The organism is Stenotrophomonas africana (assembly GCF_013004645.1).
Lineage (GTDB): Bacteria > Pseudomonadota > Gammaproteobacteria > Xanthomonadales > Xanthomonadaceae > Stenotrophomonas > Stenotrophomonas africana.
Map to the genome: position 1 here is coordinate 1 of NZ_JABEME010000018.1, position 45,997 is coordinate 45,997.

Genomic DNA, 45,997 nt, shown 5'->3' on the forward strand with positions numbered 1-45,997 from the left:
GATGCGGCGACCGAGCTTACATGGACGTACTTGCAGCGTCCCCCGCAACCGGACCCACCCCGCCAAACCACGGAATGCACGCTGTTGCCGTTGCTGTTGCTCCGGCTTGTAGCGGGTGCTGGGCGCAGCCCTGCAAAGAACCCTACCCCCGTGGTCGACTGCGCGAGGGCACCAGTGCGAACGTATCCACCGCCAGCTTCTCGGCATGGTTCAACCACGCGCGGATCTCCAGATCATCCACTTCGTGATCCAGCCCGAACGACACGTTGATCTTGCCGTTGGCATCGGGCTGCACCCACTGCTGGGCCAGCACCACCTTGCGCTGCGAGGACACTGCCTCGATCCAGAAACCACGATCCGGGCGCGTACTCGCCACCAGCTGCAGCATGTACTGGCCAGCGCGGGTACGGCGACCCTTCTGGGTGATCATGTGTGCCTGGCGCACGCTCGGGCGCGGGCCCTGGAATGCGTCCAGCGGTGCATCCACGGCAATGCCGCCACGCAGGTCGTTATCGCGGTACAGCTTGATGCCGTTGTCGCGGTTGACCAGCAGGGCGCACCAGTCACCGTCGGCCGAGCCATCCTCGAACGCGGTGCAACGGTCGACGTAGGCCAGGGTGTTGTCCGGGTTGGCATCATCGAACTGGCGCGAGGTGTTTTCCAGATACACGGACTTCAAGCCCCAATCCTTGTCGTACTCCAGCAGCACCGGTGGCTGCACGTGCTGCAGGCCGACCACCACCTGGTCATCGCCATCGATCTTCAGCTCGCGGGTCGGTTCACCCAGCCACAGCGAACGCGCGAAGGCCAGGTACTGCGGGTAATCGCGGCCGCCATCGCGCTGGGTGGCCACGCTGGCGCTGGGCGCGCGCTGGCTATCGATCAGCGAACGGCCAAAGCCCATCGTCTTCAGGTTCGGGTCCAGCAGGCTGAGCAGGGTCGCACCCGAATCCAGGGTGGTGCCGGCGTCGGCGTTGAGCTGCTGCGGGGCGATGCCGTCGCCCAGGAACAGCAGCAGGTTCTCGCGCTTCTGCCGGGTCAGGATGTGGGTCAGATCGTTGGGCATTGCCAGGTGATCGGAGGCGATCACGATCAGCGTGTCCTTGCCGTACGGGCTGGCCTGGATGCGTTCGACCAGCTGCGAGATCAGCCGGTCGCTGCACTTGAGCGCGTTGAGCATGTTGATGTTGCCGTACTGGCTCTGGTAGCGCTCGCCCTTGCACGACACGGGCAGGTGGCCCGCTGGGTGGTGGGTGTCCATGGTGAGCGTGGTGAGCATGAACGGCGAGCCGGCGCGCGAAAGCTGCTCGAAGCGCTGGTAGGCGGTATCCAGCAGCACATCGTCGTGCACGCCCCAGGCCGAGTAGTGGATGCGGCCGATCTTCTTCTGCTGCTTGAACCAGGCGAGGTCATGCACTTCATCGAAGCCGTGGCTGGCCAGGAACTGGCCCTTGCCGGCGAACTGGCCGTTGGCACCACCCAGATAGTGGTTGGTGTAGCCCTGCTGCTTCAGGTAGTCGCCCAGGCATACCGCCTTGGGCAGGAAGCTGCCCATGCGGTCCATGCTGTTCTCATCGCCCTGCGAAGTGGTCAGCGGTACACCGCACATCGACGACACCAGGCCGGCGATGGTCCAGCCGCTGCCTTCGGCCGAGGCCAGCCCGCGCACGTCCAGCGACTTCGTGGCCAGGCGGTTGAGGTTGGGCATCAGGCCCGGGAAAACGTTCTCGTCCAGGTAGGTGCGCTCCAGGCTTTCGCCATAGATCCAGACGATGTTGCGCGGGCGCTGCAGCGGCTGCGTCGGCACCTGGTATTCGGGGGCGATGCGAGCGAAGTCGACCGGGCGCAGCTGCTGGTAGAGGCGTTGGCCGTCGCGGGCCAGCGGGCTGATCAAGATCGTGGCCACCCACACGGCCGCGAAACCAGCAAACAATGGGCCACCGTGGCCGGGTCGCCGCCAGCGCTTCACCCGCGTGGCGAACAGTGGCAGCAGCGAGACCAGCGCCAGCACGATGAAGCCGGCGATATAGCCCTTGAAGTCGGAGATACCGGCGCCTTCCATGTCGGCGCCGAGGTGGTACAGGGTGGCAGCGTTGAGCCCATCACCGGACAGCTTGTCGATCAGCCACCACGCGCTGAGCATGAGCAGCAGCAGCGAGAACGCACCGGCCTTCCACCACACCCATTTGTCGGACGCGAGGAACAACCAGCACAGCAGCAACAACGACAGCAGCAGTATCCAGAGCATAGGCAGCTTCGGCAGTGACGGGGTGGTGGTGATGGACGTCGTACCGACGCGTGTCCATCCGACCGGCGCTGCCACAAGCACATGCACATGACAGGCCGATGACCCGATAGTGCATGCACGAACCTGACTGAAATGTTTGTTGAAATAACGCGCGCGAAATCGCGCTCAGAAGGTAAAACGAGCGTGAAAGGCGCCGTTGGATTGCATTAAAAACCGCATGAATACGAGTGTTTTCGTAGATTCGCTAGCGATGCCCACGCTCTTCGCGTGCCCGCGCACGACGGTCGAACAGCAATGCACTGGTCACGATGCCAAGGCCGAGCACCACGCCGATGAACAACAGGATCAGGGCGATGAGCGGGTAACCGAACAGGTGCCAGCCGGTGTCGATCTTCATCATCATTGCCGCGGCCATGATCAATGCCGCGCTGATGATGCCGGCTGCCACGCGGTTGGCGATCTTCTGCAGGTTTTCCATCAACCGTGATTCTTCCAGGCCGGTCACCTTCATCTGCAGGCGGTTCTCGGCCAGCAGCGCCATGATGTCCGACAGCTTGCGCGGCCCATCGCGCAGCAGCTGCTGCAGCTCCATCGCCTCGCTGGCGAGGTTGGCGGCAGACAGCGATTTCTTCAGGCGTGCGCGCATCACGTGCTGCAGCTGGCGCTCGACGATGCGGCGGGTATCCAGGTCCGGTGCCAGCAAGCGGCATACGGTTTCCAGGTTGAGCAGCGCCTTGCCGAGCAGGCTCAGCTCCGGCGGGGTGCGCAGCCCACAGGCGGTGGCGATGCGCACCATGTCCAGTACCACGCGGCCTTCGGAGAAACTGCCACTGGCCGCATAGCGTGCGATCAGCTGGCCGGTCTCGCGCAGGTAGCGCTCTTCGTCGAACGCCTCCAGCCGCGTGCTGATGCTGATCAGGTCATCGGCTACTTCCTCGCCACGGCCATCGACCGCGGCGAACAGGATCTTCAGCAGGCGCTCGCGCAGGCGCGGCGGCATGTGCGCGACCATGCCCAGATCGAAGATCGCCAGCCGTCCGTCGGGCATCACCCGCAGGTTGCCCGGATGCGGGTCGGCGTGGATCTCGCCATGCACGAAGATCTGGTCCAGGTAGCCGCGGATCAATGCCGCTGCCAATGGGTCCATCGATTGTTCGGTGCGGCGCACATCGGGAATCGCATCCACGCGCACGCCGGTGGCCAGTTCCATGGTCAATACGCGTTGGCTGCTGTAATCCCACAGCGGCTGCGGAATCCACAGGCGGCGGAAGGGCTTCAGGTGCCGACCGAAACGCGCCAGATTCTCCGCCTCGGCGTGGTAGTCCAGCTCCTGCATCAGGGTCTTGGCGAACTCGTTGAGCCAGTCGCGCAGGCGCACGCGGCGACCGACCTGGGTCAGGTGATCGGCCGCCAGCGCGAAGCTGCGCAGTGCCTCCAGGTCCGAGCGCAGTTGTGCAGCCACTTCGGGCTTCTGCACCTTCACCGCTACCTGGCGGCCATCGTGCAGCACCGCCCGATGCACCTGCGCGATCGAGGCACAGCCCAGCGGCTCGGGATCAAATGTGGCGAACAGTTTGTTCACCGGCGCACCCAGCTCCTGTTCGACGATGGCATGGATGCGCTCGACCGGGATCGGCGCCACCTTTTCCTGCATGCGCTCCAGCGCGGTGGCGAACTCCACTGGCACCATGTCCGGGCGGGTGGACAGCATCTGGCCCAGTTTGACGAAGGTCGGCCCCAGGGCCTCCAGGTCGCTGACGAACTGCTCCGGATTGCCGTCGGCGGGCACGTCGGCCTGGTTGCTGGCGGCGTCCAGGTTCATGCCCGAGAACACGCCCGAATGGCGGTAGCGCATCAGCAGGCGCAGGATCTGGCTGCGCCGGTTCATGCCTTTGACCAGCGGGGGATTGCCATTGGCGGTGGGCGGATTGCTCAAGCGGAACTCCATGCGGCGAAGACAGGTAGCGCCGGCCGCTGGCCGGCAATGCCCGGATTCCGCAGTGTCGCCGGGGGGCGGTGGGCACGCGGTGAATCCGACGTCTTCCGCAGTCCACACCGGATCGGTCAGAATCCGCTCATTCCCTCTCTGGACTTCCCATGGCCGGTGCCAGCCTGTTCGCCCTGCTCGACGATATCGCCACCCTCCTCGACGATGTCTCGGTCCTGACCAAGGTCGCGGCGAAGAAAACCGCCGGCGTGCTGGGCGACGACCTGGCGCTGAACGCGCAGCAGGTCACCGGGGTCAACGCCAACCGTGAACTGCCGGTGGTGTGGGCGGTGGCCAAGGGCTCGCTGGTGAACAAGGTGATCCTGGTACCGGCGGCCTTGGCGATCAGCGCGCTGGAAGCGTGGCTGCACAGCCGCGGCTGGAACGTGCCGCTGATCGTGCCGTTGATGATGATCGGCGGCGCGTTCCTGTGCTTTGAGGGCGTTGAGAAACTGGCACATCGCTTCCTGCATTCGTCCGACGACGATGCCGAGCGCCAGGCCGAGCGGCGCAAGGCGCTGGCCGACGCGCAGGTGGACATGGTCGCGTGGGAGAAGGACAAGGTGAAGGGCGCGATCCGCACCGACTTCATCCTCTCGGCCGAGATCATCGTGCTGACCCTTGGCGTGGTCGCCACCGCATCGTTCACCAACCAGCTGGTCACGCTGGCCGTGGTTGCACTGGCGATGACGGTCTTCGTCTATGGGCTGGTGGCGGGCATCGTGAAGCTTGATGACGTCGGCCTGTACCTGTCGCGCAAGGGCGGTGCCATCGCTGCCTTCGGTCGTGGCCTGGTCGCCTCGGCGCCGTGGCTGATGAAGTTCCTGTCGGTGGCCGGCACCATCGCCATGTTCCTGGTCGGCGGCGGCATCCTGGTGCACAACGTGCCGGCGCTGCACCACCCGGTGCAGGCGCTGGGCGGCGAAGGGCAGTGGGGCTGGTTGATCAGTGCTGCGGCCAACATGGTGGTCGGCATCATTGCCGGCGCCATCGTGCTGGCGGCGGTGACCGGGTTCCAGAAGCTGCGCGGGAAGTAGTCACCGGCGGGTTCCCCGGTAGAGGCCGATCTTGGTCGGCGCTTTGTTTCCCACGCGTGCCAACCAAGGTTGGCACCTACCAAAGCGGTTTCCGGTGTACCGAAGAACTACCCCGCCTGCACCCGGTTCTTGCCCTGCCGCTTGGCTGCATACAGCGCGTCATCGGCGCGGCGCAGCAGGGTCTCGGTATCGTCGCCGGGCTGCCATTGGGCCAGCCCGGCGCTGAAGTGCACCGGCACGCGCTGGTCCTGCACGGTCAGCACGCGGTGCGCCAGCGAGCGCTGCAGGCGCTGTACGGTGGCCATGCTGTCGGCGCCCTGGGTTTCCGGCAGCACCAGCACGAACTCGTCGCCACCCAGCCGTGCGATGCCGTCGGTGGCGCGCAGCAGCAGCTTGCACACGGCCACCAGATGTTGCAGCAGCGCATCACCGCCAGCGTGGCCATACGTATTGTTGGTCTGGTGGAAATCATCCAGGTCGATCACCGCCACGCCCAGCGGTGAGTTGTTGCGTGCGGCACGCGCCAGTTCACGCTGCAGCAGTTCGTCCAGGCCGCGACGGTTCAGTGCCTGGGTCAGCGGATCGACGCGCGCCAGGTCACCGGCGGCACGCAGCTCCTGTTCCAGCTCGGCGATGCGCTGTTCAGCGCGCTCCACTTCCTGCCGCGCGCTGGCCAGATGATCGCGTGCCTGCGCGGCCTGCTGCTGTACCTTGCCGGTGTCGCGCATCACGTCCTGCAGCAGCTGGTTGAGATCGGCGATGCTGCGCGCTTCGCGCAGCTGCAGTGCGTAGCTGCCGATGCGGTCGTGGTACTCACCGGTGCTGGTGGCCATGCCATCCATGCGCTCGATGAACTCGCCCATCAACCCGCGCATCGCCGCCTTCGAATCGTCGATGCCCTGGCGCAGCAGGCCCTGCTTGTAGATCACTTCGCGCAGTTCAGCGCGGGTACGCTCGACCGCTTCAGCTTCCAGCGGCCCGTCCAGCAGCTGGCGAACTGCGGCGATCTGGCCCTGCAGCCAGCTGCGGTCGTCCAGCAACTCACTCACGTTTTCCAACAGCAGCGCGAACAGCTCCAGCAGCAGTGCCTGCTGCTCCTGCCAGCTCTCGGCGCGCACGCCGACCTGGTGGCCGAGTTCGCGCACGCCCTGTTCGATCGGTTCCAGTGCGGTACCCGGCTGCCACTGGCGCAGGCGCGTGGCCAGGGCCTGCGCCTGTTCGCGTAGATCCGGGTCGTGCTGCAGCAGGGCCACCACGGCGCCACCCAGCAGCAGCCGCAGCTGCTCGGACAGGCGCAGGCTTTCCGGCTGCCCATCTGGCGAATGCTGTTCGATGGTGCGGATGTACTTGTCGATCAACTGCCGCATGGCGCGCCCGTAGCGCGGCCAATCGGCGCTGGCCTGCGCCGACTGCAGGCGGTCGCCCATGTCGCCCAGTTCGCCGGGCAGGGTGGCCATGCCGTTGGCGAACGCCGCCAGCAGCGGCTCGGGCGCGTCGGCGCCGGCGAACAGCTGCTGCAGGGCTACGCCACCGCCGCCCTGCAATACCACGCGGTCGCCCAGCCCATCGTCCACCACCGCGCGCACGCGTGCCGGCGGCCCAAGGGCGGTACCGGGGGCAGGGCGGTGGTCGGGCTGGTCCGTCATGGAGCGAATCCTGGGGGCTGGCAGGGGCTGGTTCCAGCATATCGGCGCGGCCGCCGACGGCTTGAACGGCTAGGATGGGCGACAGAATGCCGCAGTGGAGGTGGTGATGCGCGTGATGTTGCTGGGGGCGACCGGCCTGGTCGGCGGGCTGACCCTGCCCAGGCTGTTGGATGACCCGCGCTGCAGCGCCGTGGTGGCGCCCACGCGCCGCCCGTTGGGCGTGACCGACGGGAAGCTGGAGAACCCGGTGCTGGCCTTCGATACGCTGCCCGCCGTAGCTGGGTGGGCGCGCGTGGACGCGGTCATCTGTGCGCTCGGCAGCACCATTGCCCAGGCTGGCAGCCGCGAGGCTTTCCATCGCATCGACCATGATTACCCGCTGGCGTTCGCCCGGCTGGCGCAGGCACAGGGTGCACAGACTTATGTGCTGAATTCCGCGGCCGGCGCCAATCCACAGTCGTCGATCTTCTACAGCCGGGTGAAGGGCGAGCTGGAGCGTGACCTGCGCGCGCTGGGCTTCAACGCGTTGACCCTGGTCCGCCCAGGGCTGATCGGGGGCGAGCGCAACGAGGTGCGTCGTGGCGAGCACCTGGCCCTGACGGTGTTGGGTGCATTGGGGCCGGTGTTGCCACGGGCGTGGCGGATCAACCCGGCCAGCGAGATCGCCAAGGCACTGGTCGAGGCCGCGCTGGCCCCGCAACCGGGTGAGCACGTGGTGGCATCGGGCGCACTGGTCGGCTGATGTCGCGTGCGCTGCGCCTGACACAGCTTCAACAGCTGCTGCGCCGCCATCGGAGGCCGGTGGCCGGGCAGGTGTTGGCCGACGCGCTGGGCATCAGTCTGCGCACGCTGTACCGCGATATCGAGACGCTGCGCGAGCAGGGCGCTGACCTGCGCGGCGAGGCCGGCGTCGGCTACCAGCTGGCGCCGAGCGATACCCTGCCACCGATGACGCTGCCCCCGGCCGAGATTGACGCGTTGGTGCTGGGCCTGCGCTGGGTTGCCGCGCGCACCGAGCCGGCGCTGGCCGAGGCCGCGCGTGATGCCCTGGCGCGTATCGCGCATGTGCTGCCAGCCGCGCGCCGGGAAGCCTTACGTGACAGTGGCCTGCGGGTGGGCCCTTCGCGTGCGGCGGCCAAGGTTCCCCCAGCTCGTCTGCAGGCAGTGCGAGAGGCTGTCGGTTCACAGCAGCGCCTGAAGTTCGGCTACGAGGACGCGCACGGCCAGCGCAGCGAGCGCATCGTCTGGCCGTTCGCGCTGGGCTACTTCGATGAGGTGCCGATGCTGGCGGCGTGGTGCGAGCGCCGCGAGGATTTCCGCCATTTCCGTCTGGACCGCATCCGCCAGGCGCGTGTGCTGGAGGATCACTACCTCGTGCCACGCGCCACCCTGCTGCGACGCTGGCAGAAGGCGCAGGGCATCGCGCCGGACTGGCTGGATCGCTCATGACCACAGCAACAGCCGGGATCCGGGGCGTGTAGAGTCGACTGTTAGTCGATTATCGCGCGCAGCGCGGAGTTTTAGGCAGGTTGAGGGAAGAGCAGTCGACTAACAGTCGACTCTACCGACAGTCGACTCTACTGACAGAATCTGTCAGCAGGGCCGTACCACCATAAGCGCTCCCAACAACGGAGCTTCCCCATGTTCACGCCCAGCACCCTGCTGCAGTACGTGCGCGACGTCGCCGCCAGCGCCACCTTCTACAGCGGCATTCTCGGTAGACCGCCGGTCGAGCAGTCGCCCGGATTTGCCCTGTTCCTGCTCGGCGATGGCGCCGCACTGGGCTTGTGGCAGCGCGATGACGTGCAACCGCGGGTGTCTGCGCAGGCCGGCGCCGCCGAACTGGCGATGGTGGTCGCAAACCCCGAGGCCGTGCAGAAGATGCACGATGCGTGGCGTGGGCTCGGCGTGCAGATCCTGCAGGCGCCGGTGACGCTGGAGTTCGGTCACACCTTCGTCGGGGCAGATCCTGATGGCCACCGCCTACGTGTGTACAGCCGCGCCGAGGGCTTGGTCGCGCGCGATTGATCGCATGCGTTCTGTAGAGCCGAGCCGATGCTCGGCTGCTTCATGCCCTCATCCACGCGTGGCGTGGATCTACTGAAAAGCAGCCGGGCATGGCTCGGCTCTACAGTAGAGCAGGCACAAAAAAACGCCGGGCAATGCCCGGCGTTCTTTCCACGTCATGTGCCAACCAACGGTTGGCACCCACCGATCAGGTGGCCGATCAGCTGGCCAGCGCCAGGTCGTCCATCATTGCGCGCAGGAAGCGCGCCGCTTCGCCGCCGGTGGCCGCGCGGTGGTCGAAGGTGACCGACAGCGGGATCACCTTGTGCGCTTCCACGCCGCCCATCACCGGGGTCATCTGGTGGCGGGCACGGCCGGCACCAACGATGGCCACGCACGGCGGCACCACGACCGGGGTCGCGTAGCGGCCGGCGAACATGCCGAAGTTGGACAGCGAGATGGTGTAGCCACTCAGTTCCGAAGCGGCGATCGAACGCGATTCCACCTGCTCGCGCAGACGGTTGACGCCTTCGCGGATGCCGCGTGCATCCAGCATGTCGGCATTGCGCAGGGCCGGCACGAACAGGCCGTCGTCGGTGTCCACGGCGATGCCGATGTCGACTTGGGCATGCAGGGTGCGGGTCAACGCTTCACCGTCGAACCAGGCGTTCATCGCCGGCACCTTCTGAGCGGCGACCACGATCGAACGCACCAGGCGCGCGGTGACGTCGTTGCCCGGTAGCCAGGCGTGGATGTCGGCGTCGTCGTTCAGCGTGGTCGGCACCACCTTGCTGTGCGCATCGGCCATCACGCGGGCCATGTTGCGGCGCACACCCTTCAGCGGTTCCGGCTGGCCCTTGGCGACTACGCCCGGCGGCTGGGTGCGCATCGGCTTGCCGGTGGCGGACAGCGGGGTGCGGGCTTCGCTCTGCACCGGGGCGGACACCTGCGCCGGGGCCGGCGCGGCATACGCGGCGGCAGCGACCGGCGCCGGAGCAGCGCCGAGCTTGGCGCTGCCGTTGGCGGCGGCCTGCTTGACGTCGGCCATGGTGACCGCGCCATCGGTGCCGGTAGCGGCTACGCGGCTCAGGTCCACGCCCAGCTTGCGCGCCATCGCACGCACGGCCGGGACGGCCTTGACGCCACCGACGGCCAGCGCCTGTTCGGCATGCACGGCATTGGAGCTCTGCATGGCGCCGACCACGGTACCGGCGTCGTCACGCTCGGCGGCGGCCGGCTTGGCTTCCTCCGCAGCGACCGGCGCAGCCGGCAGCGGCGGCGGGGTCGGTGCGGCAGCCGGCGCCGCCGGTGCGGCGTGACCGTGGCTGTGGCCGGTGTCCTGGCCATCGGCGCGCTGCGGCAGGTTCGGGTCCAGTTCGAAGCTGGCCAGCACCGAGCCGGTCGGGATGATGTCGCCGGCGGCGCCGGACAGCTTCAGCACCTTCCCGGAGAACGGCGAGGGCACTTCCACCACAGCCTTGGCGGTCTCCATCGACACCAGCGGCTCGTCCAGCTTGATCACATCGCCTTCCTTGACGAACCACTCGACGATGGTCGCGTCCGGCAGGCCTTCGCCCAGGTCGGGCAGGTTGAAGTTCTTGGTCTGGCTCATTTGCAGTTCTCTTCCAGCAGTTCCAGTTCGCGGGCCGGCAGCCAACCCGTCGCGCCATTGGCGCGCTCGGACCACCACCACCCGCCGTGTTCGTGATGAAGCTTCACCATCTCGCCGCTTTCCACATCCAGCTCGCGGGCGTCGTAGTCGCACAGGGCTTCGGCGCGACCCTCGTCCAGCAGCTGCAACCAGGCGATGGGCGCCCATCCAGCGCGCCCATCGTTGGTGCGTACCCAGGCAAACGCCGGCCATTCCTCGTCACGGACACCTACTTCGACGATCTGGCCGGTGTGGAACCGGAGCGGGTTGGGATACTGGCTGCGGTAAGCCCCCAGAAGGCGGGCCCGCATGTCAGCCGGCCGCCACCGCGCGCTTGGCCGCAGCCACGATCCGCTCAACGCTCGGCAGGTACTTCATTTCCAGGCGGAACAGCGGAATGTGGGTGTCATAGCCAGTGACGCGCTCGACCGGGGCCAGCAGGTCGTAGATCGATTCCTCGGCCAGGCGCGCGGCGATCTCGGCGCCGAAGCCCGCGGTCTTCGGGGCCTCCTGCACGATCACGCAGCGGCCGGTCTTGGCCACCGATTCGGCGATGGTGGCGAAGTCCAGCGGGCGCAGCGTGGCCACGTCGATGACTTCGGCACTGATGCCTTCACCGGCCAGCTTGTCGGCCGCTTCCAGCGCTTCCTTCACCTGCGCGCCCCAGGTCACCAGGGTCACGTCGGTGCCGTCGCGCAGCACGAAGCAGACGTCCAGCGGCAAGGCTTCGCCGTCGTTGACGACCACTTCCTTGTACTGGCGGTAGATGCGCTTGGGCTCCATGTAGATCACCGGATCCGGCTCGCGGATCGCGGCCAGCAGCAGGCCGTAGGCACGCTGCGGCGACGACGGCAGCACCACGCGCAGGCCCGGCACGTTGGTGAAGATCGCCTCGTTGGCTTCGCTGTGGTGTTCCGGCGCGCGGATGCCGCCGCCCCACGGCACGCGCAGCACCATCGGGCAGTGCAGACGGCCACGGGTGCGGTAACGCAGCCGGGCGGCGTGGCAGACGATATGGTCGACCATCGGGTACATGAAGCCATCGAACTGGGCTTCGGCCACCGGCTTCATGCCCTGCGCGGCAAGACCAATCGTCAGGCCGGCGATGGTGGTTTCGTCCAGCGGGGTGTCGAGGATGCGCTCGGAGCCGAAGCGCTGCTGCAGGCCGGCGGTGGCGCGGAACACGCCGCCGTTGACGCCCACGTCTTCGCCCAGCACCAGCACCGACGGGTCGTGTTCCAGCTCCCAGGCCAACGCCTGGGTGATGGCTTCGATGAGGGTGATCGGGGTGGTGGTCATGCTCTCTTCTCCGCGCGCGACCGCAGCGCTGTCGGCGGCGTTGGTGTGCGCGCCGGGCGCGCCGTTCTTGATCTCATCCATGGCGCTTCTCCAGGGCGATCGCCTGGGCACGCTGGGCCAGCAGGTCCGGCGGCGGATCGGCATACAGGAAGTCGAACATCGCCTCGACCGGCTGCACCGGCGTGTTGAGGTACAGGTTCACTTCCTCGTCCACGCGCGTGCCGCACTCGGCGACCCAGGCGGCTTCCTCGTCTTCGCTCCACACACCGGCGTTGATCAGGTACTTGCGCAGGCGCAGCATCGGCTCGCGCTGCCACGCATCCTTCACTTCAGCGTCGTCGCGGTAGCGGCGCGCGTCATCGGCGGTGGTGTGGTCGGACAGGCGGTAGGTCATCAGTTCCAGCACGGTGCCACCGTCGCCGGCCAGCGCACGCTCGCGCGCCTGCTCCATTGCCGCCAGCACGGCGATCAGGTCGTTGCCGTCCACCTGCAGGCAGTGCAGGCCGCCGGCCAGGCCCTTCTGCGCCAGCGTTTCGGCACCGGTCTGGGCCGAACGCGGGACCGAGATGGCCCAACCGTTGTTAACGATGCACAGGATCAGCGGGAGCTTGTAGGCGCCGGCCGAATTCAGTGCCGCGTAGAAGTCGGTCTTGGAGCTGCCGCCGTCGCCGCACACGGCCACCGCGATCTGCGCTTCCTTGTTGAGCTTGAACTTCAGCGCCGCGCCCGCGGCATGCAGGCACTGGGTGGAGATCGGCACGCAGAACGGGAAATCCTTGGCCGCGTTGCCGCCGTAATCATTGCCGCGTTCGTCGCCGCCCCAGTACATCAGCACGTCGTGCGGGCGCACGCCACGCATGAACATCGCGCCATACTCGCGGTACGAAGGCGCGAACACGTCGTCCTTCTGCATCGCAGCGCCGATACCCACGTGCGAGGCTTCGTGGCCCAGGCAGGCGGCGTAGGTGCCGAGCTTGCCGGTGCGCTGCAGCGCGATGGATTTGCTGTCGAACGTACGTACGAACAGCATCTGCTTGAACAGCGGTACCAGGACCTTGGGGTCGCGCAGCGACGCGGGCAGGTCATCGCGGACGAGCGTGCCGTCCGTATCCAGGTACTGCAGGTATTCGATCTTGAATTCAGCGGCAACCGTCATTGCGTACTGCACCTTCGACAGAGAAGTTACAAATGATATGAATCGCCATGTTAAGGAACGCGTACGGAATAGCCTTCCTGCGCCGCAACACGGCGATTCCCCGTTTTACCCCTGCCGGCGGGTGGGGGGCCAATAACAACAACGTATTCAGTCGTTGCTGCAAAGCATCAGAATACGCCTCTGGCTGACCGCCAGTACAACGGCCTGGACGGTTCCACGCGCAGGCCCGGGATCGGCCGATGCTCCACGGCCAACCGCACGCCCGGGTATGGACCCGGCGGCTGCCAGCGCGGCGGCAACGCGCTACCCTTGCCGCCCCCGATCTGGTCCCGCCCATGTCCGTCGACAACAACCAACGCGATCTCGAAGCCGGCATCCACACCGACCTGCAGGGACGCCTGACCTACGGCGGCTACCTGCGGCTGGACCAGCTGCTCAGCGCGCAGCAGCCGCTGTCCAACCCGCCGCACCATGACGAGATGCTCTTCATCATCCAGCACCAGACCTCGGAGCTGTGGCTGAAGCTGCTGGGCCATGAGCTGCGTGCCGCAATCGGCTTCCTGCAGCGCGATGAAGTCTGGCAGTGCCGCAAGGTGCTGGCGCGCAGCAAGCAGGTGCTGCGCCAGCTGACCGAGCAGTGGTCGGTGCTGGAAACGCTGACGCCGTCCGAGTACATGGGCTTCCGCGACGTGCTGGGCCCGTCGTCGGGCTTCCAGTCGCTGCAGTACCGCTACATCGAGTTCCTGCTGGGCAACAAGAACGCGCAGATGCTGCAGGTGTTCGAGCACGATGCGGCCGGGCAGGCGCAGCTGCGCACCGTGCTGGAGGCGCCCAGCCTGTACGAGGAATTCCTGAAGTACCTGGCCCGCTTCGGCCATGCCGTGCCGGCGGTCTACGAGGCCCATGACTGGACCCAGCCGCACGTGGCCGACGACGCACTGCAGCCGGTCTTCGAGCGCATCTACCAGGACACCGACCGCTACTGGCGCGAATACGCGCTGTGCGAGGACCTGGTGGACCTGGAGACCGCCTTCCAGCTGTGGCGATTCCGACACATGCGCACGGTGATGCGGGTGATCGGCTTCAAGCGCGGCACCGGTGGCTCGTCCGGCGTGGGCTTCCTGGCCAAGGCATTGGAGCTGACTTTCTTCCCCGAACTGTTCCAGGTGCGCACCAGCCTGCAGGCCGCGCCCCCGGCAGAGCTGGGCTGACCCCCATTCAGCTTGGATCCCGGCCGGCGGCTGGATCGTTTCAGATGCAAGTTCAGGGAGCAGGCTGCCACCTGCCTCAAACGGCGTGTATTTGACGTGAACGCCAGAAGTCGGTGATCCTCGCGCGTTGCTCCAACTGCACACCGGACGTGCTCGTCATCCACCGAACCAGGAAATCCGCATGAGCCTAAACGCCACTGCGAACACCCCAGAGCCGGCGCTGCCGGACTTCAAGACCACGATGGGCCATCCGCGTCCGTTGTGGATGCTGTTCATGACCGAGTTCTGGGAGCGCTTTGCGTTCTATGGCATCCGCTGGGCCTTGGTGCTGTACATCGTTGCCCAGTTCTACAACGGCAGCGCTGCCGGTGAAGGCGACGCCAGCCGCATCTACGGCGCCTACCTGGCCCTGGTGTATGCCGCAGCGATCTTCGGCGGCTACGTGGCCGACCGGGTACTGGGCTACCAGCGCTCGATCCTGACCGGCGCGATCATCATGGCCGCTGGCCTGTTCATGATCTCGCTGCCGCAGGAGCACATCTTCAAGCTCGGCCTGGCCACGATCATCGTCGGCAACGGCCTGTTCAAGCCGAACATCTCGACCATGGTCGGCAAGCTGTACGGCCTGAAGGACGAGCGCCGCGACTCGGGCTTCACCATCTTCTACATGGGCATCAACATCGGCGCGATGATCGCCCCGGTGCTGACCGAGTACCTGGCCCGCAAGGTCTTCGGTACCGATGCAATGCCGTCCTACAAGGTCGTGTTCATCGCCTCCGGCGTGGGCATGCTGATCTCGCTGGTGTGGTTCTACATCGGTCGCGCCGGCCTGAAGGGCATCGGTGCACCGCCGGCCGGTGCTGAAGGTTTCGGCCGCATCATCATGGTGCTGGTCGGTGCCGTGGTCGCCATCCCGGTTGCGTACTTCCTGCTGGCCACCGGCGCCACCGCGCTGGCCTGGATCCTGGGCGCGATGTTCACCGCGCTGGCCATCCTGCTGCTGGTCGAGGGCATCCGCGAGGGCAAGGTGCAGCGCGATCGCGTGATCGCCATGCTGATCATCTTCGCCTTCAACGTGATGTTCTGGATGTTCTTCGAGCAGGCCGGCAGCTCGTTCACCTTCCTCGCCGAGAACATCGTCAACCGCCAGTTCGGTGACTGGACCTTCCCGACCGCGTGGTTCCAGTCGGTCAACTCGGTGGCCATCATCACCCTGGCACCGATCATCGCCTGGATCTGGGTGGCCATGGGCCGTGCCAATCCGTCCATCCCGCGCAAGTTCGGCCTGGGCCTGCTGTTCAACGGCGCCGCGTTCGCGCTGTTGATGTTCGCCCTGTCGCAGATGGTCGTGGACGGCAAGATCCCGTTCTGGACCCTGTTCATGGTCTACGTCATCCAGTCCGTGGGTGAGCTGTGCCTGTCGCCGATCGGCCTGTCGATGGTCACCAAGCTGGCCCCGGTGCGTCTGGTCGGCTTCGGCATGGGTGGCTGGTTCCTGTCCACCGGCATCGGCAACAACCTGTCGGGCATCTTCGCTGGCGTGGTCAGTGGTGAAGGTGGCATGACGGTCGAGTCGGCCCTGAAGGGGTATACCTTCGGGTTCTGGGCCCTGATCGGCTCCGGCGTGGTGCTGTTCCTGGTTGCCCCGCTGATCAACAAGCTGATGCACGGCGTCAAGTAATGATGAGAGGGTAGAAGGCATGCGTAGCAAGCTCGGTACTGCGGTAGTGGTGGTCTGTGCGGCGCTGATCGGCGCCTGTTCCCAACCGCAACCGCCTGCCGCCGCCGAGCCTACGCAGCCCCTGGATACCCGACCCACCGAGCCACCGGTCGCTGACCCCAGCGAACCGGTGGCCTCGGGCAACACCCCGGTGGCGGCGGATATCGCCGCCATCGCCGGGCTCGGCGCGCAGTTCGACCCGGCCCGCGACCCCGCCGACGATCTGGCCACCGCCAAGGTGGAAGCCCAGCGCGGCAAGAAGCGCATCCTGCTCGAGGTCGGCAACGCCGCCTGCGATCGCTGCCGGGCGCTGGACGAGGTGGTGGAAGGCAACGGCGACCTGCGCCGCTTCCGCGACGCCCACTACGTGTGGGTGAAGGTCAACGCCAGCGACGAACAACCCAACACCGCCTTCTTCGCCCAGTTCCCGATGATGGAGCGCGACTACCCGTACCTGCTGGTGCTCGATGCCGACGGCGGACTGCTGGTATCGCAGGCCACCGGAGAGCTGCGCAAGGGCGAAGCCTTCCAGCCCGCGCGCGTGACCGCATTCCTGAAGCAGTGGGCGCCTGACAAACCGGAATAGGGGTAGCGCCGGCCGCTGGCCGGCAAGCTCTGGTGGGTGCCGACCGTTGGTCGGCACTGATGTCGGGTCGCATCCACGCATGGCGTGGATCTAGTGTGGTTGCGGTCACATTCCCGGAATCGGCATCTCAATATCGCAACGTGCTCGCCGTTACCGGCAAGGACCTCAGTCGACATCCCGTCGATGCAACCTTCCGGAACGCCCATGCACAGCGACCACGCCGAACGACTGCCCGAACCCGCCCGTGAGTTGGCCGAGGGTGGAGCAGGCGAGGGCGTAACCTTGCCGCCGCAGGAGGTGCTGCTGGATGACGCCGGTACCGGCGAGGACAGCGTTGAACTGGCCCCGCCGCGCCATCGCCTGCCGCAGATCGCGCTGCCCGACAACGTGGTGCTGAAGGGGGCGGTGCAGAAGCTGGTCGAGCAGAAGTCCCGGCTTGATGCGCTGGCCGCCGACGGTCAGCTGGCCGGGCTGCTGCCGCCCGAATGGCAGGGGCACGGCGTGCGTGCGATCGAGCTGTCCACCTTCATCCAGGGCGTGCTGCCGTTCCTGCAACCCGGCGAACGTGGCGAAACCGCGCCCGCGCGCCTGCCGGTGCGCCACGTTCTGGGAGACGACAGCCGCTGGGGCCTGGACGATGTCGCCGAACCGAAATCGCTGGCCTGGTACCTGGCCAGCGACGAACGCGCCACCGCTGGCAGCAAGGACGTGGCCGAGGCCTGTCTGGTGGGTGCGCTGGGACTGGCGTGGATGCAGGAAGGGCGCAGCCGCCCCGGCTTCCTGCGCGCGATGGGCCAGGACAGCCTGGCCGCGCGGGTGACCATGCTCGGCTACCCGCCGGCCAACGAACTGGCGCTGTACAGCGTCACCGCACATGGGCAGCAACAGATCTGGTGCGTGCATGGCCGCCGTCGCATGCGCCCGCTGGTGGCGCCGTGGCTGAGCGTGCCGGTGCTGACCGCGTATGGCGTGCCGGCGCCGGTCGCGTGGCCGTCCAGTTTCCCGCCGGTGGAGGCCGTGGCCGAGCTGCTGGCGACCGCACGGCAGGGGCGCGCACTGCCGGAAGTGGACCTGGCCAAGGCGGTGGCGAAGATCGCCGAAGATGCCGCATCCAACGCCTGGCAACCGGTCAGCCTGCTGCAGCTCAATACCTGGTCACCGCGTTGGCATTTCTTCCTGGGCACCTTCGTCGGCCTGCCGTCGCTGCTCCTGGTGGCGGCGGCGCTGGCGCTGCCGGGGGCGGTCGAAGCAGCCACGGTTGCGGCCTCGCTCGGCTTCGCCGGCGGTGCCATTGCAGCACTGGCCGTGCCGTGGATCCATGCACGGCGCAAGCATCTGAGTTGAAAAAAGGGACGGAGGGGATTAAGTCGTTTCAGGCACATGTGTGCTGATTACGGCTTAATCCCCTCCGTCCCCTTTTTCTTTCAGACCCCTTCGCCCATCCGCTCCAGGCCTTCGCCGGCCAGGCGCAGGATCAGCTTCTCAAGCACCTGCTCTTCCTCGTCGCTCAGCACCGACATCAGCTTGCGGGTGATCTCGATCACCATCGGCGCGATGGTCTCGTACACCTCGAAACCGGCTGCCGACAGGGCAAGCACCGAGCGGCGGCGGTCGTCGCCGTGGGTCTCGCGCTTGATGAAGCCGCGCTCCAGCAGGCGGGCCACGGCACGGCTGACCGCCACCTTGTCCATCGCCGTGCGGTCGGAGACCTCGCTGGCCGAGGAGCCCGGGTACAGCGCCAGGATGGTGATCACCCGCCACTCGGGAATCGCCAGACCGTAACGATCGCCGTATAGCTTGGCGATGTTGCCGCTGACCCGGTTGGACAGCACGCTCAGCCGGTACGGCAGGAACTGTTCCAGGTCGAGCAGGACGTGCGAGGCACGCAGGCGGGTCGAGGCGGGATCGGGGCTCATGTTGCGGTGCACCTTGCTGGTGGTTTCAAGTGTAACTATAAGGGGTGGGTCCAGACCCTGCATTCTCGCCGGGTCCCTACCTGCCCGCACCTGGTTTGTACCGATGCGGTACCGATTCGGAGCCACGCCATGAATACCGCAGTCCCGACCGCCTCGCATCCCAACCCCGGCATGCAGGTCACCACCTTCGAGAACCCGATGGGCATCGACGGCTTCGAGTTCGTCGAATTCGCCGCCCCGGCCGGCCGTGGCCAGGAGCTGCACGAGTACTTCCGGAAGATGGGCTTCAGCGCGGTGCTCAAGCACAAGCAGCGTCCGATTACCGTCTATCGCCAGGGCGACGTCAACTTCCTGGTCAATGAAGACCCCGATTCGTTCGCCTCGGACTTCGCCGAAAAGCACGGCCCGTGCGCCTGCGGCTTCGCCATCCGCTTCAAGAAGCCGGGCCAGGAGGTCTACCAGACCGCGCTGGGCAACGGCGCCGAAGCCATCGCCTTCAAGCCGGACAGCAAGGCGGTCAGCGCGCCGGTCATCAAGGGCATCGGCGACTGCATGCTGTACCTGGTCGACCGCTACGGCAGCGCCGGCAGCATCTTCGATGGCGACTACGAGCCGATCGCCGGCGCCGACCTGCACCCGGTGGGCTTCGGCCTGACCTTCATCGACCACCTGACCCATAACCTGTACTTCGGCAACATGCAGCAGTGGTCGGACTACTACGAGCGCCTGTTCAACTTCCGCGAGATCCGCTACTTCGACATCAAGGGCCTGAAGACCGGCCTGGTGTCCAAGGCGATGACCGCACCGGACGGCATCGTGCGCATTCCGCTGAACGAATCGTCCGACCCGAAGAGCCAGATCAACGAGTACCTGGACGCGTACAAGGGCGAGGGCATCCAGCACATCGCCTGCTTCACCGAGAACATCTACGAGACCGTCGAAGCGATGCGCGCGCAGGGCGTGGATTTCCTCGATACGCCGGAGACCTATTTCGACGTGATCGACCAGCGCGTGCCGAACCACGGTGAAGACGTGCCGCGCCTGGCCAGGAACAAGATCCTGATCGACGCCGATCCGGAAACCCACCAGCGCAAGCTGCTGCAGATCTTCACCCAGAACTGCATCGGCCCGATCTTCTTCGAGATCATCCAGCGCAAGGGCAACGAAGGCTTCGGCGAAGGTAACTTCACCGCGCTGTTCGAGAGCATCGAACGCGACCAGATCCGCCGCGGCGTGCTGTAAGGTCATCGGTAGCGCCGGGCCAGTCCCGGCGCCTGCCCATCTGTAGAGCCGGGCCATGCTCGGCTGCTTTCCGTTCCGGTCTCGCCGTACCCAGGAGCCCCCATGTCCCCCGCCATCACCGCCCGCGGCTACCAGTCCGGCTTCGGCAACGAATTCGCCACCGAGGCCGTCGCCGGCGCGCTGCCGGTCGGGCAGAACTCGCCGCAGAAGGTGGCCCACGGCCTGTACGCCGAACAACTGACCGGCACCGCCTTCACCGCGCCGCGCGGCAGCAATCGCCGCAGCTGGCTGTACCGGATCCGCCCGGCGGTGACCCATGGCGAGTTCACCCCGTTCGCGCAGTCGCAGCTGCAGTGTGATTTCGGCGCTCAGCCGGCCTCGCCAAACCAGCTGCGCTGGAGCCCGCTGCCTCTGCCGGAACTGCCGACCGACTTCGTCGAGGGCCTGTACACGATGGGCGGCAACGGCTCGCCCGATGCGCATGCCGGCGTTGGCATCCACCTCTACGCTGCCAACCGCGACATGGTCGGCCGCTACTTCTATGACGCCGACGGCGAGCTGCTGATCGTGCCGCAGCTGGGCGCGCTGCGCCTGCTGACCGAACTGGGCGTGATCGAGATCGAGCCGCAGCAGATCGCGGTGATTCCGCGTGGCGTGCGCTTCCGCGTCGAGCTGCCCGATGGCCCGAGTCGCGGCTACATCTGCGAAAACTACGGTGCGCTGCTGAAACTACCGGACCTCGGTCCGATCGGTTCCAACGGCCTGGCCAACCCGCGCGACTTCGAGACCCCGCACGCGGCGTTCGAGGATGTCGATGGTGATTTCGAGCTGATCGCCAAGTTCGAGGGCCGCCTGTGGCGTGCGCCGATCGACCATTCGCCGCTGGACGTGGTGGCCTGGCATGGCAATTACGCGCCGTACCGCTACGACCTGCGCCGCTTCAACACCATCGGTTCGATCAGCTACGACCACCCGGACCCGTCGATCTTCCTGGTGCTGCATTCGCCCAGCGACACGCCGGGGACCAGCAACATGGACTTCGCGATCTTTCCGCCGCGCTGGCTGGTGGCGCAGAACACGTTCCGCCCGCCGTGGTTCCACCGCAACATCGCCAGCGAGTTCATGGGCCTCGTGCATGGCGCCTACGACGCCAAGGCCGAAGGCTTCGTGCCGGGCGGCGCGTCGCTGCACAACTGCATGAGCGGCCACGGTCCGGATGCGCCGACCTTCGACAAGGCCTCCAATGCCGATCTGTCCAAGGCGGACGTGATCAAGGACACGATGGCCTTCATGTTCGAGACACGCGCGGTGATCCGCCCGACCGCGCAGGCCTTGGCGGCCGGCCATCGCCAGGGGGATTACCAGCAGTGCTGGAACGGGCTGCGCAACAACTTCCGCTGACCCGGAAAAGGGGACGGAGGGGATTAAGTCGCAAACAGCGCACGTGTGCTTGAAACGACTTAATCCCCTCCGTCCCCTTTTTCTTCAAGCGGCCTCGGCGAACGCGTCGCAATGCTCCAGCGGCAACGCCTCCAGCAGGCGCTGCCGCACGCGCTGGCAATAGCCATCCGAAGTGAGCGTGGGCAGCAGCTGCATTGCCGACTGCAGTCGCTGCAGCACCTCGTCCTCCGCACGCGCCTGCTGCAGGTCGCGGAACAGCGCCGCCGCCTGCGGGTGGCGCTGCATTTCCAGGATGCCCAGCACGTAGATGCGCGCGGCCACCAGCGAGCGGCGGCGTTCGACCGGTGTGGCAGGCGCTGCAGCCGGAGCCGGTGCTGCGGCAACCGGTTCGGGTGCGATGACAGCGCTGGGGGAGGGCGTGGCCGTGGCCTGCCCTGTGCTCAGGTAGCCCGCCTGCACCAGCTGGATGACCATCGCCGGCGCCTCCGCGCCGAGCAGGCCGGTCAGTTCGGCGATGCTGCGCTGGCCGTCGCACAGGATCAGCAGCCGGCGCTGGCGCATGTCCAGCGGCGCGCGGTGGGCCTGCAGCGCGGTTCGGGCGAGGTCGGTCTTGCGCGGTTGCATGGAAGGGACAGCCAAGTCGGTGCACGCCGAGCCTGAACGAAGGCGATGAAACCGCGATGACAATGCAGCATCTGCACGTGCGCTGCGCTAGCGTGCAGCCATCTTCGCGCCAGGGAACCGCACCGATGAAGCACCTCCCGATTGCTGGTCTGTTGCTCCTTTCGCTCACCGCCTGCAGTGCCGGCCCCGACAAGCAGGGGGCGGCCGGCAGCGGTAGCGATACCCCGGCAGCAACCGCCTCGGCGACCGGGCCAGCCCAGTCGACGGATCCTGATCTGGCAGCCCGCCCAGCGAACGACCTCCGCAAGGACAGCCCTGCGCGGCTGGACGGCTTCGCCGGCGCGAAGCTGGGCGCTGGCATCGCCGAGATCCGCAGCGGTTTCGAAACGCCACTGCAGGGGCTGGGCACGGACGCGGCCGGCAAACCGCTGCCGGCCGACGACAGCAACGACGGCTGCTACTTCCTGCGCCCGCAGGATGCCGAGGATCCACGCCTGATGATCGAAGGCCGCAAGCTGGTGCGCTACGACGTGCACAGCGCAGCCATCACGGCACCAGGTGGCGGCAAGGTCGGCATGACTCTGGGTGAGCTGCAGGTGCTGTACCCCGAGCGCGCTGATGTCGGCCCCGACAAGTACGATGAGAAGGCCCAGCACCTGCGCGTGCGGCCGGCGCAGGAAGGCGATGCGGTGATCGACTTCGCGCTCGGTGCGGACGGCAGAGTCGGCGCATGGCGGGTCGGGAAGACCCCGCAGGTCGACTATGCCGAAGGCTGTGGCTGATCCTTGATCCACGGCCCAGCCACGCGCGCGGGCCAAGCGTAGAATCGCGGCACCACTGCTGGGGAGTGCTCGATGATCGCCATTGCCATTGCCTGGTTCCTGCTCGGCCTGCTGCTGCTGGCGCTGGGCGGGGACTCCATCGTCAAGGCCGTGTCCGGTCTGGCCCAGCGCTTTGGGGCCAGCGCGTTCACTGCGGGGCTGCTGCTGCTCGGGATAACCACCTCGTTGCCGGAACTGGCGGTCAACGCACGCGCGCTGGCGGTGGGTCAACCGGAGCTGGCACTGGGCAACGCGGTGGGCAGCAGCATCGTCAACCTGGGCCTGACCCTGGCGGTGGCGGCAATGGCTGCACCCCTGCTGCTGCGCGCGCGCCTGCAGACGGTACTGTGGTGGTCGCTGCTGGCGGCCGGCGTGCTGCTGATCCTGTTCGGGCTTGATGGCGGCCTTGCACGCTGGGAAGGCGGCGTACTGCTGGCCGGCTTCATCGTGGTGCAGGTGCTGCTGCTGCGCGGTGGTCGCAGCGAGAGTGAGGAGGTGCAGGTGGCCATTGCCGAATCCGCAGTGAGCCGCACCAGCCTGCCGTTGAACGTGCTGCGGGTGCTGATCGCGGCGCTGGCCCTGTACTGGGGTGCACGCCTGGTAGTGGGGGCCGCAGCGGATTTCGGTGCAGCCCTGGGTTGGACGCCGCTGCTGGTGGGCCTGCTGCCGGTAGCAGTCGGCACCGCATTGCCTGAGGTGGCCACCGCCATCGCTGCCGCACGCCGTGGTCATGGCGACATGGTGCTGGGCCACGTGCTGGGCTCCAGCGTGGTCAACCTGCTGCTGGTGATCGGGGCGATGGCGGTGCTGCAGCCGTTGGCCTTGCCGGCCTCGTTCGTGCGCCTGGAACTGCCGGCGCTGCTGGCGTTCGCGCTGGTGCTGTACCCGATGCTGCGCGGCGACCTGAAGATCAGCCGTGGCGAAGGCGCGATCCTGCTGGTCGCGTTCGTCGGCTGGTTCGTGCTGGAACTGCTGCTGGTGGGCGCACCGGTGTTGTAGATCCACGCCATGCGTGGATGCGGTTGATTTCGTGCCGACCAACGTTCGGCACCCACCACCGGTCACCCGGTGGGCCAACCTTGGTTGGCACTCGGGGAAAAAGCGCCGACCAAGGTCGGCCTCTACCGGAATTATCGGTTCTGCGTGGTTTCTTCTTCCCGCACCGGCTCCGGCGGCGGCAGCTGCTCCTCGGCGGCACGTTCGTTACCCGGCAGGGTGGGGCGGGTCTCCATCAGCAGCGACAGCGCGGCCTTGGCCATCATGTGTGCGCTGATCGGCGCGGTGATGAACAGGAACACGGTGATCAGCAGCTCGCGTGGCTGCGGGTCCTGGCCGAGGAAGATGTGGTAGCAGACCGAGCACACCAGCACGCAGCCCACGCCCAGCGTGCTGGCCTTGGTCGGTGCGTGCAGGCGCTTGAAGAACGTGGACAGCTTCACCAGGCCCAGTGCGCCGACCAGGATGAAGAAGCAGCCGAACAGCAGCAGGATCGACAGGCCGATCTGGATCGCGGTAATCATTCGACGATGTCCCGGCGCAGCACGAACTTGCTCAGCACCACAGTGCTGCCGAAGCCGAGCATGGCGATGATCAGCGCCGCCTCGAAGTAGATCGGCGAGTTGAGGTACATGCCAAACAGCATGAGCTCGGCGATTGCGGTCACCGACAGCGTGTCCAGCGCGAGAATGCGGTCGGGCACGGTCGGCCCGCGCAGCAGGCGCCAGGTGGCCAGCAGCATCGCCAGGCCGACCACGTGCATGCACACCACCAGGGTGGTCTGGATGACTTCAAAACCGGTCATGGGAAGATCTCCATCAACGGCGCCTCGTAACGGCGCTTGATCGTATCGATCAGGTCCTGTGGGTCCTCCAGGTGCAGCACGTGCACCAGCAGGAACTTGCGGTCGTCGCTGAGCGCGGCCGAGACCGTGCCCGGGGTCAGGGTGATCATGCTGGTCAGCGCGGCGATGCCGTGGATGTTGGCGATGTCCAGCGGCAGCCAGATGAAACCCGGGTGGATGTTCTTCTCCGGGCCCAGTACCTGCAGGGCAACGCGGATGTTGGACATCAGGATGTCCCACAGGGTCACGCACAGCAGTTTCGGCAATGGGCGCAGGGTGCCGATGCGGGCGAATTCGCGGTCCAGGCGTGCGGCGAACAGCGGCACCACTAGGCCCAGCAGCAGCCCCAGCACGATCTGGCCGAGGGTGAAGCTGTCGGACATCAGCAGCCAGAACGCCACCACCATGATGCTGAGCATCGGCGAGGGAATCAGGCGACGGAACAGGGAGCGCTGGGCAGTCATGGCTGGCGGATCTCCGGCGTGGTCGCACGCAGCTGCTGCACGTATTCGCTGGGTTGCAGCAGCTGTGCGGCGGTGGCGTCGGTGTAGCGCATCAGCGGTGCTGCGGCCAGGGTCATGCCGATGCCGTAGGCCAGCAGAAGGCAGGCCGCGTAAAGCTCGACCCGGCGCAGGCGGGCCTTGCGCGGCTTCGGTGCTTCCGGATCGACCGGCGGCACGCGCCAGAACAGGCGGATGCCGCCGCGGGTCAGGCCCATGATCACCAGCAGGCTGCTGACCAGCACGGCGGTCCAGACCGGGGCGGTGTACTGCGCCGGCATGCCGGCCAGCAGCGCGGCCTTGGCCAGGAAGCCCGACAGCGGCGGCAGGCCGGCCACCGACACCGCGCCGATCAGGAACAGCACCGCCGGCGTTTCCTTGCCCGGCATCGGCGCGACCACTTCCTTGCGGTCGCTGGCGCCGCCGCGACGGCGGCGGATCAGGTCGGCGATCAGGAACAGCGCGGCAGCGACGAAGCTGCTGTGCGGCAGGTAGTACAGGCCGGCGGAGAGCAGCCGCGGCGTGCCCACCGAGAACGCGATGAACAGCGTGGCTGCCGACACGATCACCAGGTACGAGATCAACACGCGCAGGCGGGTCGCGGCCAATGCGCCAAGGCCACCCAGCACCAGCGTTGCCACGCCGGCCCACAGCAGCCAGTCGCGGCCATAGCCGGCCATCGCGCCGGCGTCGTCGCCGAACCACAGCATCTGGATGCGCAGCACCGAGTACAGGCCGACCTTGGTCATGATCGCGAACAGCGCGGCCACGGCGGCCGGTGCGCGCGAATACGCTTCCGGCAGCCACAGGTACAGCGGCATCAGCGCGGCCTTGGCGCAGAACACCAGCAGCAACAGGCCCATCGTCGCCTTCACCAGGGTCAGCTGCGCCGGCGGCACCTCGGCGATGCGCTGCGACAACTCGGCCATGTTCAGCGAACCCAGCGTGGCGTACAGCAGGCCCAGCGCGATCAGGAACAGGGTCGAGGCGGTGACGTTGAACACCACGTAGTGCAGGCCGATGCGCATGCGCAGGCCGCGGCCACCGCTGAGCAGCAGGCCGTAGGAGGCGATCAGCATCACCTCGAAGAACACGAACAGGTTGAAGATGTCGCCGGTCAGGAACGCGCCGTTGAGGCCGACCAGCTGGAACTGGAACAGTGCATGGAAGTGCGGAGCGCGGCGGTCCCAGCCCGAGCAGGCGTGCAGCAGGCAGGGAATGGCCAGCAGCAGGGTGGTCAGCAGCATCCACGCCGACAGCCGGTCGGCCACCAGCGCGATGCCCAGCCGCGACGGCCAGTCTCCGAGCAGGTAGACGTTGATCTCACCACTGGCGGTGGTGGCAAACAGCAGGCCCACCGCCAGCGCCAGCGCCGACAGCGCAGTCCAGGCCACCGCGCGCTGCACCTTGGGGCCATAGCGGCGGTGTTCGACGAACAGCGACAGTGCAGCACCCAGCAGCGGAATCAGGATCGGCAGGATCACCAGGTGGTTCATGCGCGGTCCTCGCCCTGGCGTGGCGGCACGCGCTCATCCTGCAGGTCGTCATCCGGCTCGTGGGCGTCCACATGGTCGCTGTGGTTGTCGCTGCGGCTGCGCATGGCCAGCACGATGCTCACCGCGGTCATCGCGAAGGCGATCACGATCGCGGTCAACACCAGCGCCTGCGGCAGCGGGTCGGTGTAGTTGCCCAGGTGGCTGTCCACACCTTCCTGCAGCACCGGCGCTTTGCCCAGCACCACGCGGCCACCGGCGAAGATCAGCAGGTTGGTGGCGTAGGACAGGAAGGTCATGCCGAGGATCACATCGAAGCTGCGCGCACGCAGCAGCAGGTAGATGCCGATGGCGGTCAGCACGCCGATCGCGGTCGCCAGGGCCAGTTCCATCAGTGCATCTCCCCGGTGCGGGCCGAACGGCGTTGCAGGTCGATCTCACCCTTGCGGGCAGTGCGGGTACGCGACGGCTTGATCGTGCCCATCATCGACAGCATCAGCATGGCGCCGCCGAACACCACCAGATACACGCCGATGTCAAAACCAATCGCGCTGGCCAACGGCACGTCGCCGATCAGCGGCAGGTGCAGGTCGAGGTGGCCGCTGGTGAGGAACGGCACGCCGAACAGCATCGAGGCACTGCCGCTGAGCAGGGCGATCAGCAGGCCCATGCCGATGCAGCGGATGTAGTCGAAGCCGAAGCGCGATTCCACCGACGCGGTGCCCTGGATCACATACTGGATCAGCAGCGGCACCGCAAGCACCAGGCCGGCGATGAAGCCACCGCCCGGCGCGTTGTGGCCGCGCAGGAACAGGAAGATCGACACGGTCAGCGTCAGCGGGAACATGATCTGCGCCAGGTCGGCCGGCACCGGCAGCTTGATCGGCGGGCCGGGCATGATCTGCTCCGGCGCCATCCGCGTGCGCCGCAGCAGGGCATGCACCACCAGCGCGGCGATACCGAACACGGTGATCTCGCCGAAAGTATCGAAGCCGCGGAAGTCGACCAGGATCACGTTGACCACGTTCTGCCCATACGCTTCGGGCAGGGCACGGGCGAGCATCTCGCCGGCCATGGTGTTGGGCGGCAGCGTCATCGCGGAATAGGCCAGCGCACCCATGCCGGCGCCGGCGATGATCGCGATCACTGCATCGCGGCGCTTGCGCCAGCGCGGCCGCTCGGGCCCGGATTGCGCGGGCAGGTAGTTCATGCCCAGCAGCATCAGCACCAGGGTCACCATTTCCACCAGCAGCTGGGTCAGGGCCAGGTCGGGTGCGGACAGGAACACGAAGGTCAGCGCCACCATCAGGCCGACGCCGCCCACCAGCAGTACCGCCAGCAGGCGCTGCTTGTAGATGCGCAGGGTGGCAACGGCGCAGGCCATCATCACCAGCCACAGCACCCAGCCCAGCAGCGGGATCGGCTGTGGCGCGGTCCAGTTCGGCGAGGCCGGATTGGCCACGAAAGGCGCGGCCGCGACCACGATAGCCACCAGCACCAGACCCAGCAGCATGCGCTGCAGGCTGCCGTTGGCGATGCCGTTGGTCAGGCGCATGGCCAGCGCGGAGATCGCGTCCAGCTGCGCGTGGAACACGTTGCGGCCAGTGCTGACGTTGGTCACCGCGTGCAGGTTGATCAGTTTGCGCAGGCCGAAGTACAGCGCCACGCCGCCGACCACGCCGATGGCGCTCATCGCCAGCGGCAGGTTGAAGCCGTGCCATACCGCCAGGCTGTACTCGGGCATGGCGCTGCCGAGGATCGACGCCGCAGCGGCATGCAGCACCGGCGCCACGGTCAGTGCGGGTGCCACGCCCACCGCCACGCAGATCACCACCAGCAGTTCCACCGGCACCTTCATCCAGCGCGGTGGTTCGTGGGGCACGCGGTCCAGGTCGTGCGGGCCGGGGCCAAAGAAGGTGTCGTGCACGAAGCGCAGGCTGTAGGCCACCCCGAATACGCCAGCCAGCAACGCGGCGATCGACACCGCCGTGCGCATGATCCCCGGGCCCCCGGCCGTGATCGCCTCGGCAAACAGCATTTCCTTGGACAGGAAGCCGTTGAGCAGAGGGATGCCGGCCATCGCCAGCGAAGCGATGATCGCCAGTGCGCTGGTGAACGGCATCAGCCTGCGCAGGCCGCCCAGCTTGCGCATGTCACGGGTGCCGGTCTCGTGGTCGATGATGCCGGCGGCCATGAACAGCGAAGCCTTGAAGGTGGCGTGGTTGAGGATGTGGAACACACCAGCCACCACCGCCATCGGCGTGGACAGGCCGAACAGCAGGGTGATCAGGCCCAGATGGGAAATGGTCGAGTAGGCCAGCAGGCCTTTCAGGTCGTGCTGGAAGATTGCGTTCCAGGCGCCGATCAGCAGGGTCAGCGCGCCGATGCCGCTGACCGTGTAGAAGAACAGGTCGCTGCCGGCCAGCGCCGGATGCAGGCGCGCCAGCAGGAACACGCCGGCCTTCACCATGGTGGCCGAGTGCAGGTAGGCCGAGACCGGGGTCGGCGCGGCCATCGCGTGCGGCAGCCAGAAGTGGAACGGGAACTGCGCGCTTTTGGTGAAGATGCCGGCCAACACCAGAAACAGTGCGTACGGGTACAGCGCGCTGGCGCGGATCTGCTCGCCGGCGGCCAGCACCACGTCCAGGTCGAAGCTGCCGACGATGCGGCCGATCAGCAGCACGCCACCGAGCAGTGCCAGGCCGCCGCCGCCGGTGATCACCAGCGCCATGCGCGCGCCTTCACGGGCGTCCTGGCGGTGCGACCAGAAACCGATCAGCAGGAACGAGCTGATGCTGGTCATTTCCCAGAAGATCATCAGCAACAGCAGGTTGCCCGACAGCACCATGCCCAGCATGGCGCCCATGAACAGCAGCAGGTAGCAGTAGAAGCGGTGCGCGTTGTCCTGCTGGCTCAGGTAGTAGCGCGCGTACAGCACCACCAGCGCGCCGATGCCCAGCACCAGCCCGGCGAACATCCACGCCAGCCCGTCCAGGCGCAGGGTGAAGTCCAGCCCGATCTGCGGCAGCCAAGGGACCATCGTCCGCACCACCTGACCGTCGAGTACGGACGGGGTCAGCCAGCCGAGGATGGCCAGCCCACCCAACGGCGCCAGCGCCGCCAGCCAGGCAGCAGCCGAGCGCGAACTACGGGGGAAGGCCGCAACAGCCGCTGCCATCAGGAACGGCAGGGCCAGCAGCAGGGGCAGGCTGGGGAGCATGCAGGGAATCCATGATTCACGAGCAGGTCAGGGAGGATAACAGGCCGCGAAATGTCGCCGAAACCCATCGAACAGCGATCAATTGCATGTAACGTTCGCTGATTCATTTTTTCTGCGGTGCAGCATCGCGTTCCTGCAGTCCCTCCCGGTTGCCCTCGGGGGACACCCCTACGCCCACGCAGGCGGACCGCAGGCCCTGTCCCACAGGGGCTGCCGTCGGCGGGCGGGACGTGGGGAGCGAGTCACCGGCGCAGGCTGGCAGGGCCGCCGTGGAGTGTGGGTGACGGAATCCGCCCGTTCAGGAAACGATGGGCGTCGTCGACCCTGGGCAGGTCAGTAGCGCCAGTCGAGCTTGCGGTAGAACTTGGCCATCACCCAGGCCGGGCCGATCAGCAGGTAGGTCAGGTCGGTCAGGAAGCTGGGCTTGCGGCCCTCGAACTTGTGTCCGATGAACTGCGCGATCCAGGCCACCACGAACACGGCCACCGCCAACCAGAACAGGTTGTGCAGGCCGATCTCGGCCTCCAGCAGGCGGCACAGGCAGCCGAATACGAAGAACTGGATGAGCATGCCGATGCCCAGCGGGCGCGACAGCTTGTTGTAGAAGCACCAGGCGCTGAACATCGCGAACGCCGACCAGATGCCGTACTGGAACCAGGTGATCAGCGGCGGCAGGCACCACAGCAGGGCCACCACCGACCACAGGATCGCCGGAACCGCCACCACGTGGATGCGCTGGTTGATCACATTGCGGTGGTCGTCGGAGTAGCTGGCGAAATAGCGGTCGATCGGCCGCGCAAGCTCGGTGGATGTCTGCATGCGGCCAGCATACTCCGCCGGGGCCGGGCGGTGAGGGGCGACGGGGTGGGGCGCACCGGGTCGGCCCGATGGATGGGGCCGACGGGTGGGGCGCACCGGGTGGGACCGATGGGGCGGGGCCGACCGGGGTAGAGTCGACTGTTAGTCGACTATCGCGCGCAGCGCGGGAATTTTCGCTGTGGGAACGAAGAGCAGTCGACTAACAGTCGACTCTACGCAGTCGACCGCATCCCAGCAGACGCACCGCCGTCGGCGGTCGCGCCTTCAATACGCCCCCGCCCTTCCGGACGGGGGCAGGGGGATCAGTCGACGCTGATCCCGGCCAGGCGCTGCAGCGCCTCGGCGTACTTGGCGCGGGTGCGCTCGATGATCTCGGCCGGGATGTTCGGGCCCGGGGCGGTCTTGCCCCAGTCCAGCGTCTCCAGGTAATCGCGCACGAACTGCTTGTCGTAGCTCGGCGGGCTGGTGCCCACTTCGTACTCGTCGGCCGGCCAGTAACGGGAGGAATCCGGCGTCAGCATCTCGTCCATGATGTACAGGCGGCCATCGGCGTCGGTACCGAACTCGAACTTGGTATCGGCCAGGATGATGCCGCGCTCGCGGGCGTAATCGGCCGCGAACTTGTAGATGCGCAGGGTGGCGTCGCGCACGCGCTCGGCCAGTTCCGCACCGACCTGCTTCACCATCGCATCGAAATCGATGTTCTCGTCATGGTCGCCGACGGCGGCCTTGGTCGAGGGGGTGAAGATCGGCTCCGGCAACTGCTCGGCCTGGCGCAGGCCATCGGGCAGGTCAATGCCGCTGACCTTGCCGGTGCGCTGGTAGTCCTTCCAGCCGCTGCCGATCAGGTAGCCGCGGGCGATCGCTTCCACCGGCACCGGCTTCAGCTTGCGGGTGACCACCGCACGCTTGGCGTACAGGGCTGGGTCCACGCCTTCGGGCAGCACGCTGGCCACGTCGATGCCGGTCAGGTGGTTGGGCATCAGGTGCGCGGTCTTGGCGAACCAGAAGTTGGAGACCTGGCAGAGCATCTCGCCCTTGCCCGGAATCGGGTCAGGCAGCACCACGTCGAACGCCGACAGGCGATCGGTGGCGACCATCAGCAGGTAGTCGCCCGGCGGGGTCCCTGCGGGCAGACGCTCGCGCGGGATATCGAACACATCACGCACCTTGCCGCGGTGGCGCAAGGGCAGGCCGGGGAGATCGGATTGCAACAGCGTGGTTGGCACGGGCACTCCTGGGGCGTTGTCGATACGGCTGCCCAACGGACCCGGCGGGCCCGCTGACCAGCGGGCGGCCTAGTGTAAAGCCGTCCGGGCCCGCTGTGACGTAAAATGAGCGTCCATTTCGTCGGTCGACCCCGGAGCGCCATGCGCTGGTACGGAAAACTGCTCGGATTCATCGCCGGCGCCCTGCTGTTCCGGCCCAATCCGCTGTTTGGTGCAGTGGTCGGCCTGCTGATCGGCCATGCCTTTGACTCGGACTGGTTCCGCCTGAACAAGGAGAACCCGTACCGGGAGCTGGGGCTGACCTCCGAGGCTACCGATGCCGAGGTCGAGCGCGCCTACCGCAAGCTGATCTCGCAGTACCACCCCGACAAGCTTGGCGGCGCCGCCCCCGAGCTGCAGCAGCAGGCCGAGCAGAAGTCGCGGCGGATCAATGCCGCCTACGACCGCATCAAGACCCTGCGCAAGCGCTGACCTTTTTCCCCTCGTTGCAAGGCCCGGCCATGTCCCACTGCCTCATTGCCCCCTCCATCCTGTCCGCCAACTTCGCCCGCCTCGGCGAGGAAGTCGACAACGTCCTCGCCGCCGGCGCGGACTGGGTCCACTTCGACGTGATGGACAACCACTACGTGCCGAACCTGACCATCGGCCCGATGGTCTGCCAGGCGCTGCGCAAGCACGGCGTCACCGCCCCGATCGACGTGCACCTGATGGTCGAGCCGGTGGACCGCATCATCCCGGACTTCGCCGAGGCCGGTGCCACCTACATCAGCTTCCACCCGGAGGCCAGCCGCCACGTGCACCGCACCATCCAGCTGATCCGCTCGCTGGGCTGCAAGCCGGGCATCGTGCTGAACCCGGCTACCCCGGTGGATATCCTCGACTGGGTGCTCGACGACCTGGACCTGGTGCTGCTGATGTCGGTCAACCCGGGCTTTGGTGGCCAGGCCTTCATCCCCTCGGCGCTGGACAAGCTGAAGGTGGTGCGCAAGATGATCGATGCCAGCGGCAAGGACATCCGCCTGGAGATCGACGGCGGCGTGAAGGCCGACAACATCGGCGAGATCGCGGCTGCCGGTGCCGACACCTTTGTCGCCGGCTCGGCCATCTTCAACGCCAAGACCAGCTACCAGGACGTGATCGCGCAGATGCGTGCGAACGTCGCCGCGGCACGCTGACAAAAAGGGGACGGAGGGGATTAATCTCGTTTAATTCCCTCCGTCCCCTTTATCTGCGCATGGCACTGTTGAACATCCGTCCGGCCACCGAGGCCGATGCTGGCCTGATCCTGTATTTCATCCGCGAGCTGGCGATCTACGAGAAGGCCGAGCATTCGGTGCAGACCGATGAGATCGGCATCGCCGAGAGCCTGTTTGGTCCCGATGCCACTGCACGCGCGCTGATCTGCGAAGCCGACGGCGAGGCCATCGGCTACGCCGTGTATTTCTATAACTACTCGACCTGGCTGGGCCGAAAGGGCATCTACCTGGAAGACCTGTATGTCAGCCAGGAAAAGCGCGGCGCCGGCGCCGGCAAGGCACTGCTGAAGTACATCGCACGCCAGGCCGTGGCCGAGGGCTGCGGTCGTTTCGAATGGTCGGTGCTGGACTGGAATACCCCGGCCATCGAGTTCTACACCGCCGCCGGCGCGAAACCGCAGGATGAGTGGACCGTGTACCGGCTGGAGGGCCAGGCGCTGCACGATTTCGCCAACGGTTGAGGCTCGTGGGGGCAAACCCCAGGTGGGTGGGTGCGAACCTTGGTTCGCACTGCCCGCGACCTCGGCAGATCCCCGCCATGCGTGGACACGACCGGCGGAGATGAGCTTTCAATAGAACCGAGCTGTCAGCCTCGGAAGCACGGTCTCCAGCGACGCTTCGTCCCAGACATTATCGATGTCAGGTGCATACCGGAGGTCTGCCTGAAGCTGGGCGACATCGGTCTCACTCAATGCATAAGGGGCGAAAGCCGCGTCGAATGCATCGTAGTCGGGCTCCTGCAGCCCCATCCGCTGAAAATATGCCGTCATACCGGCCGACAGGATCTCTTCGTCTTCAGCCTCGTCGGCTTCCACATCCACTCCGGCCAGACTGTCAGGATCCTGCAGTGCCCTCAGGAACGTCTCCTTCCCCTGCGCAATCAGCCAGCCTCGAAAGTACTCGAATCCATCATCGCTGCACCCGCCGTTGATGACGTATGCCGCTGCCCACAATTTGTTCTTTCGAGAGAGGGAGTGATAGCAATCGAGAATTCCGTGCCAACGCAGAATCTGTTCGGGGCTGTAGCTAAGAAGACTTTCGGCAAGGTGCCCGGCGATATTGCTAGAATCTTCAGCGACAGAGCGGGCTTCCTCGATCAGCGTCCAGAATGCGTGCTTTTCCATGGTGCGCTTGTGAGAACAGGGGAAACGCGGACCTTACGGGTACAGAGACGGCACTTCCAGAGCCAATAGCGGCACCCCGGCAGAGTTCCCGAGGTGATGCCCCGCGGATCTGTTCCCCCTGGAATCGGGCAAAAAAAAGCCACGCCAAACACTGGCGTGGCCTTGCTGCATGCGTGGGAGGCTGATCCTGCCTCCATCCGTCGTCCCTGCTATGGCCTTCCATTCTCCGGTAGCTGAATGACACCTGCGTGACATTCACTGTGGACAAACAGCGCATTGCTAGCCTGTGCCGCCCCCCTCTTTGGAAGCTCTGCATGACCACCCCGCGCTGGCGCCTGATTCTCAACGGCAAATCCGCTGGCAACGATGAGTTGCGCGACGCCGTCAGCCATTGGCGCGGGCAGGGCGTGCAACTGGAAGTGCGGGTGACGTGGGAGGACGGCGACGCCGAACGCTACGTGGCCGAGGCGATCGATCATGGTGTGGACGTGATCGTGGCCGCCGGTGGCGATGGCACGCTCAGTGCGGTGGCCGAGACCCTGGCGCACCGTGAGGAACCAGCGGATGCGCTGCCATCACTGGCACTGATTCCGATGGGGACCGCCAACGACTTCGCCACGGCCGCCGGCATTCCCACCGAGCCGAAGGAGGCCTTCGCCTTGATCGGGCAGGCGACGCCGCATGCGATCGATCTTCTGCGCGTGGACGCCGATGGCACCCAATGGTGGTGCGCCAATCTTGCCAGCGGTGGTTTCGGCACACAGGTGACGGTGGAGACCGATGCCGGCTTGAAGAAGATGCTGGGCGGGCTGGCCTACGTGATCACCGGCATCGCCAAGCTGGGGCGGATCGAGCCGATCCACGCGTGCCTGTCGGGCCCGGATTTCGCGTGGGAAGGCGATTTCATCGCGCTCGGCATCGGCAACGGTCGCCAGGCCGGTGGCGGCCAGCAACTGTGTCCGCAGGCGCTGATCGATGATGGGCTGCTGGATGTGACCGTGCTTCCGGAGCTGGAGGGTGAAGTCACGGCCACGCTCGGCCAGATGCTGAAGTCCGGCACCCAGGCCGCGCTGGAACAGTTGGCAACGCGCGCGCGGCTGCCGTGGCTGCAGGTGGAGTCCGAGCGCCCGTTGACGCTCAACCTCGACGGTGAACCTGTGCAGGCCCAGCGGTTCCGGATCGAGTGCGTACCGGGCCGGGTACGCATGCACCTGCCGGCCGGTTGCCCGTTGCTGGCTGGGAAGGGGAGGTAGAGTCGACTGTTAGTCGACTGCTTTTCGTTCCGACGGCGTAAAACCCCGCGCTACGCGCGCAAGTCGACTAACAGTCGACTCTACCGGTCCGCGTCGTCGGTTCCCGTGGCTGGCCCCGCCCGTCCCGTGGTTCAGTTTCCCAGGGTTCCCCTCCCGCCGATCCTGCGATACAGTCAAGGGGTGTCCAGCCTGACGACCCCGCATACCCTTTCTTCCGCACGCCGTTGGTGGCGATGGTGGCCCGTTGCCGTCGTCCGCCCCCATAACGCTGTGTCCCGGAAGGAAAGTCGTCTTGAACTCGCACGCTCAGTTTCAGCAGCAGGCCGCTGAAGGCCACACCCATATTCCCGTCGTCCGTGAAGTGCTGTCCGACCTGGACACGCCTCTTTCGGTCTATCTGAAGCTCGCCGACGGCCCCAATACCTACCTGTTTGAATCCGTCGAAGGCGGCGAGCGCTTTGGTCGTTACTCGATCATCGGCCTGCCGGCGCGCCGCGTGTATGCCTTCCACGGCCACACCCTGACCGTGCGCGAGGATGGCCAGGTGGTGGAAACCCGCGAGGTGGCCGACCCGTTCGCCGAGGTCGAGGCGCTGCGCAGCGCCCACTCGGTGCCGAAACTGGAAGGCCTGCCGGGCTTCACCGGTGGCCTGGTCGGCTGGTTCGGTTTCGAGTGCATCGGCTACATCGAACCGCGCCTGGCCCCGCCGGCCGGCCGCGATGAGCTGGGCACGCCGGACATCCTGCTGCTGGACTCCAACGAGCTGGCGGTGTTCGACAACCTCAAGGGCCGCCTGTACCTGATCGTGCACGCCGACCCGCGGGTCGAGGGTGCCTTCGAGCAGGCGCAGGCGCGCCTGGATGCACTGACGGCCAAGCTGCGCGCACCGGGCGCCGGTTATCCCGCACCGCTCAACAGCGACGTGCTGGACGAGTCCGATTTCGTCTCCGGCTTCACCCGCGAAGGCTTCGTCGATGCGGTCCAGCGCAGCAAGGAGTACATCCGCGCCGGCGACATCTTCCAGGTGGTGCTGAGCCAGCGCCTGAGCGTGCCGTTCAAGGCGCGCCCGGTGGATGTGTACCGCGCGCTGCGTGCACTGAACCCGTCGCCGTACATGTATTTCCTGGATGTGGGCGACCTGCAGGTGGTCGGTTCGTCGCCGGAAATCCTGGTGCGCCTGCAGGATGGCGAAGTGACCGTGCGCCCGATCGCCGGTACCCGCCCGCGCGGTGCAACCGTCGAGCAGGACCTGGCGCTGGAAGCCGAGCTGCTGGCCGATCCGAAGGAGCGCGCCGAGCACCTGATGCTGATCGACCTCGGCCGCAACGATGCCGGCCGTGTCTCGAAGGCCGGCACCGTGGAAGTGGGCGAGCAGTTCGTGATCGAGCGCTACAGCCACGTCATGCACATCGTCAGCGAAGTGACCGGGCAGCTGCAGCCGGGCCTGAGCTATGCCGACGTGCTGCGTGCCACGTTCCCGGCAGGTACCGTCAGCGGCGCGCCGAAGATCCGCGCGCTGGAAGTGATCCGCGAGCTGGAACCGATCAAGCGCAACGTCTACGCCGGCAGCATCGGTTACATCGGCTGGCACGGCGACGCCGATACCGCGATCGCGATCCGCACCGCGGTGATCAAGGACGGCCGCCTGTACGTGCAGGCCGGTGCCGGCATCGTCTACGACTCGGACCCGGACAAGGAATGGGACGAGACGATGAACAAGGGCCGCGCGTTGTTCCGCGCCGTCGCCCAGGCCGCCAAGGGCCTGTGATCCTCCCCGTGCCGTGGCCTGCGCCGTGGCACCGTCCGCTGTTCCCATCCAAGACAAGGAGTACCGCATGAAGCTGCTGAGCGCATTGCTGTGGTCGTCACTGCTGGCCACGATGGCGCCGTCTGCGTGGGCGCAGGCCAATACCATTCCCTCGCAGCCGCACCTGCTGGTGAAGGGGCAGGGCAGCCGCACGGTGATGCCGGACCGGTTCGGCCTGCAGTTGAACATCGAAGAGACCGACATGGACGCCGACGCCGCGCGCCGCCGCGTGCAGGACAACGTTGCCCGCGTGCTGGCACTGTTCAAGCAGCACAAGGCGGTGGAAGGCAGCGTGCGCGCGGACAACCTGCGGATCGGCCCGGCCACGCGCTATGAGCAGAACCGGCAGGTCTTCATCGGTACCCGCGTATCGCGCCAGCTGCGTGCCAGCTTCGCCAGCGTGAAGGCGATGCAGGATGTGCTGGGGGCATTGAAGGCCAACGAGAACGTACAGGTGAGCAGCCTGGCGCCGACCTATTCGGGCGAAGTGGCGCTGCGCCGCGAACTCAAGGGCGAGGCGGCGGCCCAGACCCGCCAGTCCGCGCAGGGCCTGGCCAAGGCCTACGGCACCCGGCTGCGCGGCCTGTACAGCATTTCCGACGTGGCGCCGGACTTCGCCTACGGCATCCGGGCCGGGCAATGGCCGCAGCAGGGCGAGGACGGCGGGGACCTCGACAGGATCTCGGTGACCGGCAGCTACGCGCCCGCCTCCGCGCCCGCGCCCGCTGAGCCCGAATCCATTGAAGCCGGCCCCATCACCTACACCGAAAACGTGTACGCCATTTTCCTGATAAGCGACGGAACCTGACCATGTTGTGGATGATCGACAACTACGACAGCTTCACCTACAACCTCGTGCAGTACCTGCAGACGCTGGGCGCCGAGGTCAAGGTGGTGCGCAACGATGCGATGAGCGTGGACGAGATCGCCGCGCAGAAGCCCGAGCGCATCGTCATTTCGCCCGGCCCGTGCACGCCCAACGAGGCGGGCGTGTCGCTGGAACTGATCCAGCGCCTGGGGCCGACCACGCCGATCCTCGGCGTGTGCCTGGGTCACCAGGGCATCGGCCAGGTCTACGGCGGCACCGTCATCCGTGCCGGCAACATCATGCACGGCAAGACCTCGCCCATCCGCCATGAAGGCAAGGGCGTGTTCGCCGGCCTGCCGGACCGTTACCAGGCCACCCGCTACCACTCGCTGGTGGTGGACAAGCACAGCCTGCCCGACGCGCTGGAAGTGACCGCATGGACCGAGAACGAGGATGGCTCGATCGAAGAGATCATGGGCCTGCGCCACCGCCAGTTCCCGGTGGAAGGCGTGCAGTTCCACCCCGAATCCATCCTCACCGAGCATGGCCACGCGCTGCTGCGCAATTTCCTGCAGCGCCCGGCTGCCTGATCCAAGGAGTATTCCGATGAGCTTCTCCCCCCAGGAAGCCCTGCAACGCACCATCGAGCATCGCGAAATCTTCTTCGATGAAATGGTCGACCTGATGCGGCAGATCATGCGCGGCGACGTGTCGCCGATGATGACCGCCGCCATCCTCACCGGCCTGCGCGTGAAGAAGGAAACCATCGACGAGATCGCGGCCGCGGCCACGGTCATGCGCGAATTCGCGCTGGCGGTGCCGGTGGCCGACAGCACCCACCTGGTCGACATCGTCGGTACCGGTGGCGATGGCTCGCATACCTTCAACATCTCCACCTGCGCGATGTTCGTGGCGGCCGCAGCCGGTGCGCGCGTGGCCAAGCACGGCAACCGCAGCGTGTCGTCCAAGTCCGGCAGCGCCGATGCGGTCGAAGCACTGGGTGCGGCCATCGAGCTGCAGCCGGCCCAGGTGGCTGCTGCCATCGAGCAGACCGGTATCGGCTTCATGTTTGCGCCGATCCATCATCCGTCGATGAAGGTCGTCGCGCCGGTCCGCCGCGAGATGGGCGTGCGCACCATCTTCAACATCCTCGGTCCGCTGACCAATCCGGCCAGCGCGCCGTCAGTACTGATGGGTGTGTTCCATCCCGATTTAGTGGGTATCCAGGCACGCGTGCTGCGCGAGCTGGGTACCGAGCGCGCCATGGTCGTCTGGGGCCGCGACAACATGGATGAGATCTCGCTGGGTGCCGGCACCCTGGTGGGCGAGCTGCGCGACGGCAAGGTGCGCGAATACGAGATCCACCCGGAAGACTTCGGCATCGCCATGTCGGCCAGCCGCAACCTGCGCGTGGACAGCCCGGAGCAGTCCATCCAGATGCTGCGCGCCGTGCTGGACAACGAGCCGGGCCCGGCACTGGACATCGTCGCGCTGAACGCCGGCGCCGCCCTGTACGTGGCCGGCTTGGCCAGCGACATCGGCGATGGCCTGGCCCGCGCCCGGGCCGCCATCGCCAATGGCAGCGCCCGCCAGCGCCTGCAGCAGTATGTGGAGACCACCCGCGCGCTGGTTGCCTGAGCGCGCGGTTCAGCCTGACCCCGTCGATGGCCGATAATGGCCGTCCTCACCGCCCCCGCACCGAACCGAAGACGATGAGCGACATCCTGCAGACGATCCTGGCCCGCAAGGCCGAAGAAGTGGCCCAGCGCCGCGCCCAGCGCCCGCTCGAGGAGCTGCAGGCCGCCCTGGCCAGCGCCCCGCCCGTACGTGGCTTCGTGCGCGCGCTGCAGGCGGCGGTGGCCAACGGCGATCCGGCGGTGATTGCCGAAGTGAAGAAGGCCAGTCCCTCCAAGGGCGTCATCCGCCCGGATTTCCGCCCGGCTGACATCGCCGTCAGCTACGAGTTCGGCGGCGCCAGCTGCCTGTCGGTGCTGACCGACGTGGACTTTTTCCAGGGCGCCGACGCCTATCTGCAGCAGGCCCGCGAGGCGTGCACGCTGCCGGTGCTGCGCAAGGACTTCGTGATCGACGCCTACCAGGTGTACGAGGCGCGCGTGCTGGGCGCCGACTGCATCCTGCTGATCGTCGCCGCGCTGGACGACACCCAGCTGGCCACCCTGTCCGAACTGGCGCTGTCGCTGGGCATGGACGTGCTGGTGGAAGTGCACGACATCGACGAGCTGGAGCGTGCGCTGCAGGTGCCGGCGCCGATGATCGGCATCAACAACCGCAACCTGCGCACCTTCGAGGTGTCGCTGCAGACCACGCTGGACATGCAGAAGGCGGTGCCGCGTGACCGCCTGCTGGTGACCGAGAGCGGCATTCTCGGCCTGCAGGACGTGGCGCTGATGCGCGACGCCGGCATCCATGCGTTCCTGGTCGGCGAGGCCTTCATGCGCGTGGAAGAACCGGGCGAGGGCCTGCGTCAGCTATTCTTCGCGGCATGAAAACGCACTATCCGACGCCGCGCGATGATGCGCCGCTGGTGGTCTTCGATTTCGACCACACCCTCTATGACGGCGATTCGGGCACCCATCTGTTCGCCTCGCTGATCAAGCGCAACCCGCTGCGCATGCTGGCCGCGCTGCTGGTCACGCCAATCGCCGGGCCGATGGTGGCGATGCTGCCGACCCGTCGCGCGGGCATCTCGGTCTATGTGTGGATCGGCAGCTTCGGCCTGCACCGCGCGCGTGATTTCAACAAGGTCATCGACGCCTATGTGCTGCGCAACGAGGCGCAGATGCGTGCCAAGCTGCTGCCGCAGGCGCTGGAGGTGTTCGCCGCGCACCGCGCCAAGGGCGACCGCGTGGTGGTCGCCACCGGCGCGCCGCCGGAGCTTGCACGCGCGATCCTGACCTTCGTTGCCCATCAGGACGTGCCGGTGATCGGCACCGAGGTCGGCCCACGGCTGGGCGGCGTCGGCCCGACCCGCCACTGCCACAACGAAGAGAAGATGCGCATGCTGCGCGAGCGCGGCTACGGCGACATCGATATCGCCTATTCCGACAGCACCGCCGACCTGCCGCTGCTGCTGGCTGCCAAGGCGCCGGTGGTGGTGAACCCGAAGCCGGGCAGGGTGGACTTCTTCCGCCGCGTGCTGCCGGCCGGCACCCGCATCCTCAACTGGGGCTGCGTGGACCGTGGCGGCGACAAGGCCTGATTCGAGCCTGTTGTAGAGCCGGGCCATGCTCGGCTGCCTTTGTAGAGTCGAGCCGTGCTCGACTGCTTTCCCGCCAGGAGCAGCCGAGCATGGCTCGGCTCTACAGGTCCTTGCGCTCAGCGGTACAGGTGCCCGTACACCGCGTGGCCGATCTGGAACACGCTGATGCCCAGCACCAGCACACCAACGGCCACCAGTACCCAGCGCTCCTTCACCCGCTTGACCAGGATCGCCGCCACCGGCGCGGCCATCATGCCGCCGATCAGCAGTCCGGCGACGATCTGCAGGTGCTGCACGCCCATCGACAGTAGGAAGGTCGCCGACACCGTCAACGTGACCACGAACTCGGCCGCATTGACCGTACCGATGGTGGTACGCGCCTGGCCGCCACGGGCGAGCAGGGTGGACGTGGCGATCGGCCCCCAGCCGCCACCGCCGCTGGCGTCGAGCAGGCCCGCGAAGAAGCCCAGCACCGGTACCCGGCGGATCTCGCCCTTGGGCATCCAGCGCCCCGCGGCGCGGGCCAGGATGATGATCGCCAGCACCAGCAGGTACAGATAAATGAGGGGGCGGATGATGTCACCGGGGATCTGGGTGAGCACGTACGCGCCCAGGGCGCCGCCCACCGCACCGGGCAGGGCCAGCCGCAGGAACAGGCGTTTATCGACATTCCCGGCTGCAAGGTGCGACACACCCGAGGCACCGGTGGTGAACACTTCAGCGGTGTGGATGCTGGCGCTGACCTGGGCCGGGGGCAGGCCCATGCTCAGCATCACCGACGAGGAGACCAGGCCGAAGGCCATGCCCAGTGCGCCGTCAACCAGCTGTGCGCCCAGGCCGATGAGGATGAACCACCAGAATTCGCTGCTCAGTTCCATGCACCGAGCCTAGCGCGCGAAGGAGTGCGGACCAAGGTCCGCACCCACCAGGTGGTCAACGGTCAACGGGTGCCGTACAAAACCACAGTCTTGCCGCGGGCGTGCAGCAGGCCGTCGGTCTGCAGCTTCTTCAGAACGCGGCCGGCCATTTCGCGCGAGCAGCCGACCAGGCGGGCCAGTTCCTGGCGCGAGACGCGCAGCTGGCTGCCCTGCGGATGGCTCATCGCCTCCGGCTCCTGCGCGAGGTCGTGCAGGGTGCGCACGATCCGGTCGGTAACGTCCAGGAATGCCAGGCGGCTGGCCTTGCGGCTGGTGTCGAGCAGGCGCTTGGAAATCTGCTGTCCCAGCGCGTACAGCAGGCGCGGGGCATCGGCCGACAGCGGGCCGAGGAACAGCTGATGCAGGCGCTCGTAGCTGATTTCGGCCAGTTCGCAGGCGGTACGGGTCCGCAGGATCACCTCGCGGCGGTCCGATTCGACGAACAGACCCATCTCACCCACGAACTCGCCGGCGCCGAAGTAACCCAGCACCAGCTCGCGATCGTCATCTTCCTCGGCCATGATCGAAACCGAGCCGCTGATGACGTAATACAGGGTTCCCGCCGGGTCACCGGGTCGGAAGACGTCGGTACGGGTGGGGTATCGCCGCCTGTGGCTGTGCGCCAGGAAACGATCGATTGTGGCGATATCCAGGGCCAGTGGACTGCTAGCTAGGCGCACGGTTGACACGATAGGAGCGCTCCCTCTGCGCATGAACGGATTCACGGGGTCGATAGCGGAGCTTAACCAGCGCAATTGTTAAGGGCAAACAGTGTGCCAGATGTGAGCGATCTTCACGTTCCCCCCGGGGACAGTTTGCCCCATAATTCCCCCTTTCTCTTCTCACACAGGAATCGACCGCCGTGGTCAAGCCGTTGCCTCGCCTGAGGCTGCAGGGTTTCAACAACCTCACCAAGGCGCTGAGCTTCAACATCTATGACGTGTGTTACGCGCGCACCGAAGAGGAGCGTCAGCGTTACATTGAATACATCGATGAAGAGTACAACGCCGACAGGCTGACTCAAATCTTGACCGATGTCGCCGAGATCATCGGCGCCAACATCCTGAACGTGGCCCGCCAGGACTACGATCCGCAGGGTGCCTCGGTGACCATCCTGATCTCCGAAGAACCGGTGATCGACAAGAAGCAGGCCGGCAAGGAGCTGATTCCCGACGCCGTGGTCGCGCACATGGACAAGTCGCACATCACCGTGCACACCTATCCGGAAACGCACCCGCAGGAAGGTATCGCGACCTTCCGCGCCGACATCGATGTGGCTACCTGTGGCGTCATTTCGCCGCTGAAGGCGCTGAACTACCTGATCGAGAGTCTGGAATCGGACATCGTGATCATGGACTACCGCGTCCGTGGCTTCACCCGCGATGTGAAGGGCAAGAAGCACTACATCGATCACAAGATCAACTCGATCCAGAACTTCCTGGCCAAGAACATCAAGTCGCGTTACGAGATGTTCGACGTCAACGTCTACCAGGAGAACATCTTCCACACGAAGATGCACCTGAAGGACTTCGACCTGGACCAGTACCTGTTCGAGGAAAAGGCCAAGAACCTGTCGTTCAAGGAACGCATGAAGATCGAAGCGCTGCTCAAGCGCGAGATCGAAGAGCTGTTCCACGGCCGGAACCTGTCCGAGTAAGCCCCATGCGCGATGCCCGCAGGCATCGCCGCCCAGGCGGGACGACCCGCCCCGTGGAACTGGTGTCGCGCAGGCGACATGGTTCCACGGTGATGTACCGACCCACGGCCCGGTGTGAAAACACCGGGCCGTTTCGTTTTTCTCAAAAAAGGTAAGGAGCCCCCACCCATGCCCTGGATCTACCTGCTGCTGGCCGGCCTGTTCGAGATCGGTTTCGCCCTCGGAATGAAGTACTCCGAAGGCTTCAGCAAACCCCTTCCCACCGTTGCCACGGTGGTGTCCGCGCTGATCAGCCTGTACCTGATGAGCCAGGCGATGAAGAGCATCCCGGTCGGCACGGCCTACGCGATCTGGACCGGTATCGGCGCCATGGGCGTGGCGGTGCTGGGCATCTACCTGTTCAACGACAGCGCATCGCCGGCCCGCCTGGCCTGCGTGGGCCTGATCGTGGCGGGTGTGATTGGCCTGAAGCTGGTCTCGCCGAACTGATTGATGGCCCGACCAACGGTCGGGCCCGCCGCACCTCTTGGTAGGCCCGCACCGTTGGTGCGGGCAACCCTTCAAATGCGGTAGGCGATGGTCTTCATCACCTTGGAGGCCAGTGCCATCACGCCGGGGATCGGGAATGGCAGGCGGCGTGCGCCGGCCTGTTCGGCGTGCTCCGCATGGCGGGCCTCGTCGTCCTTCATCACGGCGATGACCGCGCGGCTGCGCAGGTCACCGGCCGGCAGGTCAACCAGATGCTCGTCCAGGTGCGCCTCCACCTGGCGCTCGGTCTCGACCACGAAGCCCAGGTTCCAGCCGTCGCCACGCAGCCCGGCCAGGGTGCCGATGGTGTAGCTGCCGGCATACCAGAGCGGGTTGAACAGGCTGGGCCGGCTGTCCAGTTCGCCCAGCCGGGTGGCGCACCAGGCCAGGTGGTCGGTCTCTTCCTGGGCCGCTTCCAGCAGGTGTTCACGCGTGGCCGGGTCGCGGGCCACGGCGGCCTGGCCGAAGTACAGGCCCTGCGCGCAGACCTCGCCGACGTGGTTGATCCGCATCAGCCCGGCCGCGTGACGGCGTTCGGCGCTGTCCATGCCCGGCTCACCCGTGTCCGCGGCCGGGTAGGGGCGGGCCGCCGGCGGGTTGCCGAACACCGTGTCCAGGGCGCGCTGCGCCTCGGTCAGCAGCTGGTCCAGCGGGGTGATCTGGCGGGGCACGGTCATGGCGGTACACGGTGGGGCGGAAGACCCCCGATTCTCGCCCGGCCCCGCGCCCCTGCCAACCCGGCCCAGGGCGCGGGTTGCGCGAGCCCTGCAAGGTGAGTACAATCCCGCCTCTTACGCTTCACCTTTTCACAACGCGTGGCAGAGTTCCGGCGAGCCTTTCGCCGCAATGAGCCCGACCTAACCTAGAGTTCTTCATGAGCACTTTCACTGCCAAGAACGAGACCGTCCAGCGCGACTGGTACCTCGTCGACGCCGAGGGCAAGACCCTGGGCCGTCTCGCCACCGAGCTGGCCCGCCGTCTGCGTGGCAAGCACAAGCCGGTCTACACCCCGCACGTTGATACCGGCGACTACCTGGTCGTCATCAATGCAGAAAAGATTGCCGTCACCGGCAAGAAGCTGCAGGACAAGATGTATCACCGTTTCACCGGTTACATCGGCAACCTGAAGACCGAATCCCTGGCACAGGCGCTGGAGCGCCACCCGGAGCGCGTGATCGAGATCGCCGTCAAGGGCATGCTGCCGAAGGGCCCGCTGGGTCGCCAGATGTACCGCAAGCTCAAGGTCTACGCCGGCACTGAGCATCCGCACGCCGCACAGCAGCCGCAGGTTCTGGATATCTAATCATGGCTATCACTCAAAACTACGGCACTGGCCGCCGCAAGTCCTCCACCGCTCGCGTGTTCCTGCGCAAGGGTTCGGGCAACATCACCGTCAATGGCCGTCCGCTGGACGAGTTCTTCGGTCGTGAGACTGCGCGCATGATCGTGCGCCAGCCGCTCGAGCTGACCAAGAACACCGAAAGCTTCGACATCCTGGTCACCGCCGCTGGCGGCGGCACCACCGGCCAGGCCGGTGCGATCCGTCTGGGCATCGCCCGTGCTCTGGTCGAGTACGACGAAACCCTGAAGTCCGAGCTGCGCAAGGCTGGCTTCATGACCCGTGACGCCCGTGAAGTCGAGCGTAAGAAGGTCGGTCTGCACAAGGCCCGCCGCGCCACCCAGTTCTCCAAGCGCTGATTTACCGCGCCTGGTTGGGCTCCTTCGGGAGCCCGCTGGATGGAAAAGCAAAAGCCCGGCTTCGGCCGGGCTTTTG

46 protein-coding genes and 1 pseudogene are annotated in these 45,997 nt (G+C 66.5%); 26 read left to right on the forward strand and 21 right to left on the reverse strand.

Translation table 11 applies throughout. The features are described from left to right. Positions 1-142: 142 nt before the first annotated feature. Positions 143-2,248, reverse strand: coding sequence for a phosphoglycerol transferase I (locus HLA98_RS19610; protein WP_057501389.1), 2,106 nt, complete (start codon positions 2,246-2,248; stop codon positions 143-145). 244 nt (positions 2,249-2,492) lie between these two features. Continuing rightward, a pseudogene (locus HLA98_RS19615) lies at positions 2,493-4,139 on the reverse strand (ABC1 kinase family protein); the annotation flags it as partial. A gap of 206 nt (positions 4,140-4,345) precedes the next feature. Here HLA98_RS19615 and HLA98_RS19620 point away from each other — a divergent pair. Then, positions 4,346-5,272 carry a DUF808 domain-containing protein gene (locus tag HLA98_RS19620; RefSeq protein ID WP_057501387.1) on the forward strand — a complete coding sequence of 309 codons (927 nt, stop codon included), beginning with the start codon at positions 4,346-4,348 and terminating at the stop codon, positions 5,270-5,272. Between the two features lie 107 nt (positions 5,273-5,379). Here the strand turns inward: HLA98_RS19620 and HLA98_RS19625 are convergent, their stop codons facing one another. Then, positions 5,380-6,918 (reverse strand): GGDEF domain-containing protein, encoded by a 1,539-nt coding sequence (locus tag HLA98_RS19625; RefSeq protein ID WP_057501386.1) that lies wholly within the window; start codon positions 6,916-6,918, stop codon positions 5,380-5,382. Between the two features lie 106 nt (positions 6,919-7,024). Here HLA98_RS19625 and HLA98_RS19630 point away from each other — a divergent pair, with 106 nt between their 5' ends. The 3 genes from HLA98_RS19630 to HLA98_RS19640 all read left to right on the forward strand — a co-directional run bounded on the left by HLA98_RS19630 (position 7,025) and on the right by HLA98_RS19640 (position 8,946). After that, positions 7,025-7,660, forward strand: coding sequence for a Rossmann-fold NAD(P)-binding domain-containing protein (locus HLA98_RS19630; protein ID WP_170272485.1), 636 nt, complete (start codon positions 7,025-7,027; stop codon positions 7,658-7,660). Further along, entirely contained in the window at positions 7,660-8,367 is a 708-nt protein-coding gene (locus HLA98_RS19635; RefSeq protein ID WP_057501384.1) for a helix-turn-helix transcriptional regulator, read from the forward strand. Before HLA98_RS19630 ends, HLA98_RS19635 begins: the two co-directional genes overlap by 1 nt. Before the next feature lie 192 nt (positions 8,368-8,559). Next, on the forward strand, positions 8,560-8,946 hold the full coding sequence (locus tag HLA98_RS19640; RefSeq protein WP_057501383.1) for a VOC family protein: 387 nt from the start codon (positions 8,560-8,562) through the stop codon (positions 8,944-8,946). Positions 8,947-9,145: 199 nt separating this feature from the next. Here the strand turns inward: HLA98_RS19640 and HLA98_RS19645 are convergent, their stop codons facing one another. The 4 genes from HLA98_RS19645 to pdhA are packed head-to-tail and all read right to left on the reverse strand — an operon-like array spanning position 9,146 to position 13,031. Next, positions 9,146-10,537: a dihydrolipoamide acetyltransferase family protein gene (locus HLA98_RS19645; protein ID WP_057501382.1), complete on the reverse strand. Its 1,392-nt coding sequence runs from the start codon at positions 10,535-10,537 to the stop codon at positions 9,146-9,148. After that, positions 10,534-10,887: an SH3 domain-containing protein gene (locus HLA98_RS19650; RefSeq protein ID WP_005411349.1), complete on the reverse strand. Its 354-nt coding sequence runs from the start codon at positions 10,885-10,887 to the stop codon at positions 10,534-10,536. Before HLA98_RS19650 ends, HLA98_RS19645 begins: the two co-directional genes overlap by 4 nt. Before the next feature lies 1 nt (position 10,888). Further along, a complete protein-coding gene (locus tag HLA98_RS19655; protein ID WP_019338598.1) occupies positions 10,889-11,956 on the reverse strand; it encodes an alpha-ketoacid dehydrogenase subunit beta in 1,068 nt (355 codons plus the stop codon). After that, positions 11,949-13,031 (reverse strand): pyruvate dehydrogenase (acetyl-transferring) E1 component subunit alpha, encoded by a 1,083-nt coding sequence (gene pdhA, locus HLA98_RS19660; protein WP_057501381.1) that lies wholly within the window; start codon positions 13,029-13,031, stop codon positions 11,949-11,951. The genes HLA98_RS19655 and pdhA overlap by 8 nt, the downstream gene beginning before the upstream one ends. A 335-nt stretch (positions 13,032-13,366) precedes the next feature. Between pdhA and HLA98_RS19665 the strand changes: the two genes are divergently transcribed. The 4 genes from HLA98_RS19665 (at position 13,367) to HLA98_RS19680 (ending at position 17,892) form a co-directional block, all read left to right on the forward strand. After that, positions 13,367-14,242 carry a tryptophan 2,3-dioxygenase gene (locus tag HLA98_RS19665; RefSeq protein ID WP_057501380.1) on the forward strand — a complete coding sequence of 292 codons (876 nt, stop codon included), beginning with the start codon at positions 13,367-13,369 and terminating at the stop codon, positions 14,240-14,242. 181 nt (positions 14,243-14,423) lie between these two features. After that, positions 14,424-15,923, forward strand: a complete 1,500-nt coding sequence (locus HLA98_RS19670; RefSeq protein WP_057501379.1) for a peptide MFS transporter — start codon at positions 14,424-14,426, stop codon at positions 15,921-15,923. A gap of 19 nt (positions 15,924-15,942) precedes the next feature. Next, entirely contained in the window at positions 15,943-16,548 is a 606-nt protein-coding gene (locus HLA98_RS19675; RefSeq protein ID WP_057501378.1) for a thioredoxin family protein, read from the forward strand. A gap of 204 nt (positions 16,549-16,752) precedes the next feature. Beyond that, positions 16,753-17,892 carry a hypothetical protein gene (locus tag HLA98_RS19680; RefSeq protein ID WP_057501377.1) on the forward strand — a complete coding sequence of 380 codons (1,140 nt, stop codon included), beginning with the start codon at positions 16,753-16,755 and terminating at the stop codon, positions 17,890-17,892. Positions 17,893-17,972: 80 nt separating this feature from the next. Here HLA98_RS19680 and HLA98_RS19685 read toward each other — a convergent pair whose 3' ends face one another. Then, positions 17,973-18,464, reverse strand: coding sequence for a MarR family winged helix-turn-helix transcriptional regulator (locus tag HLA98_RS19685; protein ID WP_057501376.1), 492 nt, complete (start codon positions 18,462-18,464; stop codon positions 17,973-17,975). A gap of 129 nt (positions 18,465-18,593) precedes the next feature. On the opposite strand from HLA98_RS19685, the gene hppD reads away from it, so the two are divergent. Then, the gene (gene hppD, locus HLA98_RS19690; protein ID WP_170272486.1) at positions 18,594-19,706 is read left to right on the forward strand and encodes a 4-hydroxyphenylpyruvate dioxygenase; all 1,113 of its coding nucleotides are present in this window, start codon (positions 18,594-18,596) and stop codon (positions 19,704-19,706) included. A gap of 102 nt (positions 19,707-19,808) precedes the next feature. Next, positions 19,809-21,107: a homogentisate 1,2-dioxygenase gene (hmgA, locus tag HLA98_RS19695; RefSeq protein WP_005411339.1), complete on the forward strand. Its 1,299-nt coding sequence runs from the start codon at positions 19,809-19,811 to the stop codon at positions 21,105-21,107. An 84-nt stretch (positions 21,108-21,191) separates the two neighbouring features. Here the strand turns inward: hmgA and HLA98_RS19700 are convergent, their stop codons facing one another. Then, the gene (locus tag HLA98_RS19700; protein ID WP_057501375.1) at positions 21,192-21,731 is read right to left on the reverse strand and encodes a hypothetical protein; all 540 of its coding nucleotides are present in this window, start codon (positions 21,729-21,731) and stop codon (positions 21,192-21,194) included. Between the two features lie 125 nt (positions 21,732-21,856). On the opposite strand from HLA98_RS19700, the gene HLA98_RS19705 reads away from it, so the two are divergent. Together HLA98_RS19705 and HLA98_RS19710 are read left to right on the forward strand one after the other, a co-directional pair. Beyond that, a complete protein-coding gene (locus HLA98_RS19705) occupies positions 21,857-22,513 on the forward strand; it encodes a hypothetical protein (RefSeq protein ID WP_057501374.1) in 657 nt (218 codons plus the stop codon). Positions 22,514-22,585: 72 nt separating this feature from the next. Beyond that, positions 22,586-23,551, forward strand: a complete 966-nt coding sequence (locus HLA98_RS19710; RefSeq protein WP_049448447.1) for a sodium:calcium antiporter — start codon at positions 22,586-22,588, stop codon at positions 23,549-23,551. 131 nt (positions 23,552-23,682) lie between these two features. Here HLA98_RS19710 and HLA98_RS19715 read toward each other — a convergent pair whose 3' ends face one another. From HLA98_RS19715 to HLA98_RS19750, 8 genes are all read right to left on the reverse strand, one after another. Beyond that, positions 23,683-24,072: a Na+/H+ antiporter subunit G gene (locus HLA98_RS19715; protein ID WP_012481450.1), complete on the reverse strand. Its 390-nt coding sequence runs from the start codon at positions 24,070-24,072 to the stop codon at positions 23,683-23,685. After that, positions 24,069-24,353, reverse strand: a complete 285-nt coding sequence (locus tag HLA98_RS19720) for a K+/H+ antiporter subunit F (protein WP_005411334.1) — start codon at positions 24,351-24,353, stop codon at positions 24,069-24,071. Before HLA98_RS19720 ends, HLA98_RS19715 begins: the two co-directional genes overlap by 4 nt. After that, positions 24,350-24,856, reverse strand: a complete 507-nt coding sequence (locus HLA98_RS19725; protein WP_049448446.1) for a Na+/H+ antiporter subunit E — start codon at positions 24,854-24,856, stop codon at positions 24,350-24,352. The genes HLA98_RS19720 and HLA98_RS19725 overlap by 4 nt, the downstream gene beginning before the upstream one ends. Beyond that, on the reverse strand, positions 24,853-26,388 hold the full coding sequence (locus HLA98_RS19730; protein ID WP_057501373.1) for a monovalent cation/H+ antiporter subunit D: 1,536 nt from the start codon (positions 26,386-26,388) through the stop codon (positions 24,853-24,855). The genes HLA98_RS19725 and HLA98_RS19730 overlap by 4 nt, the downstream gene beginning before the upstream one ends. Then, on the reverse strand, positions 26,385-26,777 hold the full coding sequence (locus HLA98_RS19735; RefSeq protein WP_005419863.1) for a Na+/H+ antiporter subunit C: 393 nt from the start codon (positions 26,775-26,777) through the stop codon (positions 26,385-26,387). Before HLA98_RS19735 ends, HLA98_RS19730 begins: the two co-directional genes overlap by 4 nt. Beyond that, positions 26,777-29,605 carry a monovalent cation/H+ antiporter subunit A gene (locus HLA98_RS19740; RefSeq protein ID WP_129550623.1) on the reverse strand — a complete coding sequence of 943 codons (2,829 nt, stop codon included), beginning with the start codon at positions 29,603-29,605 and terminating at the stop codon, positions 26,777-26,779. Before HLA98_RS19740 ends, HLA98_RS19735 begins: the two co-directional genes overlap by 1 nt. Before the next feature lie 333 nt (positions 29,606-29,938). Continuing rightward, the gene (locus tag HLA98_RS19745) at positions 29,939-30,424 is read right to left on the reverse strand and encodes an Mpo1 family 2-hydroxy fatty acid dioxygenase (RefSeq protein WP_057499849.1); all 486 of its coding nucleotides are present in this window, start codon (positions 30,422-30,424) and stop codon (positions 29,939-29,941) included. 302 nt (positions 30,425-30,726) lie between these two features. Next, the gene (locus tag HLA98_RS19750) at positions 30,727-31,653 is read right to left on the reverse strand and encodes a phosphoribosylaminoimidazolesuccinocarboxamide synthase (RefSeq protein WP_057501551.1); all 927 of its coding nucleotides are present in this window, start codon (positions 31,651-31,653) and stop codon (positions 30,727-30,729) included. 141 nt (positions 31,654-31,794) lie between these two features. On the opposite strand from HLA98_RS19750, the gene HLA98_RS19755 reads away from it, so the two are divergent. From HLA98_RS19755 to HLA98_RS19765, 3 genes are read left to right on the forward strand one after another with little or no spacing between them, the layout of a single operon-like run. Beyond that, positions 31,795-32,124 (forward strand): J domain-containing protein, encoded by a 330-nt coding sequence (locus HLA98_RS19755; protein WP_005411327.1) that lies wholly within the window; start codon positions 31,795-31,797, stop codon positions 32,122-32,124. 29 nt (positions 32,125-32,153) lie between these two features. After that, positions 32,154-32,828, forward strand: coding sequence for a ribulose-phosphate 3-epimerase (gene rpe, locus HLA98_RS19760; RefSeq protein WP_005414702.1), 675 nt, complete (start codon positions 32,154-32,156; stop codon positions 32,826-32,828). A gap of 59 nt (positions 32,829-32,887) precedes the next feature. Beyond that, the gene (locus HLA98_RS19765) at positions 32,888-33,370 is read left to right on the forward strand and encodes a GNAT family N-acetyltransferase (RefSeq protein WP_057501552.1); all 483 of its coding nucleotides are present in this window, start codon (positions 32,888-32,890) and stop codon (positions 33,368-33,370) included. A gap of 108 nt (positions 33,371-33,478) precedes the next feature. Here the strand turns inward: HLA98_RS19765 and HLA98_RS19770 are convergent, their stop codons facing one another. Beyond that, positions 33,479-34,033: a DUF4240 domain-containing protein gene (locus HLA98_RS19770; protein ID WP_057501553.1), complete on the reverse strand. Its 555-nt coding sequence runs from the start codon at positions 34,031-34,033 to the stop codon at positions 33,479-33,481. Between the two features lie 314 nt (positions 34,034-34,347). Here HLA98_RS19770 and yegS point away from each other — a divergent pair, with 314 nt between their 5' ends. The 7 genes from yegS to HLA98_RS19805 all read left to right on the forward strand — a co-directional run bounded on the left by yegS (position 34,348) and on the right by HLA98_RS19805 (position 41,121). Further along, on the forward strand, positions 34,348-35,286 hold the full coding sequence (gene yegS, locus HLA98_RS19775) for a lipid kinase YegS (RefSeq protein WP_057501554.1): 939 nt from the start codon (positions 34,348-34,350) through the stop codon (positions 35,284-35,286). Between the two features lie 292 nt (positions 35,287-35,578). Next, the gene (trpE, locus tag HLA98_RS19780) at positions 35,579-37,054 is read left to right on the forward strand and encodes an anthranilate synthase component I (RefSeq protein ID WP_019338578.1); all 1,476 of its coding nucleotides are present in this window, start codon (positions 35,579-35,581) and stop codon (positions 37,052-37,054) included. A gap of 67 nt (positions 37,055-37,121) precedes the next feature. Then, positions 37,122-37,901: an SIMPL domain-containing protein gene (locus HLA98_RS19785; protein ID WP_057501077.1), complete on the forward strand. Its 780-nt coding sequence runs from the start codon at positions 37,122-37,124 to the stop codon at positions 37,899-37,901. A gap of 2 nt (positions 37,902-37,903) precedes the next feature. Next, on the forward strand, positions 37,904-38,491 hold the full coding sequence (locus HLA98_RS19790) for an anthranilate synthase component II (protein ID WP_049448425.1): 588 nt from the start codon (positions 37,904-37,906) through the stop codon (positions 38,489-38,491). A 16-nt stretch (positions 38,492-38,507) separates the two neighbouring features. Continuing rightward, positions 38,508-39,539, forward strand: a complete 1,032-nt coding sequence (gene trpD, locus HLA98_RS19795; protein ID WP_057501076.1) for an anthranilate phosphoribosyltransferase — start codon at positions 38,508-38,510, stop codon at positions 39,537-39,539. A 74-nt stretch (positions 39,540-39,613) separates the two neighbouring features. Further along, on the forward strand, positions 39,614-40,408 hold the full coding sequence (trpC, locus tag HLA98_RS19800; protein ID WP_057501075.1) for an indole-3-glycerol phosphate synthase TrpC: 795 nt from the start codon (positions 39,614-39,616) through the stop codon (positions 40,406-40,408). After that, positions 40,405-41,121, forward strand: coding sequence for a haloacid dehalogenase-like hydrolase (locus tag HLA98_RS19805; protein ID WP_057501074.1), 717 nt, complete (start codon positions 40,405-40,407; stop codon positions 41,119-41,121). Before trpC ends, HLA98_RS19805 begins: the two co-directional genes overlap by 4 nt. A 116-nt stretch (positions 41,122-41,237) precedes the next feature. Here the strand turns inward: HLA98_RS19805 and HLA98_RS19810 are convergent, their stop codons facing one another. Next, a complete protein-coding gene (locus HLA98_RS19810; protein ID WP_057501073.1) occupies positions 41,238-41,999 on the reverse strand; it encodes a sulfite exporter TauE/SafE family protein in 762 nt (253 codons plus the stop codon). 62 nt (positions 42,000-42,061) lie between these two features. Beyond that, entirely contained in the window at positions 42,062-42,751 is a 690-nt protein-coding gene (gene crp, locus HLA98_RS19815) for a cAMP-activated global transcriptional regulator CRP (RefSeq protein WP_010482649.1), read from the reverse strand. A 149-nt stretch (positions 42,752-42,900) separates the two neighbouring features. Between crp and speD the strand changes: the two genes are divergently transcribed. Together speD and HLA98_RS19825 are read left to right on the forward strand one after the other, a co-directional pair. Then, positions 42,901-43,695 carry an adenosylmethionine decarboxylase gene (gene speD / locus HLA98_RS19820; RefSeq protein WP_014648662.1) on the forward strand — a complete coding sequence of 265 codons (795 nt, stop codon included), beginning with the start codon at positions 42,901-42,903 and terminating at the stop codon, positions 43,693-43,695. A 168-nt stretch (positions 43,696-43,863) separates the two neighbouring features. Beyond that, positions 43,864-44,184: a DMT family transporter gene (locus tag HLA98_RS19825; protein WP_005419816.1), complete on the forward strand. Its 321-nt coding sequence runs from the start codon at positions 43,864-43,866 to the stop codon at positions 44,182-44,184. Between the two features lie 71 nt (positions 44,185-44,255). On the opposite strand, the gene coq7 is transcribed toward HLA98_RS19825, so the two are convergent. After that, on the reverse strand, positions 44,256-44,900 hold the full coding sequence (gene coq7 / locus HLA98_RS19830) for a 2-polyprenyl-3-methyl-6-methoxy-1,4-benzoquinone monooxygenase (RefSeq protein WP_057501072.1): 645 nt from the start codon (positions 44,898-44,900) through the stop codon (positions 44,256-44,258). Positions 44,901-45,097: 197 nt separating this feature from the next. Between coq7 and rplM the strand changes: the two genes are divergently transcribed. Together rplM and rpsI are read left to right on the forward strand one after the other, a co-directional pair. Continuing rightward, on the forward strand, positions 45,098-45,526 hold the full coding sequence (rplM, locus tag HLA98_RS19835) for a 50S ribosomal protein L13 (protein WP_005414692.1): 429 nt from the start codon (positions 45,098-45,100) through the stop codon (positions 45,524-45,526). A 2-nt stretch (positions 45,527-45,528) separates the two neighbouring features. Beyond that, on the forward strand, positions 45,529-45,921 hold the full coding sequence (gene rpsI, locus HLA98_RS19840) for a 30S ribosomal protein S9 (protein ID WP_005411311.1): 393 nt from the start codon (positions 45,529-45,531) through the stop codon (positions 45,919-45,921). Positions 45,922-45,997 lie beyond the last annotated feature (76 nt).

Coding starts and splice junctions, on each gene's coding strand:
- trpC (WP_057501075.1), top strand. CDS start 39,614: ATGAGCGACATCCTGCAGACGATCCTGGCCCGCAAGGCCGAAGAAGTG.
- HLA98_RS19680 (WP_057501377.1), top strand. CDS start 16,753: ATGCACAGCGACCACGCCGAACGACTGCCCGAACCCGCCCGTGAGTTG.
- HLA98_RS19785 (WP_057501077.1), top strand. CDS start 37,122: ATGAAGCTGCTGAGCGCATTGCTGTGGTCGTCACTGCTGGCCACGATG.
- HLA98_RS19700 (WP_057501375.1), bottom strand. CDS start 21,731: ATGCAACCGCGCAAGACCGACCTCGCCCGAACCGCGCTGCAGGCCCAC.
- HLA98_RS19630 (WP_170272485.1), top strand. CDS start 7,025: ATGCGCGTGATGTTGCTGGGGGCGACCGGCCTGGTCGGCGGGCTGACC.
- HLA98_RS19805 (WP_057501074.1), top strand. CDS start 40,405: ATGAAAACGCACTATCCGACGCCGCGCGATGATGCGCCGCTGGTGGTC.
- HLA98_RS19620 (WP_057501387.1), top strand. CDS start 4,346: ATGGCCGGTGCCAGCCTGTTCGCCCTGCTCGACGATATCGCCACCCTC.
- HLA98_RS19625 (WP_057501386.1), bottom strand. CDS start 6,918: ATGACGGACCAGCCCGACCACCGCCCTGCCCCCGGTACCGCCCTTGGG.
- crp (WP_010482649.1), bottom strand. CDS start 42,751: ATGCGCAGAGGGAGCGCTCCTATCGTGTCAACCGTGCGCCTAGCTAGC.
- HLA98_RS19715 (WP_012481450.1), bottom strand. CDS start 24,072: ATGATTACCGCGATCCAGATCGGCCTGTCGATCCTGCTGCTGTTCGGC.
- HLA98_RS19770 (WP_057501553.1), bottom strand. CDS start 34,033: ATGGAAAAGCACGCATTCTGGACGCTGATCGAGGAAGCCCGCTCTGTC.
- rpsI (WP_005411311.1), top strand. CDS start 45,529: ATGGCTATCACTCAAAACTACGGCACTGGCCGCCGCAAGTCCTCCACC.
- rplM (WP_005414692.1), top strand. CDS start 45,098: ATGAGCACTTTCACTGCCAAGAACGAGACCGTCCAGCGCGACTGGTAC.
- HLA98_RS19710 (WP_049448447.1), top strand. CDS start 22,586: ATGATCGCCATTGCCATTGCCTGGTTCCTGCTCGGCCTGCTGCTGCTG.
- HLA98_RS19740 (WP_129550623.1), bottom strand. CDS start 29,605: ATGCTCCCCAGCCTGCCCCTGCTGCTGGCCCTGCCGTTCCTGATGGCA.
- HLA98_RS19675 (WP_057501378.1), top strand. CDS start 15,943: ATGCGTAGCAAGCTCGGTACTGCGGTAGTGGTGGTCTGTGCGGCGCTG.
- HLA98_RS19665 (WP_057501380.1), top strand. CDS start 13,367: ATGTCCGTCGACAACAACCAACGCGATCTCGAAGCCGGCATCCACACC.
- rpe (WP_005414702.1), top strand. CDS start 32,154: ATGTCCCACTGCCTCATTGCCCCCTCCATCCTGTCCGCCAACTTCGCC.
- HLA98_RS19825 (WP_005419816.1), top strand. CDS start 43,864: ATGCCCTGGATCTACCTGCTGCTGGCCGGCCTGTTCGAGATCGGTTTC.
- HLA98_RS19745 (WP_057499849.1), bottom strand. CDS start 30,424: ATGCAGACATCCACCGAGCTTGCGCGGCCGATCGACCGCTATTTCGCC.
- coq7 (WP_057501072.1), bottom strand. CDS start 44,900: ATGACCGTGCCCCGCCAGATCACCCCGCTGGACCAGCTGCTGACCGAG.
- HLA98_RS19635 (WP_057501384.1), top strand. CDS start 7,660: ATGTCGCGTGCGCTGCGCCTGACACAGCTTCAACAGCTGCTGCGCCGC.
- HLA98_RS19670 (WP_057501379.1), top strand. CDS start 14,424: ATGAGCCTAAACGCCACTGCGAACACCCCAGAGCCGGCGCTGCCGGAC.
- hppD (WP_170272486.1), top strand. CDS start 18,594: ATGAATACCGCAGTCCCGACCGCCTCGCATCCCAACCCCGGCATGCAG.
- HLA98_RS19730 (WP_057501373.1), bottom strand. CDS start 26,388: ATGAACCACCTGGTGATCCTGCCGATCCTGATTCCGCTGCTGGGTGCT.
- HLA98_RS19725 (WP_049448446.1), bottom strand. CDS start 24,856: ATGACTGCCCAGCGCTCCCTGTTCCGTCGCCTGATTCCCTCGCCGATG.
- HLA98_RS19720 (WP_005411334.1), bottom strand. CDS start 24,353: ATGACCGGTTTTGAAGTCATCCAGACCACCCTGGTGGTGTGCATGCAC.
- HLA98_RS19755 (WP_005411327.1), top strand. CDS start 31,795: ATGCGCTGGTACGGAAAACTGCTCGGATTCATCGCCGGCGCCCTGCTG.
- pdhA (WP_057501381.1), bottom strand. CDS start 13,031: ATGACGGTTGCCGCTGAATTCAAGATCGAATACCTGCAGTACCTGGAT.
- HLA98_RS19735 (WP_005419863.1), bottom strand. CDS start 26,777: ATGGAACTGGCCCTGGCGACCGCGATCGGCGTGCTGACCGCCATCGGC.
- HLA98_RS19640 (WP_057501383.1), top strand. CDS start 8,560: ATGTTCACGCCCAGCACCCTGCTGCAGTACGTGCGCGACGTCGCCGCC.
- HLA98_RS19705 (WP_057501374.1), top strand. CDS start 21,857: ATGAAGCACCTCCCGATTGCTGGTCTGTTGCTCCTTTCGCTCACCGCC.
- HLA98_RS19790 (WP_049448425.1), top strand. CDS start 37,904: ATGTTGTGGATGATCGACAACTACGACAGCTTCACCTACAACCTCGTG.
- hmgA (WP_005411339.1), top strand. CDS start 19,809: ATGTCCCCCGCCATCACCGCCCGCGGCTACCAGTCCGGCTTCGGCAAC.
- HLA98_RS19765 (WP_057501552.1), top strand. CDS start 32,888: ATGGCACTGTTGAACATCCGTCCGGCCACCGAGGCCGATGCTGGCCTG.
- HLA98_RS19685 (WP_057501376.1), bottom strand. CDS start 18,464: ATGAGCCCCGATCCCGCCTCGACCCGCCTGCGTGCCTCGCACGTCCTG.
- HLA98_RS19655 (WP_019338598.1), bottom strand. CDS start 11,956: ATGGATGAGATCAAGAACGGCGCGCCCGGCGCGCACACCAACGCCGCC.
- yegS (WP_057501554.1), top strand. CDS start 34,348: ATGACCACCCCGCGCTGGCGCCTGATTCTCAACGGCAAATCCGCTGGC.
- HLA98_RS19650 (WP_005411349.1), bottom strand. CDS start 10,887: ATGCGGGCCCGCCTTCTGGGGGCTTACCGCAGCCAGTATCCCAACCCG.
- HLA98_RS19645 (WP_057501382.1), bottom strand. CDS start 10,537: ATGAGCCAGACCAAGAACTTCAACCTGCCCGACCTGGGCGAAGGCCTG.
- HLA98_RS19610 (WP_057501389.1), bottom strand. CDS start 2,248: ATGCTCTGGATACTGCTGCTGTCGTTGTTGCTGCTGTGCTGGTTGTTC.
- HLA98_RS19810 (WP_057501073.1), bottom strand. CDS start 41,999: ATGGAACTGAGCAGCGAATTCTGGTGGTTCATCCTCATCGGCCTGGGC.
- trpD (WP_057501076.1), top strand. CDS start 38,508: ATGAGCTTCTCCCCCCAGGAAGCCCTGCAACGCACCATCGAGCATCGC.